Raw genomic sequence first — 56,359 nt, 5'->3', positions numbered from 1 at the left:
TCGCCCCGACCTTCGTCGCCTCGCTCATCCGGCCGAGAGTACGGGGTCCATCGTGGACTAAGGACAGCCTTGCGTAGCCTTGGCTAGCCTCAATTCCGGCGGCGCGGACCTCCGGCTCACCGATCGGTCGGCGGGGGTGTCCGACCCGAGGGCGCCGCGCCGGTCCAGCACCGTTTCCGCTGGTCGGAGCAGTCAGGACGGCTCATACGATCGGGTGTGCCGAGGCGGCCGGCGGTGCGTGGCGGGGGGTTCTCAGCATCGCCCGGTACCCTCGCCGCGTGGCTTCCGTCTCGCCGCGGCTCCTGGATGCCATCGGCACGCTGGTGCGGCTCGGTCTGGCCGCCGTCTGGCTGGTCGCCGGTGGCATCAAGGCAGCCGACCTGAACCAGAACTACCTGGCGGTCAAGGCATACCGGGTGCTGCCGGACGCCTGGGTGAGCCCGGTGTCCGCGGCGCAGCCGTTCGTCGAACTGGCGCTCGGCGTGCTGCTGCTGCTCGGCATCGGCGTCCGGGCGGTGTCCGTGCTGTCCGCGGTGCTGCTCCTGCTGTTCATCGCCGGGGTCGCCCAGTCCTGGGCGCGTGGCCTGACCATCGACTGCGGCTGCTTCGGCGGCGGCGGTCAGGTCTCCGCCAGCCAGACCCGGTACCCGCAGGAGATCGCCAGGGACGTCGGATTCCTCGCGCTCGCCGTGTGGCTGGCTGTGCGCCCGCGCACGTGGCTGTCGGTGGACGGTTGGCTACGCCGGGACCAGCACGCGCTGGTCGACGTGCCCGAGGACGCCGGGGACGCGGACGGCGGCACCGAAGAGGAGCCGGCCTCGCCGGCTCGCGCACAGGAAGGACGGTGACGTGGGCGGCGCGCAGCGCAATGCTCGCAAGCAGAAGCAGAAGCAGACCCAGGCGGCGAAGGCCGTCGCGGCGGCGCGCGGCACCAGCAACGACCGGGCGAAGGTCATCGTCGGGGTCATCGTCGTCGTGGTGCTCGCGGCCGCTGTGGTCGGTGGGGTGCTCTACCAGAAGAACAAGGCCAACCAGCGGGCCGAGGCCACGATCGCGCCGAAGCACGTGGCCGCCGCCAACTACCCGGTGCGGGTGGACAACGGCACGGTGCTGGCCGGCAAGGAGGACGCCAAGATCACGGTGGACCTCTACGAGGACTTCCTCTGCCCGGTCTGCGGCCAGTTCGAGAAGCGGGACGGCGACAAGATCCAGCAGCAGCTCAACGCCGGCACGGTCAAGTTCCGGTACCACATCATCGACCTGCTCAACGACCGGTCGAACCCGCCGGGCTACTCGCAGGCCGCCGGTAACGCGGCGCTGTGCGCGGCGGAGGGCGGGAAGTTCCCCGACTACCACCTGAGCCTGTACGACGCGCAACCGCAGGAGGGTGGCCGCGGCTACGACAACGTCCAGCTCGGTGGGCTGGGCAAGGCGCTCGGCATGGGCGACGCCTTCACCAACTGCGTGAACAGCGGGAAGTACAGCGGCCAGGTCCAGCAGCAGTACGACGCCGCGTCGAGCAACCCGGCGCTGCAGCAGGACACCGGCCAGGGCGGCAAGGCGTTCGGCACACCGACCGTCGCGGTGAACGGCAAGACGCTCAACTGGAGCGACCCGAACTGGCTGGACAACCTGGTCAAGACGGGCACGGCCGGCTGAGCCTCGGTGCCCGTTCGGATACTCGCCGTCGGCTCCGCGACGGCCCGTCAGAGCAGCCCGGGAAGCGGTGGCTCGCCCTCGGACCACCGGGCGAGCCGCCGCGCCTTTCCCGTCTCGGTGCGCGGCACGCTGCCCGGCGCCAGCACCCGCACCACGCAGCCGATGCCGAGCCGCTCGCGCAGGGCGTTCCCGAGGTCGGCCGCCAGCACCGCGGTGTCCACGGTGTCCTCGAACGGTTCCACCGCCACCCGCAGCTCCGGCCGCGCGGCGACCCGGCGGTCCTCCACGATCAGGTAGTGCGGGCTGACACGGTCATCGGCCAGCAGCACGGCCTCGATCTCGGTGGGAAACACGTTGACCCCGCGCACCACCAGCATGTCGTCCCGGCGGCCGAGCAGCTTGCTCATCCGGCGCAGCGTGCGCGGCGCCCCGGGCACCGGGCCGGCCAGCCGCGCCACGTCGCCGCTGTGGTAGCGCAGCAGCGGCATACCGGTCTTGGTGAGTGTGGTGAACACCAGCTCGCCCGGGGTCCCGTCCGGCACCGGGTTGCCCTCGGCGTCCACCGCCTCGACGAGGAAGTGGTCCTCGGCGACGTTGAGCATGCCGTCCGAGTCCAGCGACTCGCACGCCACGCCCGGCCCGATGATCTCGGACAGGCCATAGATGTCCAGCGCCCGCAGGCCGAGCAACTCCTCGATGGTGGACCGCATCGCCTCGGTCCACGGCTCGGCGCCGAACAGCCCGGCGCGCAGGGACAGGTCGACCGGGTCCACGCCCCTGGCGCGCAGCGCCTCGCCCAGGTGGATGGCGAACGACGGCGTGCAGCAGAGCAGGTCCGGCCGCAGGTCGAGGATCAGCCGGATCTGCCGGTCGGTCATCCCGCCGGACATCGGGACCACGGTGGCGCCGAGCCGCATCGCGCCGTGGTGGACGCCGATGCCTCCAGTGAACAGGCCGTAGCCGTAGGCACAGTGCACCGTGCTGCGCCTGCTCGCGCCGGCGCCACCCAGGGCGCGCGCCATGACCTGCGCCCACACGTCCACGTCGTGCGCGGTGTACGGGACCAGCGTCGGCCGGCCACCGGTGCCCGACGATCCGTGCACGCAGACGACATCCTCCTCGGGGACCGCGCGCATCCCGAACGGGTAGTGCTCCCAGAGGTCCTGCTTGCCGACGGTGGGCAGCTTCGGCAGGTCCTCCAGGGTGACGTCCGCGCCGGCCCGCACGCCGGCCTCGCGCAGCCGCCGCGCCTGCAGCCCGTCCGCGGCCAGTAGCCGGTCCACCAGCCCTCGCAGCCGCCGCGCCTGCAGCTCACGCCGCACCTGCGGGTCCGCACCCTCGGCGTCCGGGTGCACCAGCGGGACAACGCCGTCCTCGATGCTCACGGCAGAAGGTCCTACCAGGCCGAACGGGCCGCTGGAAGAGGCGTGCGCACCCCGGCTTCGTCCGTCCCAACCACGTCGTGTACTGTTTTCCCCAGCACCGGGTGGCAGTGCCCGGTGATCCTCAAGGGGCTGTAGCGCAGTTGGTAGCGCACCACACTGGCAGTGTGGGGGTCAGGGGTTCGAATCCCCTCAGCTCCACTCTTCTCCGGCATGGGCACGCCCTGGTCAGAGCTTCCGGCTCCAGCCAGGGCCGCAGCCATTTCTTGGCTGGCCGCCGGGTCGTGCCAGATCAGGCCGCGGCGTCCTGCTGCGCGGCCACGGTGACCGAGACCACACGACGGGTGGTTCTTCGCTTATTGGCCTTATGGGCGCAATTCCGGCGCGGGATGCCGCCCCGTGTGACGAAAGCGTGTGATGCTCGGCACAGGACACTGGTGCTCTCCGTGGGTCGGTGGATGTCTGAACGAAGAACCGATGTGAGACGAAATCGGTGCCGGATCTGGCGGGTTCCGGCAGGTCATCATGGCTTACCAGATGTGGCAACGATTTCGGCGGAACGATGTCCGCGTTGTTGCGTGAAGTTGTCCGGCTTGTTGCCGCATGCGCAGAGTGTATGATTACGCACCGCAAATTACACGAATGACGCAGTCGAATCACTGTCCGAGCGGTACCCTGTGACAACGCTGCGTAGTAAATTGCGTTCTGCAAGTTGTCAACGGTCGGTAGGCGGGGGCGCCAAGGGTGTGGGGCGGTCATGAAGTTCTCCAGCCAGCCAGTCCTGGAGATGCTGGTCTGTCAGTAGCCGTATCCATCTGTACCTGATCCAGCCCTCACGCATGGAGGAATCGATGGAGTCACCGGACGTGGAGTCCATGGCCGGAAACACTCTCACGATGACCTTGCCCGCGAATGATTCCGCGCTGGTGGAGGGCGCGGTGTCCGAGAAGGCGGCGCGAATGCTGAAGTTCCTTCGCTGGTACGCGCGAGAACGGATCAACTCACGGCTGATGGACGAGCGCCGGTCCCTGCCGCTGGCGCTCGTGTCGGACTTCGCGGCCGCCGGCTTACTCGGCCTTCAGGTCCCGGAGCGCTACCAGGGGCAGGAGTTGTCGCATGTGGACACCGTACGTGTCATCACGCAACTCGGCGCCATCGACGTCAACCCGTGCATTCTCACTGTCGTCCACAACACCCTGGGCATACCACCCGTTCGGCACTTCGCCTCGGAGAGCATCAAGGAAGAGGTGCTGCCGCTGCTGGCTCAGGGAAAGAGCCTGATCACCAGTGCGATCAGTGAACCAGGTATGGGATCGCATCTGCGCGCCCTCGCCACGCGGGCGACCAAGAACCCGGACGGCAGCTACTCGATCAACGGCACCAAGAAATGGATCAGTCTCGGCGCGGATGCTCGGTACGTCAACGTGTTCGCGCAACTGTACGACGGCAAGGGCCAGGCGTCAGGGATCACCGGGTTCCTGGTCGAAACCGACAGCCCGGGATTCGAAATCGGCCCCGAGATGCTCACTCTCGGCTTGAAGGCGATTCCTCAGAACGACCTGAGGTTCAACGACCTTCGGGTACCACCCTCGGCGTTGCTGGGCGCGGAGGGCGAAGGTCTTCGCGCGGCGAAGTCGGCGTTCATGGCCGGCCGGGTGATGCTCGCGGCGGCGGCCCGCGGCGCGGCAATGCGCTCGCTGGAAATCGCGTGCCGCTTCGCCATGGAGCGAAAGGTCGCCACCGGACGGCTGGCCGAGAACGGTCGTATTCGGCAGAAACTCGCGGACGGCGCCGCGGCGATCCAGGCGGTACAGACACTCGTCCGCAACATCGCGGAGCGGCTGGACGCCGGTGACGTGGTGCCCGACGCGCTGTACTTCTGCGCCAAGATCCTCGGCTGCGAACTGATGTGGCGGGTCATCGACACGTCGGTGCAGGTGCTGGCCGCGCGCGGGTACCTAGACACCAACGTCGTCGGCCAGCACTTTCGGGACTACCGGCTGTTCCGGATCTTCGAAGGCTCCACCGAGGCTGTCACCGTCTACCTCGGATCGACGATCCTCAGGGCACCCCACGAGTTCTTCGGGATGCTCGACGAGCAGTTGGACGCATCCCGCCACGTGCGGGAACTCGCCGCCGCGGTGGCGGAACTGGCCACGACCACCACCGACCGGGATGAGGCCAACCGGCACATCCTCGCCAACGTCGTCGGTGACCTCGCCTGCTGGACGATGATCGCGGCCACCACGAATGCGGTCGCGCATCGCAGCGCGATGCACGCCTACGCGGCGTCCTGGTGCGAGCAGAAGCTGCGCGACCGCCTCCACACCGCCCGGCACGACCTGCTGTGCGACCTCCCGAGTGTGGCAGAGATGACCGATCACATCGCGGGATACGCCGACGTGATCGGCGACATCGAGCAGCACCGGCCAAGTGAGGCGTACGGACTGGATCCGCTGCTCCGCCGGGGCTGACAACGGCCGCACCACGCTCCTCGCCGGCCCGGAAGGACCGGCGAGGAGTCACACCAACCGCAGGTCCCGCTCCCGCCGGTGGATCAGCTCCACCAGCTCGGCGGCCAGCTGCTTGATCATGTGCACACCCTGGTGGCCCCAGGCGCGCGGCTCGCTGTCCACGACACACACCGTGCCGAGCGCCGTACCCGTCCGGTCGATCACCGGAGCCCCGAGGTATGCGCGGACGCCCATCTTGTCGACCACGTCGTTCCCGGCGAACCGCGGGTAGGCGAAGACGTCGTCCAGCGGGAGCGCCTTGCGCCGGGCGATGACGTGGGGGCAGTACCCGGTACCCATCGGCACCGACCGGGAGAACGGCGCCACGCCGGCACCGTCGACTCCCGCGGACGCCATGAACAGGCCGGAGAGGTACTGCTGGGTGTCGCTGATGAAGTTGACCATGGCGTTGGGCGTGCCGGCGATCCGCGCGACGTGCTGGGCGAACTCGTCGAGTTCCGCATCCGGCCTGGTACCGAGGTCGAGCTGGCGCAGCCGGGCGGCACGCTCCACCACATGCTCGTCGATCGGCTCCAGGTGACGATGGCCGGCGGGGTCGAAGGTGGACATGGAGAACTCCGTATCTGCGGGTGGGCGGGTGGCTACATCGAGCGGGACATGGCGGCCGCGAGCACGTGCTCGACCAGCGCGATCAGCACGCCCTTCGCGGACTGGGTCTGCCGGGCGTCACACATCAGGATCGGTACCTGCGCGTCGATGTCGAGCGCCTGGCGGACCTCGTCGACCTCGTAGTGGTAGGCACCGTCGAACTGGTTGACCGCCACCAGGAAGTTGACCCGGCGGCGTTCGAAGAACTCGACCGCGGCGAAACAGTCCTGCAGGCGTCTGGTGTCGGCGAGCACCACCGCGCCGAGCGCGCCCCGGCACAGCTCGTCCCACATGAACCAGAAGCGTTCCTGGCCCGGCGTGCCGAACAGGTACAGCACGACGTTCTCCGGGACGAAGGTGATGCGGCCGAAATCCATCGCCACGGTGGTGGTGGCCTTGCTCTCCACCCCGTCCAGGCTGTCGGTGCCCACGCTGGCCGCGGTGAGGGTCTCCTCCGTGGTCAGCGGTTCGATCTCGCTGACCGCGCGCACGAAAGTGGTCTTGCCGACTCCGAAGCCGCCCGCGACGAGGATCTTGAACGGGGTCGGGAAGGCGTCAGAGTCGTTCACGGAGACCATGAAGCAGTGCCTCCAGTCTTTGTCTGTCGGTGGAGTCGGCGGTGGCGCCGGGAGCGCGGGTGGTGACCGCGTTCCATTCGATGAGATCGGAGAGCACGACCTTGGTGACCATCACCGGCTGCCGGAGGTGCGCCGCGATCTCGGCGACCGAGGTGGGCGTTCGGCAGAGTTCGAGGGCCAGCGCGTGTTCGGGATCCAGCCGCCGGTGGGGTGCCAGGCCGGTGGCCCGGACCAGGGACACCAGGTCGAGGGGCTTCGAGGGCTTGGTGCGCCCGTTGGTCACCGTGTACGGGCGTACCAACTGCCCGGCGTCGCCGTCGAGCCAGGGTGCGTCCTCCCGGGAACCGGCCATGATCATCGGATGGTGTGGCCGGGTGTGGCGACCGCGTGTCGGGTTGGGGTGGCCAGGTAGGACGGCACCCGCTTGACGAGTTGCGCCATCTCGTAACCGAGCACGCCCGCGTCGGCGTCCCGGCCGGCCAGCACGGCCAGCACCGCACCCGGTCCGGCCGCGGTCACGAACAGGACCACGTCGTCGAGTTCGGCCACGACCTGCCGGACGCCGTCACTGCCGCCGAAGCGCACTCCGGCGGTGCGCGCCAGGGAGCACAGTCCGGACGCGATCGCGGCCAGCTTGTCGGCGCCGTCCGCGTCCAGGCCGTGGAAGTGCTTCTTCAGCCCGTCCGAGGACAGCAGCAGGGCGCTGCGGGTGTGCGGAACCTTCTGCACCAGGCTGCTGAGCAGCCAGGTGAGATCGGACGTCGGGCTCACGGGCAAATCGCTCACCATGAATGAAATCTCTCCCCTGGGTGGTGCGTCGTCAGCTGGTGCGGTCGGCGGGCGGATCGTCGCCCTCTGCGCCGCTGCCGCGGTCGATGCCGCGCTGGAAGGCGGCCATCAGGCCGGGGTTGTGACCGGCGGCCGGCTCGCTGGCCGGGCGACTCTCGAGCAGTTCGGGTACCAGGTACGTGGTGCGTTCGCGGCGCTGCGGTAGCCGGGGACGCGCATCGTCGCCGCGGGCATGCGCGCCGTGCGAACCGCCGGCGGCGCCCGTGCCGCGGGCGGGGTGCGCGCCGGAGCCGTTCCCGGCGGCCCGGTCCGGCTGGGACGCCGGGGTCTCGGACTCGTGCCGGCGCTGCGCCGCCGAGGCCGCGGTGATGTTCGCCGCGCGGGCGTCCAGGGTGTCGGCAGCCGGCCACTTGCCGTGGGACTCCGCGGGGACGCGCCTCGGCAGTTCCGGAGCGGACGACGAGGCCGTGGCGGTGGCCGCCGGTGCCGGTGCCGAGGCCGTGGCGGTGGCCGACGTGGAGTGGACCGACGACCCGTTGCCCGGCGCGGCCGGCAGCGCCCCGGCGACGCGCCCGTTCCCCAGCGACGCGGGTTCGCGGGCGGGCTGCTCGCTGTCGGCGTCCGGGCTGGCGTCGCCGAGCAGCCGGTGCGGCAGCACGACGGTGGCCTGGATGCCGCCGTAGATGTTGTTCTGCAGGCGGACCGCGACGCCGTGCCGCCGGGCCAGCTCGGCCACCACGCACAGCCCGATGCGCCCGTCCTGGAGCAGCTCGCCGAGGTCGATGTGGCCGGGCGCGGCGAGCAGGTCGTTGATCCGCCGCTGGTCCTCGATGGGCATGCCGAGGCCGCGGTCGTCGATCTCGATGGCCAGGCCGGCCGCGACCATCTGGGCGCGCACCGTGACCTCGGTTTCCGGCGCGGAGAACATGGTGGCGTTCTCCACCAGTTCGGCGACCAGGTGGATGATGTCGGCGACAGCGTGCCCGCGCAGCGTGCCCTCCACCGGAGGGATCACCTTGACCCGCGCGTACTGCTCGACCTCGGCGACGGCGGAGCGCAGCACGGTGTACATGTTCACCGGGCTGCTCCACTGCCGGCGGGGTGCCACACCGCCCAGCACGGCAAGGCTCTCCGCCTGCCGACGCACCCCGGTGGCCAGGTGGTCGACGAAGAACAGGCCCTTGAGCAGGTCCGGGTCCTCGACCTGGTGCTCCAGCTCGTCCAGCTTCTGGATGGCCCGGTGGACCAGCGACTGCAGGCGGCGGGCCAGGTTGACGAACACGCCGACGCGCTGGTCGGGGTCGCCGGGCATCGGCGTGCCGGTCGCCTGGCTGATCACCACCTCGGCGGCGTGCTGCGCCTGCTGCAGCTCGTGGGCGAGGAACGCGAACGGGTGGCTGCCCTCCACCGGCGGGGGCTGCGGGCCGCGCGGTACCGGCCGCTCACCGTCCCGCGCCTGCCTGGCGAACCGCTGGATCTCCTCGGCGAACCGGGCCGTCCACATGCGCAGCGTGTCGACGTCCTGCTGGGCCTGGCGCGCCTCGTCGACGCGCGCACCCATCGCGCGGGCCGTGGCGTTGGCCCGGCTGGCCGCCATGACCACGACCAGGACGGCGGCGGCCACCGCCACGGCGATGACGAGCACACGCGTTTCCCCGGAGCGGTCGGCGAGAAGTAAGGCCACGGTAGCCGCACCGATGACTGCCAGGAGGGCCGCGGGCAGCACCGCCAGCCGCAGCAGGTGGGATCGCAGTTCGCCCGCAGCGTCGATGCCGCTGGACTGGCCCGGGCTGCCCTGGCCGTGCCAGTGATTGGCGCGCGTGTTGGGCGGGGGTAGTTCAGACATCAGCGTCCTCGGTGCGAGGTTACCGTTAGGTAAATTCATGTCAGGATGTGTAACGCAATTGTCGGCCCCGGTGACAACGCGCCACGTTTGCTCCACTGCCGCGGATATGATCCACACACCGTAGGGCGGAGGCAACGCTTCCGGGTGGATCACGCGACCATTAAGTGCTGCAACGACAGGTTGTGATGGCGAGTCGACCTCTGGTACCTGATCTCGCCTGTGTGGACGGAGCCGACACCAGACGAGCAGGCCGGGTTTGACACGTTCGTCGCCCGCTTCGCGAGCCGGTGTCCTCGTGTGGAATCTCGCCGGCGCATGGCCTCCTACCTGCGCGCACTACTCAGCGAGACGGAGCGGAAGAACGGCTGGACGCTGGCCGAGGTGGCCGGCGACGCCGGGCCGGAGGGTATGCAGCGGCTGCTCAACTTCTACTCCTGGGACACCGACGGAGTGCGCGACGACGTCCGGGATATGGTCGTCGAATCGCTGGGTGACGCGGACCACGGAGTGCTGGTCGTCGAGGAAACGGCCTTTCCCAAGAAGGGGCGGAAGTCGGCGGGGGTGGCGCGGCAGTACTCCAGCTCGGCCGGGCGCCTGGAAAACTGCCAGATCGGCGTGTTTCTGGCCTATTCCTCGCCGCGCGGTCAGGCATTGATAGATCGTGAACTGTACCTGCCGGTGGAATGGACGGCCGATCGTCGGCGGTGCCGGGAGGCCGGTATCGACGACGGGATCGGATTCGCCGGTAAACCCGTTCTCGCCCGCCGAATGATCGAGCGGGTGGTGAGCGCCGGAGTGCCGTTCGCCTGGGTTACCGGGGACCACGTCTACGGGCAGGACGGTGACCTGCGCGCGTGGCTGGAATCGCGGGACATCGCGCATGTGCTGGCGGTGCCGACGGCGGCGACCAACTTTCCCGTGGCCCGGATCGCCCGCATGGTGGCCGACCTCGGTGACGGCGCGTGGACGCGGATCGGCGGCGCCGGCGCGGCCGGCGCGACGCCCTACGACTGGGCGGTCACCGACATCCGCTCCCGCCGGAGACCGGACCGCAGGCACTGGCTGCTGGCCCGGCGCAGCGCGCGGGAACCCACCGAGTTGCGGTACTACGTGTGTTTCGGCCCCGCCGAAACCACGCTGCCCGATCTGGTCCGGGTCGCCGGAAACCAGGGGACCGTGGCGGAATGCTTAAGTATCGCGCGAAATCGAACCGGACTCGACCACTACCAGGTTCGCGGCTACCAACCCTGGTATCGGCACATCACGCTGTCCATGGCGGCCGCGGCCTTTCTCGCGCTCCGCCACGACACGGTCATCTGATAGCGGGCGGGGCGGGAAGAACGGGGTGCCGGCCCCTTTCGATCAGCGCCTCGCCGAGCGCGATCAGGCGCTCGCCCAGTTCCTGTTGCGCCTGCGCGCATGCCGGATGGTCGCCGGCCATCTCATCGATCATCTGGCAGGAGAGGCGAACCAGTTCTCTGTTCAGGTTGGCGATTTCGGCCAGCAGCACGCGATCGTCGTAACGCACTGGTCCTCCCTCCCGGTGACCCCTCAGCCGACCCCGCCCGCGGACCCTGCCGTGCTCCGACGGGTAGCGACGCGGCGGCCATGCTCGATCGGGCCCGCCCCGGCGGAGACACCGTGAGTGGCGCCGGCAGGCGGCTCCGTCCGCCGACTGGCCGGCCCGGTGCGGGGGCGAGACGTCACCCCTGTTACTGACCGCACGAAAATCACCCTATGGAGTGATGAAGGCCACGAGCCAGTGTTGCCGTGTTTCCTCTTCGGGGAAACACCGCGGCGTCGCCTCTTTGTTGCCCTTCAAGGAAACGGCTCGTCGGGGCTGTCCGTCCGGCCGGAGTTTCCGGTAAGGCTGTACCGTAACCGGACTTCGGGGCGGAGGAAACGAGCGGATGTCCGAAGCCAACGGCGTCGCGGCTGGTGGGCGCCGGCCGATCGTACTGGACACCGATCCCGGAATCGATGACGCGCTGGCCATCCTCTATCTCGCCGCGGCACCGGAGGTGGAGATCGTCGCGGTCGGTGCCGCGCCCGGCAACCTCCCCACCGCGATGGCGGCGGACAACGCGCTGCGGCTGCTCGACCTGGTCGGGCTCACCGACGTGCCGGTCGCCCTCGGCGCGCACACCCCGCTGAGCCAGCCGCCGGCGATATCCCGGGCGCACGGCGAGGACGGGCTGGGCGGTGCCGCCGGGCCGCCGTCCGCGCGCCGTCCGGTCGCCCATTCCGCCGCCGAGCAACTCGTCGGGCTGGCCCGCCGGCGGCCCGGCGAACTGACCGTGGTCGCGCTCGGCCCGCTGACGAACCTGGCGCTGGCCCTGCTGCTGGAGCGGGACCTGCCGAGGTTGCTGCGCGCCGTGGTGTGGATGGGCGGCGCCATCCACCGCGCGGGCAACCGGACCCCGCACGCGGAGTTCAACGCCTGGCAGGACCCGGAGGCCGCGGAACTGGTGCTGGCCGCCGGCTTCGACCTGACCATGGTGCCGCTGGACGTCACCGAGACCGCGCGGGCGGACCGGGCGTGGGTGGCCGCCGTCGCGGCGTCCGCGGACCCGCGCGCCCGCTTCGCCAGCCGGATGCTCGAGCACTTCGTGGACTTCTACGCCACCACCCTGGGCATCGAGGGCTGCCTGTTGCACGATCCGCTCGCCGCGGCCGTCGCGGCCACCCCCGCGCTCGCCACCACCTGCGAGGAACGCGAGGTCACGGTGGAACTCACCGGCACGCACACCCGCGGCATGCTGGTGACCGACCTGCGGCCGACCATCCACCCGTGCGGCTATGCCCGCCGGCCGGTGCGGGTCGTGGTCGAGGCGGACGTCTCCCGGCTGCTCGACCGCTTGCGGCACGCCCTGGTCGGCGCCGCGCTGCCGGCCTGATCAGCCCGGCTGATCAGGTTCGGGCACCGGGGCCAGCCGGCGCAGCCGCTCCCGCACCGCGCCCGCCCGGGGATCGTCGAGTTCCTCGAACAGCCGCGCGGCCTCGAGGAAAGACGCCCGAGCCTGGCCCACCCGGCCCAGTTCCGCCAGCACCCGGCCACGCCGGTCCAGCGTGTCCGCCTCGGCGCCGTGGTCCTCGGCGTCCCGGCACACCACCAGCGCCTGGTCCAGGAAGTCCAGCGCGCGCCGCGGGTCGCCGCGCAGCCGGTGCGCCTCCGCATAGCGGACCAGCGTGTAGCCCTGGATCCACGAGCCGTCCAGGTCACGTGCGGTCTCCACGGCCTGCTCCAGGTACGGCAGCGCGACGTCCAACCGGGACAGTCGCAGGTGCGCCTCGCCGAGGGCAGCGAGCATCTGCGCCTGGCCGTGCCGGTCGTCCAGCTCCAGGAACAGCGGCAGCGCGGCGGTGAAGTACTCGATCGCCCGCTCGAACTCCCCACGGTCCCTGGCCACGTAACCCAGCGCGGCCTGCGTCCAGCCCAGGCCGTGCCGGTCGTTGATCTCCCGGCGGATCGTCAGCGCCCGGGTGAGGTAGTGCAGTTCCTGGTCGGAGCGGCGGTACTCGGCCGGCCCGGCGTGCGCGAGGTTGTTCAGCGCCCACGCCTCGCCGTAGCGGTCGCCGGCCGCGACCGCGGCCCGCACGGCGAGCTGGTGGCTGGTGATCCACACGGTCCACGGCCGGCGGCGGGCGAAGAAGTTCCACAGCAGCACCGGCAGCTTCCACGCGGTGCCGTAGAGCCGGTGCTGCATGGCCAGCCGGGTGACCGGCACCACGTTGCCCAGCTCCGCCTCGCACCACTCCCGTGCCGCGCGTGCGTCGGCGAACCGCACCGGGGTGACGCCCTCGGCGGGCGGGTCGAGCGGCATGAAGATCGGATGGTGCGGCAGCAGCGCCCCGGGGACGGCGAACGCGGTATGCAGGTACCAGTCGGTCAGCCGGCGCACGGCCGCCTCGCGCTCCGCCGCACCGTCCTCCACCCGGGCGCGTTCCGCGGCGTACTCGCGTAACAGGTCGTGCAGCCGGTACCGGTCGCGGCCCACCTCGTCCAGCAGGTGCGCGCTGGTCAGGGCGTCCAGCCAGCGGCGGACCCGAGGCTCGGGGTGACCGGCGAGCGCGGCCGAGGCAGCAAGGCCGATCTCCGCGCCGGGATGCAGGCCCAGCAGCCGGAACATCGCCGCCACTTCGGGCGCCAGGCTGCGGTACGACCACGAGAACGCGGCGCGCACGGCCACGCTGGCGTCGTCGTCGGTGGCCAGCAGGTCCAGCCGCTCGCCCTCCGCGGCCAGTTCGGTGACCAGGTCGGCGACCGCGCGGTGCGGGCGGGCGGCGACCCGCTCGGCGGCGACGCGCAGCGCCAGCGGCAGGTGACCGCACTGGCCGGCCAGGGTTTCCACGGCGTCCGACTCGGCGTCCGCGCGCCGCGCGCCGATCACCCGGCGCAGCAGCGCGACCGACTCGTGCGGCTGCATCGCGCCCAGTGTCAGCCGGCGCGCCCCGGCCCGGACTACCAGCCCGGACAGCCGTTTCCGGCTGGTGACCACCACACCGCAGCCGGCGGTGCCGGGCAGCAGCGAGTCGACCTGCTCCGAGCCGGCCGCGTTGTCCAGCACCACCAGCACCCGCCGGTCGGCCAGCACGCTGCGGAACAGCGCCGCCCGCCGGGAGAGCCCCACCGGGATGCGTTCCGCCGGCACACCGAAGGCGACGAGGAACTCCTCGAGCACCTCCTCCGGCCGGGCCGGCACCCCTTCCGGCACGTAGCCGCGGAGGTCGGCATAGAGCTGGCCGTCGGGGAAGCGGCCGGCCGCGTGGTGTGCCCAGCGCAGCGCCAGCGCCGTCTTGCCGGCACCGGGTGGCCCGTCGATCGCGGCCAGCACCACCGCGTCCGGGTCGTCGGAGAGCATCTCGTCCAGGCGGCGCAGCGCATCGTCGCGGCCGACGAAACCGGCGGCCGCTCCGGCGGGGAGTTGGGCGGGCCGCAGCACGCGGGCGGACCACTCCGACCGTCTCGGCACCAGTTCCGTCAACTGGCCACCGGTGCCGAGCACCCGGTCGCAGGCCTTCGCCAGTTCCACCGTCGGCGGTTTGCTGCCGTGCTCCACCTTGCTCAGATGCCCAGGGCTGTAGCTCACCAGCCGCGCCAACCGGCGCAGCGACAGCCCGCGATGCTGGCGCCACCTGCGCAATTCCGCGCCAAAGGTGAGCAGGTTTTCCTTTCCTGCTCCCGAAGGCATGCCGGCAACACCCCTTTGCGCCCATGGCCGGCGTGATCCGGGCCGTATCGTACGGCGACCCGGATGCGGTTCGATCTCCGCGGGCTCGATTCGCCAATACCGCGCCGGCTCCGCCTGCCGCGACTCGGTGACCGCCACATGGATCAGCTGTCCACTTGGCGGGACGATCCTTGCGGACGCGATCATGGCACGGCCTACTACTACCGCACGAAGCACCCGGTGATCACGCGCCACCGGCGGGCCGGTGGCTCCGCCCTGGACAGGCCCGTGACCTGGGCGGAATCGCGGAAAGACGCAGGCCGAGGTCGCCCGCGACGGCTGCCCTGCCGACGGGATCGTGGGCGCGGACCCGCGGACGAGAAGGAGGACGGGATGACCGCGTCGAGCCGCGGCGGCCCGCGGCACCATGGCACGCGCTGGGCATACCTGGTTGCCGGCGCGTTGGTCGTCGTCGCAACTTATGCCTACCTGGTCATCGCGCGGCCGGCGTCGTTACATCACGGCGGCGCGGGTTCCGCGGCGCTTCTCGCTCTCGCCGGTTATCTGGTCGGTTCGGTTCTGATTATCGCCGGGGCGATGTCACGACTGCCCACCTCGACGGTGGCATTGCTGCCGGTGGCCATCGCGGTCAACCTGGTGGTCGGCCAGATCGTCAACGTCACCGGAATCCCGCTGTACCTGGACTCGATCGGCACCGTGCTGGTCGGGGTGCTGGCCGGGCCGGCGGCGGGTGCCGCCACCGGCGCTCTGGCCGACGTCATCTGGGGCATCACCGTCAACCCCTCCGCGATGCCGTTCGCGGTGACGGCGGCGGTGATCGGCCTGCTCGCCGGGGTGGCCGCCCGGTTCGGGGCGTTCCGCCGGCTGTGGACGGCGCTGCCCGCCGGACTCGTCACCGGGGTGGTCGCCGCGATCGTCTCCGCGCCGATCGGCGCCTTCGTCTACGGCAATGCGAACGCGTCCGCCGGGCGGTCCGGGCTGGCCGCCGCGTTCCAGGCGTACGGCAACGGGTTGCTCAAGTCGGCCACGCTGCAGGGGCTGGTCTCCGATCCGCTGGACAAGACGCTGTCCTTCCTGATCGTCTTCCTGCTGCTGGCCGCGCTGCCGCCGCGGTTCCGGCAGCGTTTCCCGTTCGCCCGCCGGTTCGCCGTGTTCGGTCACCGCACCGGCCTGGTCGACCGGGACGCCGAGGCGACAACCGGTGCGTGCGAACTCGCGGAGAAGGGCTGATCGCCCATGACCGTGGGCTTCTACCAGCATCGGGAATCCTCGGTTCACCGGCTGAACCCGTTGACCAAGCTGACGCTCGCCGTCGCGGTGGTGATCGCCGCGTTCGCGGTGCCACTCACCTGGTGGCCGGCCGCGCTGTTCCTGGTGGTCCTGGTGCCGGCCGTGCTCGCGGCCCGGGTGCCGGCCCGGTTCGCCGCCCTCACCGTCAAGTTCGTCGGGCCGCTGCTGGTGGCGGTGTTCCTCGTGCAGGGCCTGTTCTTCCCCGGCGAGGGCGCCGAACTGGCCCGGCTCGGGCCGATCAGCGTCAAGGCCGAGGGGCTGGCGTTCGCCGCGCAGACCGCGACCCGGCTGCTGGTGCTCATCGGCGCGTTCCTGTTCCTGCTGCTGACCACGCATCCCGGGGTGCTGATGAACGCGATGGTGCAGCGCGGCCTGCCGCCGAACATCAGCTACGTGGTGTCCGCGACGCTGCAGATCGTGCCGGCGTTCCGCGAGCGTGCGCAGCACATCCTGCGCGCGCAGCAGGCGCGGGGCATGGCCACCGGCGGCGGCCTGCGCCGCCGGATCGGGGTGCTGCTGCCGCTGATCGGCCCGCTGGCGCTCGGCGCGCTCACCGAGGTCGAGGAGCGCGCCGTGGCCATGGAAGCGCGTGCCTTCGGCGCGACCGGCCGGCGCACCAGCCTGATGCCGGTGCCGGACACCACCGCGCAGCGCCTCGCCCGGTGGGGGCTCGCCGCCTTCGCCGCCGCCACCATCGTCGCCAACGCCCTGGGGGTGTTCGCGTGATCGAACTGGACGACTTCAGCTACGCGTACCCGACCGGCAGCCGGCCGGCGCTGCGGTCGCTGCGGCTGGCCGTCCCCGCCGGCCAACTGTGCGGCGTGGTCGGCCCGAGCGGTGCCGGCAAGTCCACCTTCGCGCACGCGCTGGCCGGGTTCATCCCGCACGCGCTCGGTGGCGAGACCGCCGGCCGGGTCGTCGTCGGCGGCCGGACGGTGGCCGACACGCCGCTGCCCGACCTGGTCCGTGACGTCGGGCTGGTGCTGCAGAACCCGTTCAACCAGATCTCCGGGGTCAAGTTCACCGTCCGCGAGGAACTGGCGTTCGGGCTGGAGAACCTCGGTGTGCCCCAGGAGGAGATGGTCCGCAGGGTCGATGCGGTGCTGGCGGAGCTGCGCATCGAGGGCCTGGCGGACCGCTCGCCGTACCAGCTCTCCGGCGGCCAGCAGCAGCTGGTCGCGCTGGGCTCGGTGCTGGTCATGCGGCCGAGCGTGCTGGTGCTGGACGAGCCCACGTCCCAGCTCGACCCGGTCGGCAGCGGGCAGGTGTTCGACGCGGTGCGCGCGCTACACCGGGCCGGCGTGACCATCGTGCTGGTCGAGCACAAGTTGGAGCGGCTTGCCGAGATCGCCGACCGGGTGCTCGTGCTGCGCCACGGCGAGGTGGCGCTGGACGGCCCACCGGCCACCGTGCTGGCCGACCCTCGGCTCGCCGACTGGGGCGTGGCCGGCACCCGGTACACGGCGGCGGCCCGGCTGGCCCGCGAGCGCGGCCTGTGGCCCGAGGACCGGGACCTGCCGGTGACCCTGGACGCCGCCGTCGCCGGGTTCCGCGCGGTCACCGGGGGGGTGGAGTCCCGATGATCCGGATCGATTCGCTGGTCTACCGCTACCCGACCGGGGTGACCGCGCTGGACGGGGTGTCGCTGCGTGTCGAGCCGGGTGAGCGGGTCGCGCTGATCGGCCGGAACGGCGCCGGCAAGACCACCCTGGCCCGCCACCTCAACGGCATCCTCCGGCCCACCGCGGGCAGCGTGCACGTGGACGGCTGGGACACCGCCGAGCACACCGTCGCCGAACTGGCCGCCAAGGTGGGTTACCTGTTCCAGAACCCGGACGAGCAACTGTTCGCCCGCACCGTGGCCGAGGAGGTGGCCTTCGGCCCGCGCAACCTGGGCTACCCGGGCGACCGCCGGGCCCGGCTGGTGCGCCGGGCCCTGGAGGACACCCGGCTGACCGGGCTGGAGGAGGTGCACCCGTACCAGCTCTCCCTGGCCGAGCGGAAGCGCGTCGCGCTGGCCGCGGTGCTCGCCATGGACACCCCGATCCTGGTGCTCGACGAGCCGACCACCGGAGCGGACCACGCCGGCGTGCGCGACGTCGCCGCCGCGGTCAGCGAGTTGGCCGGTCGGGGCAGGACGGTCCTGGCGGTCACCCACGACATGGACTTCTGCGCGGAGAACTTCGACCGGATCGTGGTGCTCGCCGGCGGCCGGATCGTCCGGGACGGCAGCCCGGACGAGGTGTTCCGGGCCGGCGCGGACCTGGCGCAGGCCGGGGTGGAACCGCCGCAGCTCATGCGGCTGTCCGAGGCGCTCGGTTGGTCACGGCCGGCGACCACGGTGGATGCCTTCGTGGACCGGCTGGCGTCCCGCTGAGCGCGGTCTTTCCGCGCCGACACATTCGCCGCGTGCGGGCGGCGTTCAGTGCCGGGGCGGGGTACCTGCCGGGCCGGGCTGGTTACGCAGCAGGATCCGCCGGCCCAGGTGCGTTCCGGCGCGGCGGGCACGCCACGACCGGCGTTGCCGCCAGCGGTCGACGGCCTGCCGCAGGAGTGCCACGATGTCCGGCCCGCCGCGCCGGCTCGGGCGGGCCGGCGCGCGCCGGTTCAGGCTGTTGCGGCAAGCCACCGGGACCGCCCCGGTCGAACCGGAACCCAGCAGCCGGTGGCCGCGCCGACCTGATGGGCGGTGACCCCGGGGACGTGGTCGTCCAGCGACACCAGGTCGTCCAGCACGCCGTGGGCCGCGCCGCGGGTCCGCCACAGCACGGTGTGCGGGTCCAGCACGTTCGCCTCGTCGGCGGGCATCCGCACGGCATGGGCCGCGTCCTCGCCGTGCAGCCACACCACGTCCACCACGTTGTGGTGGGCCCGCACCCCGACGACCGCGAGCAACTCACCGCTGGCGTCGCGGGGATGCAGGAAGCGGAAGCCGCGGGCGATCAGCGTGCGGAGCAGTGCCTCGACGGCACCCGAGTCCTCAGACGAGGAAGTCATCGAACTCGCCCTCCTTCGCGCCGGCGATGAACGCGGCCATCTCGGCGCGGGTGTAGACCAGCGCCGGGCCGTCGGGATGCCGGGAGTGGCGCACCGCGATCTGGTCGCCGTGCAGCCGGGCGAGTTCAACGCAGTTGCCGACCGCGCCGCTATGCCGGCTCCTGCGCCAGGAGACATCGGGCAGCAGCGCCGCCGACACTCCGCTCCGCACGTCAGTCACGATGACCCCCCACCTCCCCGACGGTCAGGTTCCGTGCAGATGCACGTGCATCTGCACGCGAACGCGAACATACCACGCGGTCGGGTGAACATGCAGATGCACGTGCAGATGCACAGCCGGCCTGTGCGCACCGACAGTGGGTGCGGTCTACAGCTCGGCGCGGAGCTTGCTCAGCCGCTGCCGGGTCTGTGCCGGCGTCAGGGCATCGACCGCCAGCCGGTCCACGACCGCGCTGTACAGCTCGATCTCCTCCGGCTTGTCCAGGTACAGCGCGCCGCCGAGGTGCTCGATGTACACCAGGTCGGGGAGTTCCGGTTCGGCGAAGCGGAGCACGCTGAACGCACCCTCCGCGGCGTAGCCGCTCAGCTCGTACGGCAGTACCTGGAGCGTCACGTTGGGCTGCCCGGTGATCTCCAGCAGATGCTCGATCTGCTTCCGCAGCACCGGGCGCCCGCCGATCGGCCGGTGCACCACAGACTCGTCGATCACTGCCCACAGCCGCAACGGGTTGGGCCGGGAGATCACCCCTTGCCGCCGCATCCGCAGTGCCACCCGGCGGTCCACCTCATCGCTCTCCGACTCGGGACGGCCGTGGCTGGCGATGGCGCGCGCGTACTCCTCGATCTGCAGCAGGCCCGGGACGAACTGCACCTCGTAGGTCTGGATCAGGCTGGCGGACTCCTCCAAGCCCACGTAGTCCTGAAACCAGGACGGCATGAGGTCGCCGTACCGGTACCACCAACCGTGCTCGTTGGACAGCCTGGCCATCCGCAGCAGGCTCTGCCGCTCGGTCTCGTCGGTGACGCCGTAGAGGCTGAGCAGGTCGGCGACGTCGCGTTCCTTCAGCCGGACCCGGCCGAGTTCCATCCGGCTGATCTTCGATTCGGAACCGCGGATCGCGTACCCGGCGTCCGCCCGGGAGATATGCGCCGCCTCGCGCAGCCGCCGCAACTGCGCGCCCAGCACGATGCGGCGCGCGGTGGGGCCGGCGACCGGTGCCTCGCCGGCCGGCGCGGATGGATCGACTGTGGACATACCCCGATCCCTCCCGTGCCTCCTCGCCGTGCGGAGCGACCCGCGTCCGTCCACACCGGACATACGCACCGTGGATCCCGGTACGCGGTCCGGGCACTGACCGTACACCGGGATGCCCCCTGGTCAACCGAGGATCACCGGTCCGGCGGCCGACATGGTTTCCGGGTGCGGCTTTCCGGCACTGCCGGGCCGAAGAGAATTCGGGTTTTTTCTCGCCAACGCCAACGCCAACGATAAGGCGTCCACGCTGAGTAGAGCGGCCGCCCACCGCTTCCGGCGCCCGACGCGGTCGCGCACACTGCCCCGGCATGAGCGGTTACACCTTCACCCCAACCGGTTGGTACGCCACCTTCGACCAGAGCCGGTCCTCCGGCCGCATCTTCCAGGCGCGCGTCGAGGCGTGGTCGCGGGACGGCGTCGCGCTCGTGGTGGATCCGGCGGCGGGTCGGCTGGTGCCGGTCTCGTCCATGCCCGGTTTCGTGGAACTGCGCCCGTGCCATCGGATCGCCGGCGTGATCGAGGCGCCGAAGGGCTGGCGCATGCACCGCGTCGACTCGGCCGGCGCGTTCACCGCGCCGGTGGTGGGTTTCGCGGTGGACGACGAGGGCGCCGCGCTGCCGGTGGTGGCCGGTGCGCTGCAGGCCGACGCCAGCCAGCTCAGCCACCCCAACGACACCCTGCTCGGGCCGGACGACCCCGACCCCGAGGAGGCCGTGGCCCCCGCGACGTCCGCCTGAACGGCCGCGCCGGGTTTCCCGAGCGGGCCTCGGGAAACCCGGCGCTTGATCGCGAAGCTGGTGTCCGCGGTTCTCCGCGGCGTTCAGGCGGAGGCGCGCTCGCCGATGCGGCGGGCCATGTCCTGACCGTGCTCGGCCGCGGCCGCGTGCGCGTGGCGCAGCGACTCCGCGGCCAGGCCGCGCAGTTCCGCCATGGCCGGGTTGACGTCGGCCAGGGTCAGCTCGGCGGCGACCACCCGGGTGTCCATCCCGAAGACGTCCGCGAAGATGCGGTGCAACCAGGGCGTGGCATGGTCCCAGCCCTCGCGCGGCGTACCCGGGCCGTAGCCGCCGCCGCGGGCGATCACCAGTGTCAGTGGCCGGCCGGCGAGCGGCCGGTCGCTGCCGGGGCCGAGCCTCGGGTCGGCGATGAGCAGGTCGATCCAGGTCTTCAGGTGCTGCGAGACACCGAAGTTGTACAGCGACGTGGCGACCACGTACGCGTCCGCGTCCAGCGCCTCGTCCGCGAGCCGGGCGGCCAGCGCGGCGGCGTCCGCATGCGCCGACGTGCGCTGATACTCCGGTGTCATCCCGGCCAGGGCGGCGGCGGTCCACGCATCCGCCGGTAGCGGATGGGCGCCCAGGTCCCGCCGGACCACGGTGCCTGCCGGGTGCTCGTCCTGCCACGCCCGCTGCAGGGAGTCGGCGACCGAGCGGCTGACCGAGCCCGCCACCCGGATGCTCGTGTCCACGCGCAACAGCTTCATTCGAGGGCATCCCTTCCGTCGAATACGACTGCCTGGCAGATAGTATGCCAGACAGAACATCTATTCAACAGAAGCTATTCCCTCCCACACGCTGGTGGGTACGATGTGTGACATGCGCGTCAGGTCCGGCCCAGCCGCCACGGAGGCGGCGTCATGCGCCGCCGTGCAGGCCGACCTGGGCTGGGCGCTGGGTGTGGTGTTCCGCGGCTACCTGAAGGCGGCCAACGCCGCCGTGGCCGACCTGCCCGGCGGCCCGCGCGGCTACCAGGTGCTCGCCGCCGCCGCGCACGACCAGCCGCGCAGCCAGCTCAAGCTGGCCCAGCAACTCGGCGTGGACCGCACCGTGATGACCTACCTGGTGGACGACCTGGAGAAGGCCGGGTTGGTGGAGCGGCACCCGGACCCGGCCGACCGGCGCGCCCGCCGGCTGTCCGCCACCGATGCCGGCAAGGATCTGCTCTGCCGGCTGGACGAGCGGCTGCGCCGCGCCGAGGACCACCTGCTCAGCGCGCTCGACTCGGCCGATCGGGACATGCTGCGCACGCTGCTGCAGCGGGTCGCGCTCCGGCTGGACGCGGCCGACCCGGTGGGCGCGTGCACGGCGGTGGCGGAGATCAGGCAGGCCACCGGCGAGCCGAACGCCGCCGGCTGACCCTCGGCGACCTCAGCCGAGCGCGGCGATCACGCCGTCCGCCAGGCCGGTGTGCTGGCGCATGTACTCCCGCCGGGCCTCCTTGAGCGCCGCCACCGCGTCGCGGTACTCGTCCTCGCGGCCCTGCCGCTGGTACAGCAGCCGAGGCCGGAGCAGTTCCTCGTCGTCGAAGTCGGGCACCGAGGTGGCCACCAGGTAGCCGAAGTCCGGATCCTGCTCCCACTCGATCGCGTTCTCCGCGATGGCGCGCACGATCGCCGAGGTGTGCGGGATCGTCACGTCCTTGGAGCCGGCCACGTCGGCGCTGCCGCCCACCCGGCCGGTGTTGAGCACGTAGACCTGGAAGTCGTAGTTCATCGACTCGACGATCTCGCCGAGCCGGTTGCCCTGCTGGTACTCGCGGCCCATGAAGAACGGGTTGGTGCCGGGCACGCGCAGGAACTTGCCCGCCTCGGCCTTGCCGCCGGCCGAGGTGCCCTTGGTCTCGCCGAGCATGTAGTAGGCCACCGCCTGGTCGACGCTGGCCATCTTGGCCACTGCCGGAACGATCGACTCGTTGCGGTTGAGGATCAGCAGGACGTCGGCCTTGCCGAGCTTGCGCGGGTCGAAGTGGGGGATCTCGGCGAGGGAGAAGGTGCCGCGACCGTTGGCGGTGTAGGAGTCGTCGAAGTAGTCCACCCGACCGTCCGGGCCCACCGCCACGTTCTCCAGCCAAGCCGACGGTTTGGCCAGTGCCCCGTGGATGGTGGGCTCGTGCTTCGGGTCCAGGCCGTAGGTCTTGGCGAAGCAGCCGTTCTCGGTGGCGTAGGTGTCGCCGCCGGAGACCAGCGCGACGATGTCGTCCTGCACCGGGAGCGAGTTGTTCTGCCGGGTGAAGGTGGTGGTCGTCTTGCCGGTGCCGGACAGCCCGACGATCAGCGCCGTCTTGTCGCCGTGCTCGGTCGGGATCACCTTGGCACCGGCGTGCATGGCCAGGGCGCCCTGCTGGTAGGCCCACTCCATCCACATCCGCAGGCCGCCCATCTTGGACTCGCCGAAGTAGTCGATGTTGAACACCCGGGTGACCCAGTTGTCCAGGTCGATGGTGACCAGCCGGTCGTCCGGGAAGTCGCCGGGCGCCGGGCAGTTCGGCGTGTAGACGACGGTCAGCGCGTCCTCCTCGCGCCATTCGGCGTCCTTGGGGTAGTAGAGCTGGGCCTGCATGCCGGGGATGTTGGCGTTGCTGCGCTCGATGTAGACCCGCGCCGGCCGGCGCAGCGGCGAGTTCTCCGGGCCGATGTAGCCCTCCAGCAGGATCATGTCCGCGCCGGCGACGTACTCGGCCTGCGCCTGGGCGATCTCCTCGTACCGCGCACGCGGCATGGTCTGCTTCTCCGTCCAGCTCGGGTCGTCGGTGACGATGAACGTCGATCCGGCCGAGCGGGCGGTGACCCGCGTGGTGACGTTGTAGTTGCCGAACTCGGTGAGCCGGGCGTTCGGCATCTCCGCGACGTACCGCTTCAGTTCCTCTTGGTCGGGGTTGGCGGTGATCGACCTGGCTGGGGGAAGCTCGATCGCCATCCGGCAGCTCCTTTCCTGGTGACCGGGACGCTGCTGCGTCACCGGCGCGGTGCTGTCGGCGACGACGTGTGCCGTGCGTGGCGTCGCCCCACGGCTGGACACCGGGCGCCGCGCGGGCACGCCGGTGGGCCCGCGGACGGGCCTGGGCGTTCGCGTCACGGCGTGGTTGTCCGGACATCGTGCCGCTGTGGGTGGGATGGACGGCTTGCTAGCGGTCTAAACCCGCAGGTCGTCACCGAGCAGATGCACAGGTATGTCCTTGACTACAAGAACGCGTCAGACGAGAGGCCCGAACCATGACTGACAACGCTACGGTAGTAGCCGCAACTCGATCTGGTCACAAACCGGACACGGACCCTCGCGTCTCGTAACAGAACCTTCCGTCTTGGCGGCCTTCGCCGCGAGACATGGCGAAGGAGAAAGCGCCCGTGACGGTCCCACCTCCCTACCCTCCGCCCTACCCGGCGATGCCAACACACGCTCAGCCCTCCATCAGCCCTCCAACGGTGTCGCCATCGGCGGCATGGTAGAGCGTGACGATCTTCTTGTTGCGGGCCAACAGCTTCCACCACAGCGACGTGCCGGCCCGCTACGCGCGGCTCAGGCGGCGCGCCGGGTGACCCCGCTGGTCGAGCAGGTCGCCGAGTTCGCGGTCGGGGTGCGGGCGGCCGGACTGCCCGAGGCGGACACCTCGCCCTGGGAGAACCGGCGCTGGCCGTGCACGTCCTCGGCGAGCGCGGCCGTCCTGGCCGCGTGCTCCGCCGCCTCCTGCTCCGCCCTGGTCAGCCGGGCCAGCAACTCCGCGACCTCGATGGTGTCCCGCTGCTCCATCGCCGGTGCCCTCCCGGACTCGCTGTCGATGTGCCGCGATCACCTGGTTACCCGGGACGAAACTTCGTCAAGCTGATCATCTTATTCTTCCGGCCACCCGGGACGACGTTCAAAGGAGAACCCATGACCGGAAACTGGCGACGTGTGTCGGTACTGGCCGCCACGACGGTGGCAACGATGGCGGCCATGGCGCCGACCGCGCAGGCGGCGGACAGTCCGACCCCGCAGGAACTGCTCGACCGCTGCGGTAGCGCGGACCTCTGCGTGTTCCACCCGGAAAGCCGAGACGCGTTTCCCGGCGAGCGGCGCCAGGTCGGCAACCAGGTGCTGAACTGCTCGAACGTCAACCAGAACGAGATGGTGGCCTGGTCCGACGAGACCGGAGGGTCCAACAGCCTGGGCATCACGATCAGCGCGGAAATGAAGTTCGCCGAGGTGTACTCGGTCTCGGTGAGCACCACCTACCAGCACACCTGGAACTGGTCGCACACCGAGACCAGGACGGACAACATGACGGTCCAGCCGTGGCACATCGGCGAGGTGTTCCACACCCCGCAGATGCAGCGGGTGCGCGGCACCTACGAGTTGCATTTCGGCAAGCGTTTCTACGGCCACTACTTCTGGTACGTCCCGTTCGAGGCGGTCGGCCCGATCGAGGACAGCAGCCAGTCGGTCACGTTCTTCACCCGGCCCATGACTCCGGAGGAACGGGCGCAGTGCCCGACGGGCCTCGCCGCCAGCCACCCCCACCGTTTCGGCCCCGAGTGACCTCCGCACGAGGCACGCGGCCACCGCACTCCCTACCCTTTGCTCGGCGAACGAAACGTACGAGGGGGACGGGGTGCACGGCGCGACGGAGATCGGGGAGGCGGGGAGCCGGGCGGCCGCCGGCGGGCGGCTGCCCGGCGAGGTGTGGGTGCTGGTCGCCACCGCTTTCGTGGTCGCCGTGGGTTTCGGCGTGGTCGCGCCCGCGCTGCCGGTGTTCGCGGCCAGCTTCAACGTGGGTGTCACCGCGGCGTCCATGGTGGTCAGCGCGTTCGCGTTCGTCCGACTCGCGTTCGCGCCGGTCAGTGGGCGGCTGGTGTCGTTAGTCGGGGAACGCCCGATCCTGGTGGCCGGCATCCTGATCGTCGCGCTGGGCACCGGAAGCTGTGCCTTCGCCGGCGCGTACTGGCAGTTGCTGGTGCTGCGGTCGCTGGCCGGCACCGGGTCCACCATGTTCACCGTGTCCGCGCTGGGTCTGCTGGTCCGGCTGTCTCCGCCGCACCAGCGGGGCCGCGCCAACGGGCTCTGGGCCACCGGGTTCCTGGTCGGCAACGTCGCGGGACCCATCCTCGGCGGCGGGCTGGTGCACGTCTCGCTGCGGCTGCCGTTCCTCGCCTACGCCGCCTCGCTGATCGTCGCGGCGCTGGTCGCCTGGGTGTTCCTGCGGAACTCCACGCCGGCCGCCCGGGAGAGCGGCGAGCAGCGAACCACGCTCGGCGTGCGGCAGGCACTCCGCCACCCCGCCTACCGCGCCGCGCTGGCGTCCAACTTCGCCAACGGCTGGGCGGTGTTCGGCGTGCGGATCTCGCTCGTCCCGCTGTTCGTCGCCGAGTCGCTGCACCGCGACCAGGGGCTCGCCGGGGTGGCCATGTCGGTGTTCGCCGGCGGCAACGTGCTCGCCCTGCTGGTCGCCGGCCGGCTGGCCGACGGCCTCGGCCGCAAGCCGATGGCCTGCACCGGCCTCGCCGTCGCCGCGGCCGGCACCATCTGGCTGGGCTTCACCCACGGCGTGCCGGCCTTCCTGGCCGCCTCCGCGGTGGCCGGCGTCGGCGCCGGCCTGCTCAACCCCGCGCAGAGCGCGGCGGTCGCCGACGTGCTCGGCACCCGGGCCCGTGGTGGCGGGGTGCTCGCCTGCTTCCAGATGCTCGCCGACGTCGGCTCGATCGTCGGCCCCCTGGTCGCCGGCCTCGCCGTGGACACCCTCTCCTACCCGGCCGCCTTCGCCGTCACCGGCGCCATGGCCGTCCTCGCCCTGCTCACCTGGCTCGCCGCGCCGGAGACCCTACCGGCTCCATCGCGGTCCGGCCGGCGGCGCGAGTACCGGTCGCCTACCGGCGGCTGACCACAGGCACATCTGGCGGCCGGCACTCCTTTGATGAGTGCTACTCTCGTTTGAGAGTCTCTGTCAAAAAGGCGGAGATCGACGGCGAGCGGCTGGACGACCAGCAGATCGTCGGGTTCGCCGCCGTCCTGCTGCTGGCCGGCCACATCACCACCATGGTGCTGCTCGGCAACGCCGTCGAACCGGCGCGGAGTTGACCGTCCGGTCAGCCGAACGGTTAGGCCAACAGCCGCGCCGGGTATTACACGCGGTATCGGAGAACGGCGTGAACGGTAGCGCGGAAGGTGGTGTGTTCCCGGATGCCGCGGCAGTGGAGCAGCAAGCGAGAGCGCCAGTACGAGCACATCAAGCGGTCCACAAAGGAACGCGGGTCGAGCGAGGGCCGCGCCAAGCAGATCGCGGCCCGCACGGTGAACAAGAACCGGGCACAGTCGGGCGAGTCGCGCCGCGCCAGCAAGACGTCCACGAAGGACGTCTCGCCGCAGTACCGCGGCGGTAAGCGCTCCGGCACCCGCGCCGGCCCGGGCGGGCAGACCAAGCAGCAGCTCATGGAGGACGCCCGGCGGCGCGGCATCCGCGGCCGGTCCCGGATGACCAAGGGCGAGCTGAAGGACGCCCTCGGCTACCGCTGACCGGGGCGGGCAGCCGCGCGACGGTGCGGTCAGCGGTTGGCGTCGCGCTGGCCGATGATCGCGCCGTAGGCGAGGTGATCGGCCAGCAGCACGATGAGCTCGGCGCGCCTGGTGTGCCGCATGCGGGGCAGGCCGAGCAGGGGAGTGATGCCACCCTCGAAGGCCGTCCACGCCACGGCACCGAACACCGCTGCCTGCGGGCGGCCCGGCAGCAGACGGGGCCCGGGTCCGGCCGACGGCGCGGCACGCCCGGCCGAGGGTGCTCGGTACCCAGGCCGCACCGGCCGGCGCCCCCCGCGGGGCACGACACCGTGATCAAGCGGCGGTGGGCGCTGACCCTGCTGCTGCTCACCGTGGGCGGCGGCGCCGTGGCCCGCGTGGTCAGCCACCGCCGGCGGTGACGGCCGCGTTCACGGCCGGTGCCGCGGGAACTCCACCACCTGCTGGAACGTCGGCCGGTTCTGCCAGTCGATCGGGTCCTGGCCGACGATCCCGATGGACCGGAACTGGATCGCGTCGTACTGCGGCATGGTCTGCTTCGCCGCCACGGTGTCCGGAGTGGACGTCCACGACGCGACGTCGGTCGCCCCGCCGTTGGCGTCGACCAGGCTGTGGTATGCGCTGGCCAGCGCCGCGTCGAACGCCGAGGGGCAGCTCGCCGGGCCGGCGCCGCACAGCCTGCCGGTGATGCCCGGTCCGAACGGCTGCGCCACCGGTTCGCCGCGAAGCTGGCGGAGCACCTTCCGCACGTAACCCTCGTAGCCGGCGTCGTAGGCGCTGCCGAGGTGGGCGCCGCCGCTGTTCGGCGTGTTCACCCACTGCATCGGCAACACGGTGTAGCTCGGGGTGACCGCGCCCCCGGTCGAGCCCTCCCCGCCGAGCCCGCCGGCCGCGAGCAGCGGGTCGAAGATCGCCCGGATCAGCGCCGGCTGCACCACGTCCATGATCGCCACCGCGGCATGGTCGGCGTACTGCGCGTCGCCCGGCGCGGCCTTGCGCCGGTGCGCGCCCGACGCGGACCAGGACCGCAACTGGTTCAGCATGGCCGCGACACCCGGCGGCTCCGGCCGGTTGCCCAGGTAACCGAGCAGCTCCTGGATCTCGGCCACCCCGTCCAGGTCCTGGGTGGCCGCGGTCTCCATGGCCTGCACCAGGTTTGCCCGGCCGATCCGGCCGCCGTGCGCGGCGAGCTGGTCGCGCACCGCCGCGTCGAGCAACTGGCTGCGGTACACCGGGCCGTAGCCGTACTGGTTGTCCGCGGCGGAGAACCGCGGCGCGGGCTTGTTGTTCCAGTTCACGAAGTAGCCGGACGGCGGGTCGACCTCGTGCGGGTGCGCGTCGGCGGCGAGGAATCCCTGCCATTCGGCCGACCCGGTACCCCAGGTCGGCAGGTTCGGGTCCACATCGGACCGGATCGGCAGCATGCCCGAGCTGTAGTAGGCGATGTCGTGCGCGTCCACGTAGAACCAGTTGAACGTATAGTTGATCTGCGCGGCACCGGCCATCCAGGACGCGGCATCGTGCGTCTGCGCGGGCTGCGCCCAGCGCAGGAACCCGATCACCGAGTCGACCTCGTGCTGGTATGTGGTGCGCTGGTTGACCACGGCGGTCGGCTTGCCGTCCTCGGCGGTGGTCCAACCCTGCACGACGCCGTGCCGGGTGAGGTAGATGTCGTGGTCGATGACGGCGGGCGCGCCGGCCCCACCCGGCTTGGGCACCGCCGTCTCGTGGAACGTCTCATGGGTCATCGGCAGGCACTGGCCGTCGAACTCGTAGTACGTGCCGCGCGCCGGGGGCGTGCCGCCGGCCGGGTCGCAGATGCGTTCCAGCCGCTGATCGGTGAGGTCGGAGCCGGCCGAGGTGGCCGACCACGCGTAGTCCTCGCCGCGGCCCAGCTCGACCAGGCCGGTGCCGGGGAAGGACGCGCCCTCCGCGGCGTAGTCGGGGGAGTGCAGGTCTTCCTGGACGAGGATGCCCGGGGCGAAGTACGACACCTGCGGGCCGAACACGGCGATCGGGTGACCGTCCGCCGAGTGTGCGGCGTCCACCAGCAGGGCGTTGCTCATGTGCGCCGGCATGGCCAGCAGCGAGGCGACGATGCCGTTCGCCGTGGCGTTGCTGGGCACCAGGTCGCAGCCCGGGGTGGTCGCCGCCGGTCCGCCGGCCAGTGGCTGCGCGGCGTCGTCCGGCATCGCGGTCTTCGCCGGGTCGATCCTGCCGGGAATCTCGTACGGGAACGCGGTGCCGGTGATGGTGGTGGGCGCGTCGCCGTCGTTCTGCTCGCGGAAGTCGGTGAACGCCCTGCCGGCTGACGCCCGGCCGAGTTGGCGTTGCAGGTACTGCAGCAGCGCGGCGTTGCGTACCTCGCCGCCGCCGCCGTTGCCGAAGATGCCACCGATCAGCGCCGCCACGTACACCACGTCCGAGGCCTTCCACGGTTGCGGCGGCGCCAGCGCCGCGGCGTAGTCCGCGGGCAGCTTGCTCGGGTCGGTCGCCGTCGCGGCGATGTAGGCGTTGACCCCGGCCACGTAGTTGTCGATCATCTGCTTGGCCAGCGCGCCCTGCGCGCCGTACCGCGTCGGCAGCGCGTCGATCTGCGTCTGTGCCTGCTGCTCCGTGTACGGAGCGAGAAGCAGCTCGTCGTGGTCCATCTGCTCGTTCGCGCACGACGGGCCCAGGAATGCCGACAGCGTGCCCTGCCCGTAGTGCCGCAGCACGTCCATCTCGAACAGCCGGTCCTCGGCCTGCGCGTAGCCGGCGCCGAAGGACATCGCCGCGTCGGTGGACCCGTAGACGTGCGGGATGTCGTGCCGGTCCCGGTAGATGGTCACCGGCACGGACGGTGCCGGCTGCTCGGTGCGGGTGACGTCCGCCGCGCGCACGCCGAACGACTCGTCGTTGTAGTACTGCGGCAACGCCGCGTCGGTGAGTGACGGGTAGCCGTGGAGCAGGTTCGCGTACTGGGTGCGCTGCTCGGTGCTGTTCGCCGGGCGCTGGCCGGTCGCCTCGAACTGGGCCAACTGCGCCGCGTTGACCAGACCGTTCTCCCCGGGCGGGTTGACCGAGAGCACGTTGCCGTCGGCGTAGTCGTCGGCCCGGTAGGTGGGCGCGGGCGCGGCGCCTGCGGTGTTCGCGGACGCGGTGGCCAGCGCCAGCAGCGCGGCGGCCAGGGCACCGGTCGCGCGTCGGAGGGGGAAGCGGACCTCGCTCATCGACCGGACCTCCCGCGTGAGCCGGGCGCCGTTGCCCGTAGGAACGCGTTCTCGTCGTAGACATGAACGTGCGCCGGGCGAGACGGTTACGCGGCGAGGTGGCGGTCGGGCCGTGACGGCGGCGAGGTTACCGTCGCGCGGTGACCCTCGAGACGACGAACACGCAGAGCACTCCGCAGACCTCCGCGAGTTACCGGGTCTTCATCTCCGCCGCGCTGCGCCAGCCGGTGGTGGTCGGTGCCATGGCGCCGAGTTCCGCCGCGCTGGCCGAGCGGATGACCTCGGTGGTGGCCAGCAGCGGCGAGCCGGTGGTGGTCGAGTTGGGACCCGGCACCGGTTCGGTCAGCGCGGTCATCCAGCGTCGCCTCCCGGCCGGCGCCCGACATATCGCGATCGAGGTGGACGAAGAGATGGCCGAGCACCTGCGCCGGGTGCAGCCCGGTGTGGAGGTGCTGCACGGCGACGCCGAGCACCTCGACCGGTTGCTCGCCGGCTGCGGGGTGGACGCCGCGGACGCCGTGGTGAGCGCGCTGCCCTGGTCGCTTTTCCGGCCGGAGACCCAGGCCCGGATCGTCGGCCAGATCGGCGGGGTGCTCGCGCCGGGCGGAGCGTTCACCACCATCGCCTACCTGCATGCCAGGGCGCTCGCCGGCGGGCGGCGGTTCCACCGGCTGCTCCGCGACCGGTTCGACGAGGTGATCGTCAGCGAGGTGGTGTGGCGGAACCTGCCGCCGGCCCGGGTGTACGCCTGCCGCCGACCGGTCGCCCGGGACTGACGCCGACCGGCCGAGCGAATCCGCCGGAACGCACCCCATGTCCGTTCCATCCCCAATATCCTGCTGCCCGACCGTGGCCGTCGTGATCAGTGAGGCGGAGGGAATGGAGCCAACAGGTTCGCGCCCGAGCATTGACCGGAACCGGGCCGGCGTGCTCACCGACCTGAGGCTGTCGTCCCGCGCGGAGGGCATGCGGGCCCCGCAGCTCGCCAACTCCATCATGGAGACCTACCGCCGGGCGATGGCGCGGGGCGCCAGCCGGACCGTGGAGATCATGTCGCCGCTGATCGGGGAGAACTCCGCGTCGATGGACTTCCTGCGCAGCGCGATGCCGCAGCTCGACGAGCCGGGCGAGGAACGGCGGAGCCGGCCGGCGCGGCCCGGGGGCGGCGACGATGAGTCCCCCGGCTTCCGCTGGGACCGGTAGCGGAGGGCAGCGAGGATGACGAACGGTTACGACGTGAGCGCCGCCGAGCTGGCCAGCCATGCCCGGCAGGCTGGTGACGTGGCGGAACGGGTGGGCCGGGCGAACGGCGCGGCGCAGCAGGTCGGCCTGGGCGGGGTGGGCATGTACGGGCTGCTGTGCTCGCCGGTGCTGATCCCCGCGCTGCACGCTTTCTTCGGTGACTGCGACGACCTGCTGAAGAACGCCGCGGACCTCGGTCACGCCTGCGCCGAGGGGATCCAGCACACCCAACGGAACTACGAGCAGGTGGAACGGGACGTGGCCGAGATGCTGGGGAAGATCAAGTGAGCAACGACCTGATCGCACAGCCGGAGCCGGTCAGCCCGACCGCCGGTGCCGGCATCGTGGACAGCGGCAAGTCGCTGTACGACGACATCGCCGGCGGAATCGACAAGGGCGAGTGGGACGCGCTGGCCCTGGGCGTGGACGGCGCCGCGGTCGGGCTGGACATGCTCGGCATGGTGCTCGACCCGCTCGGTGAGCTGGTCAAGGCCGGCGTCGGCTGGCTGATGGAGCACGTCGAGTTCATCCGAGAACCGCTCGAGGTGCTCACCGGCGACCCGGCGCAGATCGAGGCGCTGTCGAAGACCTGGACCAACATCGGCAACGAGCTGAACCAGGCCGGAGCGCAGTACACCGAGGCGCTGCGCACGGTGTCGGGCTGGAAGGGCGACGCCGCCGTCGCGTACCGGGGCGTGGCGAACGACTACGCGGGCGGGCTGCACGGTGTGGCGGAGCACGTGGACCACGCCGCGCAGGGCATCGCCGTCGCCGGCATGGTGGTGGCCACCGAGCGGGCCATCGTGTTCGACATGATCGCCTCCTTCATCAGCCGGGTGATCACCGAGGCACTGATCGCCGCGGCGTCCTCGGTGGTCACCCTGGGCGGCTCGGTGGCGACGTTCATCGCCAGCGTCACCGCGGACGCCGCGATCCTCGCCGGCCGGCTGGGCCAGCGCCTGGCCAAGCTGCTCAAACTGATCGAGCAGTTCGTCCGCCGGTTCCGCTCGCTGGGCACGAAGTCCCGCGAGGTGGCGAACGCGATCCAGCACCGGGCCAACAAGATCCGCCGGCAGAGCCGGAAGCTGGTGCACGACGGCACCCGGGACAAGGAGGCCCTGCAACCCGACTCCGGGTGGGGCAAGCGGTACCACGACTACACCGGGCGGATGGGCGAGTCCGCCGCCGCGAAGTTCAACGAGAACTGGGGCACCAAGATCGTCAAGGAGGGCGCGAAGTCGGTCAACCAGTACGACGAGGAAGCGACCAACCAGCAACAGCGACAGCCGTGACCGAGCGGTCGACCCGGGAGAGCCGGCTCTGGCCGGTTCCGGTGTTCACGCTGCTGTTCCTCGTGGTCGCCGGCATCGTCGCGTTCGGATCGAGTTTCCGGCTCGGCCTCAGCCCGTCCGGCCCGGTACTCGACCGGGGCGTGGCCGAGGTGCGGAGCTGCCGCACGTCCGTGCCGGACCTGGGCCTGGCCTCTGTCTGCCAGGCCCAGGTCCGGTGGCAGTCCGGCAGGTCCGGGCACGCGGTGGTGCGCTCCGTCCGGCCGCTGACCGGGACCGTGGACGTGGTGGAGCGCGGCCGGCGCGGCGGTCGCAACCCGGACGCGGCCGTGGTGCCGGCCGACCATCCGGACCACGCCGCGTCCTGGGCGTGGGGCCTGCTCGTGCTCGGCGTGCTGGCCTGCGGCGCCGGCGGCATGGTGCTCGGGTTCCGGGTGTCCCGGTGGCTGCCGCCGCGCCGGCGGTCGCCGCTCGGTCAGTAGCAGACCGCGCCCTCGGCGGCGGAGCGGACCAGGCGGGCGTACTTGCCGAGCACCCCCTTGCCGATCTTCGGTTCGCGGGGCTGCCACTCCTCGCGGCGGCGGGCCAGCTCGTCGTCGGGCACGCCGAGGTCGAGGGTGCGGCTGGCCATATCCAGGGTGATCGGGTCGCCGTCGCGGACGAGCGCGATCGGCCCGCCGTGCGCCGCCTCCGGGGCGACGTGGCCGATGCACAGCCCGGTGGTGCCGCCGGAGAACCGCCCGTCGGTGACCAGCAGCACGTCCTTGCCGAGCCCGGCGCCCTTGATCGCGCCGGTGACGGCCAGCATCTCCCGCATCCCCGGCCCGCCGCGCGGACCCTCGTAGCGGATCACCACCACGTCGCCGGGCGCCAGTTCGTCGTTGGACACGGCGTCCATGGCGGCCTGCTCGCCGTCGAACACCCGCGCGGTGCCCTCGAACCGGGCCGAGTCGAACCCGGCGCTCTTCACCACGGCGCCCTCCGGCGCCAGCGACCCGCGCAGGATGGTCAGCCCGCCGGTGGGGTGGAGCGGGTCGGAAAGCCGGTGCAGGATCTTGCCGTCCAGGTCCGGCGGGTCCAGTTCGGCCAGGTTCTCCGCGACGGTGCGGCCGGTGACGGTGAGGCAGTCGCCGTGCAGCAGGCCGGCGTCCAGCAGCGCGCGCATCACCACGGGGACGCCGCCGACCCGGTCGACGGCGGTCATCACGTGCGCGCCGAACGGCTTGACGTCGGCCAGGTGCGGCACGCGGTCGCCGACCCGGTTGAAGTCGTCCAGGTTCAGGTCGACGTCGGCCTCCCGGGCGATGGCCAGCAGGTGCAGCACGGCGTTGGTGGACCCGCCGAACGCCATCACCACGGCGATGGCGTTCTCGAACGCCTCCCGGGTGAGGATCCGGCGCGCGGTGATCCCGTTCGCGATCATGTTGACCACGGCCTCGCCGCTGGCCCTGGCGAACCCGTCCCGCCGCCGGTCCACCGAGGGCGGGCTCGCCGAGCCGGGCAGCGACATGCCCAGCGCCTCGGCCGCGCACGCCATGGTGTTCGCGGTGTACATCCCGCCGCAGGCGCCCTCACCGGGGCAGATGGCGCGCTCCACCCGGTCGACCTCGTCGCGGGTGATCAGACCGCGGGCGCAGGCGCCGACCGCCTCGAACGCATCGATGATGGTCACCTCGCGGCCGTCCACCGTGCCGGGCAGGATCGTGCCGGCGTAGAGGAAGACGGCGGCGACGTCCAGCCGGGCGGCGGCCATCAGCATGCCCGGCAGGCTTTTGTCGCAGCCGGCCAGGAGCACGGCGCCGTCCAGCCGCTCGGCCTCCATCACCGTCTCCACCGAGTCGGCGATGATCTCCCGGGACACCAGCGAGTAGTGCATGCCGATGTGCCCCATGGAGATGCCGTCGGACACCGAGATCGTGCCGAACTCCATCGGGAAGCCACCCGCGTGGTGCACGCCCTCCTTGCTCGCCGTGGCCAGCCGGTCCAGCGAGAGGTTGCACGGGGTGATCTCGTTCCAGGACGAGGCGATGCCGATCTGCGGCTTGGCGAAGTCCTCGTCCCGCATGCCGATCGCGCGCAGCATGCCGCGTGCCGCGGCCCGCTCCAGGCCCTCGGTGACGTCGCGGCTGCGCGGTTTCAGGTCTGGCTGTTGCATGGTGCGGCCTTCCTGCGTACCCGGGAATTCCCAGTGTGCAGGAAGGCCGCCGCCACGCCAGCCGGACCCGCCGGGTCAGCCGCGCAGGAACGCGGCGCCCCTGGTCACCGCGCCATAGGCGTCCACGATGCCGTGCCCGTAGAAACCGTTGAACGCCTCGGTGCCCTCACAGGTCGCGGTGAACTCCGCGGACCGGCCCACGTTCTCGTAGGACACCGTCGCCGGCACCGGGCACGGCCGCCGGGTCGCGGTGCCCTCCAGAACCCGTTCCACGGCGTCCGGGGACATGGTGAGTGTGCCGCGGTGCCGGGGGTCGGGCCGGCCGTACTGGCTGACGATCAGCGCGGCGACCCCGACGACATGCGGCGTGGCCATCGAGGTGCCCTGCAGGTACTGGTAGTAGCCGCAGGTGGCGCCGGAGCAGAACTTCTGCACGCCGACCGCCTGGCCGGCCGCGGTGACGTTGCCTTCGGCGTCGATCGCGCCGGCGGCCAGCGCGACGTTGCGCGGGTAGGCGGACAGGATCAGGTTCTCGTTGGTGCGGTACCAGTCGGTGCCGAAGCCGTCCCGGAAGTAGCCGCCGGGCGCCGACACGGAGATCTGCTCGACGCCGTAGTTGGAGTAGTCGGCCTTGCCGCCGGACGGGCCGAGCGCGGAAACCCCGATCACGTGCGGGCCCTCGACCGGCAGGTCCAGGCAGGTCGCGTTGTCGATCGGCCGGGGGTAGGCGGCGTTAGCCGGGTAGTCCGGGCTGGACGTGTCGGTGCGCGGGTGGCCCAGATCCTCGTGGTTGTTGCCGAGCGCCGCCACCAACGTGACGCCCCGGTCGTGCGCGTAGTCGAGGGCGCGCCGCATCGCCGCGATGGTGGTCCGCTGCTCGATCCGCGCCTCCGGGCTGTCCGCCGGGTTGGCGGTGCAGTTGTACAGCCAGGGATCGAGGTAGAAGGACATGTTGACGACGTCCAGCCCGGCGTCGCCGGCGTAGGTGAGCGCGTCCACCACCGGCTGGAGGAAGAAGAAGCCGCTGTCCTGGGCGCCGCGGATGTTGACCAGGGTGACGTTCGGGGCGACGCCGGAGACGCCGAACCCGTTGGCCGCGGCGGCGATCGTGGCGGCCACGTGCGTGCCGTGGCCGTTGTCGTCGTGGTCCACCGGGTCGACGCAGCCACGGAATTCGCACGGCCCGTCGACGGTCGCCCCGGTGGAGTCGGTGGGAATGTCCACGGTGAAGTTGCGGGACAGCCCGTAGTCGAAGTTCGGCGCGATGTCCGGGTGGGTGCCGTCGATGCCGGTGTCCAGCACGCCGACGTAGACCCGCCGGTCGCCGGCCTGCCGGGTGCGGGCCAGGTCGGAGCGGACCATTTTCAGGCCCCACAGCTTGTCGTCCAGCGGATCCATGCCGGCCGTGGCGGGGCCACGCTGGACGCGCGGCCCGATGGCGGCGCCGTCGTGGTTCTCCTTCTCCACCGCGTCGCGTTGCTGCGGGGTGTTGCCGCCGTGCGGAAGGTGCCCGATGGGTCGGGCGTGGGTCGCGCCGAGTAAGGCGTGGGATGACGCCACCCGCTGCACGAATCCGGCGGCCGGGGCGCGGACGGTCAGCGCGCCGATGGCGGTGTTCTCCCTGACCACGGTGCCGCCCGCGGCGCGAACGGCGGCCACGGCGGCATCCCGGCTGGCGCCGTCGGCAACCAGCACCGTGTAGTCGTCCTGTTGCTGCTGCGCCGCGGCGGTGCCGCCGGCGCCGAAGGCGAGCACTAATACCGACGCCGACACGAACAACCCGTTGACCAGACCTCTCCGAATTTTCACCCGTCCTCCTCCACCAAACCGGCCCACCGTCCCGGCCAGAACCCCGCACATCGGGGGCCACTCCGGACGGAATACTCTGCCCGCTGGTCCGCGCTTTCGTGACAACCGTTCGTCGGATTCCCGCTACTCCGTACGTGTGTTGGCCGGTCATCGCGAGAGTAGTTTTGTGATGCCGATAGCGCCGGTGCCGTGAACAGGGCCGGAACCGCGCCGATTTGTGTGAAGGAAAACCTCAACATTGTGAACGTCGTTCAGAACCGGCCCAGCGGCCACGGGCCGCCAGGCCCGGGCGAGCGGCCGGTGTGGTGAGGGCCGTGTAGACCGCACGGTGTCGCTGAATGACGAGAACTTCTGAATAAAGGCACCGTGATGAACGCCGCGCATTTTCCGGATGCCGCGGAGGTTGGTGGCGCGGTGGGGGCGGCCGGTCGCGGCGGCTGGGGGTGTGGTGGTCGCCACGGTCAGCGTGTTAACAGGGGCTTACCCGACGTACCGTCGGGAGGTTGCTGTTCTCAACGAAGTAGGCGACGGGAGAAGGCGCATGTCCACCGTGCCGCAGTCCTGGACCGAGCCGGGCAGCTACGAGGTCGCACCCGGCGTGCACCGCATCCCGCTGCCACTGCCGAACGACGGCCTGCGCGCGGTGAACGTCTATGCGATCGAGGACGGCGACGGGCTCGTCATGATCGACTCCGGGTGGGCCCTGGAGGAGGCCCGCACCCAGCTCGAGTCGGCGCTCGGCTCGCTCGGCTATGGTTTCGAGGACATCCGCCGCTTCCTGGTCACCCACGTGCACCGGGACCACTACACGATGGCGCTGACGCTGCGCCGGATGTACGGCGCCAAGGTGGCGCTGGGCATCGGGGAGCAACCCTCGCTGAACCGGATCATCGCCGGCCAGGAGAGCGACCAGCTCGCCGACCTCATCTCCTGGGGCGCCGAACCCATGCTGGAGCGGCTGGCCGCGATGTACGCCGGCATCGACCGGAGCAAGGCCCAGCAGGCCTACGACCAGCCCGACGAGTGGCTGACCGGGCCCGCCGACGTCGACCTGGACAAGCGGACGCTGCGCGCGATCCCCACCCCCGGCCACACCCAGGGGCACGTGGTGTTCCTCGACCCGGAGTCGTCCTTGCTGTTCGCCGGGGACCACGTGTTGCCGCACATCACACCGTCGATCGGGTTCGAGCCGGCCAGGGCGAAGCAGCCGCTCGGTGACTACCTCGACTCGCTGCGGCTGCTGCGCGACTACCCGGACATGCGGCTGCTGCCCGCGCACGGCCCGGTGGCGCCCAGCGTGCACGGCCGCGTGACGGAGCTGCTGCGCCACCACGACGAGCGGCTGGCCGCCACCCTGGAGACCGTCCGCGACGGCGCGGCCACCGCGTACGAGTCGGCCCGGCGGCTCGGCTGGACCCGCCGGCACCGGCACTTCGACGACCTGGACGTGTTCAACCAGCTGCTCGCGGTCGGCGAAACCTCGGCGCACCTGGCCCTGCTGGTGCGCCGGGGCGAGCTGGAGTCGTCCACCGTGGACGGCGTCACCGAGTACCGCCTGCCCCCGTTCACACCGGAAGGCGCGGCGGAAAGCGCCTGAGCCGACCGCCCCGCCGCGTCCGGGCCTTTCGTCCATCCGAAGACGGCCGCTGGCCATCTGCCCCGCCGGGTGGCCAGGCATGAGCCTGGGTGCGTCAGCCGGGTACGCAGGACGTTCCCGGGCGAGCATCGGGAACGGGGGACCGGCCCATCAGTACCAGGCGTGCCACCTCGGGCAGGGTCGTCGGCATCGACGTCGGTGGCTCCGGGATCAAAGGCGCGCCCGTTGACCTCTCCGTCGGCCGGTTCGCCACCGACCGGGTGCGACTGCCCACCCCGCGGCCGGCGACCCCGGACCGGGTGGCCGACGTGGTCGCCGAGGTGCTGGACCACTTGGACGTGGCCGGCCCGGTGGGGGTCACGCTGCCCGCGGTCGTCGCCGACGGGGTGGTGGAGACGGCGGCCAACATCGACCCGTCGTGGCTGGGGGTGCACGCCGTCGAGCTGTTCGGGCGGGCCACCGGCCGGCCGGTCGGGGTGCTCAACGACGCGGACGCCGCCGGGATCGCCGAGATGCGCTACGGCGCCGGCAAGGGCCGCGGCGGCGTGGTCGTGGTGGTCACCCTCGGCACCGGGATCGGCACCGCGGTGTTCAGCGACGGGGTGCTGGTGCCCAACACCGAACTGGGCCACCTGCCGCTGCACCACGGGGACGCCGAGGACTGGGTGGCCGAGTCGGTGCGGGAACGCGAGGACCTGTCCTGGAAGCACTACGCGCACCGGCTGCAGCACTACCTCGAACTGGTGCAGCGGCTGCTGTGGCCGCGGCTGATCGTCATCGGCGGCGGGGTGAGCAGGAAGGCGGAGAAGTTCCTGCCGCACATCGAGTTGCGCACCGAGGTCGTCCCGGCCCGGCTGCACAACGACGCCGGAATCGTCGGCGCGGCACTGTTCGCACCGCTGTCGCTGGGCCGGCCCGCCGCCGTCCCGGCACCGTAGAACCATTCGGGGGGAGCGACCGTGACCATCACCGTCGACGCGGACACGCTGGCCGTCAACACCGTCCGCGGCCTGTGCATGGATGCTGTGCAGCGGGCCGAGTCCGGCCACCCCGGCACGCCGATGGGTATCGCGCCGGTCGCGTACACGCTGTGGCAGCGGTTCCTCCGGTTCGACCCGGCCAACCCGATCTGGCCGAACCGGGACCGGTTCGTGCTGTCCGAGGGCCACGCCTCGGCGCTGCTGTGGTCGCTGCTGCACCTCGCCGGGGTGCGCGCCGTCGACCCCGACTACGAGGTGCTCGGCCGGCCCGCGGTGACCATGGACGACCTCAGGACGTTCCGGCAGCTCGACTCGCACTGCCCCGGCCACCCCGAGTACCGCTGGACCAGCGGGGTGGAAGCGACCACCGGGCCGCTCGGCCAGGGCGTGGCCACCTCGGTGGGCATGGCGATCGCCGGTCAGTGGCTGGCCGCCCGGTACAACCGGGAAGGCTTCCCGCTGTTCGACTTCGACGTGTACGCGCTGGCCGGCGACGGCTGCATGATGGAGGGCATCTCCGGTGAGGCGGCCTCGCTGGCCGGCCACCTGCGGCTCGCCAACCTGTGCTGGATCTACGACTCCAACCGGGTCACCATCGAGGGCCACACCGACCTCGCGTTCACCGAGGACGTCGCCGCCCGGTTCGTCGCCTACGGCTGGAACGTGACCACCGTGGCGGACGCCAACGACGTCGACCAGGTCGCCAGGGCGCTGCACACGTTCCGCGCCGAGCAGCAGCGGCCCACGCTGATCCTCGTGCACAGCCACATCGGCTACGGCTCGCCGGTGGAGGACTCGCCGAAGGCGCACGGTGCGCCGTTCGGCCCGGACGGGGTGCGGGCCACCAAGCGCGCGCTGGGCATCCCGGAGGACGCGGACTTCTTCGTCCCACCCGGCGTGTACGAGCACTTCGCCGCTGGCGTCGGCGCGCGCGGCGGCGAGGCCCGGCAGGCGTGGGAGGGCATGTTCGCCGAGTACCGGCTCGCCTACCCGGAACTCGCCGACGAGGTCGACCACATGCAGCGCCGCGAACTGCCGGAGGGCTGGCAGGACGCGCTGCCGTCGTTCCCCGCCGACCCGGCGGGCATCGCCACCCGGGACTCCTCGGGTCGGGTGCTCAACGCCCTGGCCCAGCGGATTCCATGGCTGCTCGGCGGCTCCGCCGACCTGGCACCGTCCACCAAGACCACGCTGACCTCGGCGGAGGATTTCGAGGCCGACGACCGGATCGGCCGCAACTTCCACCTCGGCATCCGGGAGCACGCCGCCGCGGCGGTCGCCAACGGGCTGTCGCTGACCAAGCTGCGCCCCTACTGGTCGACGTTCCTGACCTTCTCCGACTACGCCCGCGGCGCGATCCGGCTGTCCGCGCTGATGGAACTGCCGGTGATCCATATCTTCACGCACGACTCGATCGGCGTTGGCGAGGACGGCCCCACCCACCAGCCGGTCGAGCAGTTGGCCTCGCTGCGCGCCATCCCCGGCCTGCTGGTGTTCCGCCCGTGCGACGCGAACGAGGTGGTGGAGACCTGGCGGGTGGTGGCGGCGCTGCGCCACGAACCGGCCGCGCTGGTGCTGTCCCGCCAGAAGCTGCCCACCCTGGACCGCGCCGGCCTGGGCGCGGCGGAAGGGGTGGCGCGCGGGGCGTACGTGCTGGCCGACGCTCCCACCGGCCGGCCAGACGTGCTGCTGCTGGCCACCGGGTCCGAGGTGGCCATCGCGCTGGCCGCCAGGGAGGAGCTGAACGCCGAGGGTATCGCCGCGCGTGTGGTGAGCATGCCCTGCTGGGAGTTGTTCGACCGGCAACCCCGCGCGTACCGGGACGAGGTGCTGCCGCCGGAGGTACGCGCCCGGGTCGGCGTCGAACAGGCCGCCACGCTCGGCTGGGACCGCTACGTGGGCGACGCCGGCGCGGTGGTCGGCATGCACACCTTCGGCGCGTCCGCGCCGCTCAAGCAGTTGCTGTCCAAGTTCGGGTTCACCCCGGAACGGGTGGCCCAGATCGCCAGCGAGTTGGTGGCGGAGGGGACGGGTAACCGATGAGAGCGACCGAGATCCTGCGCGAGCACGGGCAAAGTCTGTGGCTGGACAACATCACCCGGCAGATGCTCGACAGCGGCCAGATCCAGCGCTATATCGACGAGTACTCGGTGACCGGGCTGACCTCCAACCCGTCGATCTTCGACAAGGCGATCGAGTCCGGCTACTACGACGACGCCATCCGGGAGAAGTCGGCCCGCGGCCTGGCCGGCGAGGAACTGTTCTTCGACCTGGCCATCGAGGACCTCCGCCGCGCCGCCGACCTGTTCCTGCCGGTTCACGAGCGCACCGACGGCGTGGACGGGTGGGTGTCGCTGGAGGTCTCCCCGCTGCTGGCCTACGAGACCACCCGCACCATCGAGGCGGCGAAGGCGCTCTACACCCGGGCCGCCCGGAAGAACCTGCTGGTCAAGATCCCGGGCACGCCCGAGGGGCTGCCGGCGATCACCGAGTGCGTCGCCTCCGGGGTGCCGATCAACGTCACCCTGCTGTTCTCCGCCGACCACTACCGGGCCGCCGCCGACGCCTACCTGACCGGCGTCCAGCGGCGGATCGAGCGCGGCCTCGACCCGGCGGTGGGGTCGGTGGCCTCGGTGTTCATGTCCCGCTGGGACGCGGCCGTCGCCGACCACGTGCCGGAGCGGCTGCGTGACCGGCTCGGCCTGGCCGTCGGCCTTGCCACCTACCGGGCGTACCGGGAACTGGCCGACTCCGACCGGGTGCAGCGGGTCGAGAACGCCGGTGGCCGTATGCAGCGGCTGCTGTGGGCGTCCACCAAGACCAAGGACCCGGAGGCGTCGGACACGCTGTATGTGCGCGGTTTGGCGGCACCCTTCACCATCAACACCATGCCGGACGTGACGCTGGAGGCGTTCTACGACCACGGCGAGGTCGGCGAGCCGATGCCGGCCGACGGCGACGGCGCCGACGCGCTGCTCGCCGCGTTCACCGAGGCGGGCGTCGACCTGCCCGCACTGGCCGCGAAACTGCAACGGGACGGCGCCGCCGCGTTCGTGCGTTCCTGGAACGACCTGATGACACGGATCTCCGCGCAGCGCATGTCGCTGGTCTGACCCTGATAATCGGATCTTGTTCACCCACCGACCCGGAGGAAGCACCGATGCCGACCACCCCGCTCCGCGAGCATCCCGCCTGGCAGGCGCTCGAACGCCACCACGCCGAGATCGGCGGCGTGCACCTGCGGCGGCTGTTCGCGGAGGACCCGGAACGCGGCAAGCGCCTGTGCGCCGAGGCGGCCGGCCTGTACCTGGACTACTCGAAGAACCGGATCACCGACGAGACGCTGCGGCTGCTGGTCCAGCTCGCCCGCGAGTGCGGGGTCGAGGAACGCCGGGACGCGATGTTCCGCGGCGAGCGGATCAACACCACGGAGAACCGCTCCGTGCTGCACGTCGCGCTGCGCATGCCGAAGGGCAGCTCGCTCGTCGTGGACGGCGTCGACGTGGTCGCGCAGGTGCACGAGGTACTGGACCGGATGGCCGACTTCGCCGGCCGTATCCGCTCCGGTGAGTGGCGGGGGCATACCGGCAGGTCGATCCGCAACATCGTCAACATCGGCATCGGCGGCTCCGACCTCGGCCCGGTGATGGCCTACGAGGCGCTGCGCCACTACACCCGGCGCGACCTCACCTTCCGGTTTGTGTCCAACGTGGACGCCACCGACTTCGTGGAGGCCACCCGCGACCTGTCCCCGGAGGAGACGCTGTTCATCGTGTCCTCCAAGACCTTTGGCACGCTGGAAACCCTGACCAACGCGCACTCCGCGCGGCGGTGGATCGTCGACGCGCTGGGCGGTGAGGACGCGGTGGCCCGGCACTTCGTCGCGGTGTCCACCAATGCCGAGCGGGTCGCCGAGTTCGGCATCGACACCACCAACATGTTCGGGTTCTGGGACTGGGTCGGCGGCCGGTACTCGATGGACTCGGCCATCGGGCTGTCCACCATGGTCGCCATCGGCCCGGAGAACTTCGCCGAGCTGCTGGCCGGGTTCCACGAGATGGACGAGCACTTCCGCACTGCGCCGCTGGCGGAGAACCTGCCCGTGCTGATGGGTCTGCTCGCCGTCTGGTACGTGGACTTCTTCGGCGCGCAGAGCATCGCCGTGCTGCCCTACGACCAGTACCTCAAGCGGTTCCCGGCGTACCTGCAGCAGCTCACCATGGAGTCCAACGGTAAGCACGTCACCCTGGACGGCCGGGCGGTGGACTACCCCACCGGCCCGGTGTACTGGGGCGAGCCGGGCACCAACGGCCAGCACAGCTTCTACCAGCTCATCCACCAGGGCACCCCGCTGATTCCCGCCGACCTGATCGGCTTCGCGAACAGCCTCAACCCGCTCGGCGACCACCACGACAAGCTGAACGCCAACGTGTTCGCCCAGGCGCAGGCGCTGGCATTCGGCCGCACCGAGCAGGAGGTGGTGGCCGAGGGCACGTCTCCGGAACTCGCCGCGCACCGGGTGATGCCGGGCAACCGGCCCAGCAACGTGCTGCTCGCCGAGAAGCTCACCCCCCGGCTGCTCGGCGCCCTGGTCGCGCTGTACGAGCACAGCGTGTTCACCCAGGGCACGATCTGGGGCATCAACTCCTTCGACCAGTGGGGCGTCGAGCTGGGCAAGGTGCTCGCCGCGAACATCACGCCCGAGCTGACCGCCACCGGCGAACCCGAGCTGAACCACGACTCGTCCACCAACGCGCTGATCCGGAGGTACCGGGCGCTCAGGCACTAGGGGGAGGTCACCATGGCTACCGACAGACCCATGCAGCTCGGCATGATCGGGCTCGGCCGGATGGGCGCCAACCTGGTGCGCCGGTTGATGCGGGACGGGCACCGCTGCGTCGTCTACGACGTCAACGCGGGCCCGGTCCATGAGCTCGCCGCGGAGGGTGCCGGCGGGGCCACCTCACTGCGCGACCTGGTGGCGAAGCTGGCCCCGCCCAGGGCGGTGTGGCTGATGCTGCCGGCCGGGGTGGTGCAGTCCACGCTGGACAACCTGGTCGACGAGCTGGACCGGGACGACGTGGTGATCGACGGCGGCAACTCGTTCTACCGGGACGACATCACCCGCGCCCGGCAACTCGGCCAGCGCGGCCTGCACTACGTGGACTGCGGCACCTCCGGCGGGGTGTGGGGGCTGGAACGCGGCTACTGCCTGATGATCGGCGGGGAGGACGAGCCGGTCCGCCGGCTGGACCCGATCTTCGCCAGCATCGCCCCCGGCGCGGGCAGCGCGCCGCCCACGCCCGGCCGGACCCGGGACGGCACCGCACCGCACGGCTACCTCCACTGTGGCCCCAGCGGCGCCGGCCACTTCGTCAAGATGGTCCACAACGGCGTGGAGTACGGGATGATGGGCGCCATCGCGGAGGGTCTGAGCATCATCAAGAACGCCAACGCCGGCGAGAAGGAGCACACCGTCGACGCGGAGACCGCGCCGTTGCGCGACCCGGAGGCGTACCGGTACGACATCGACGTCGCCGAGGTCGCGGAGGTGTGGCGGCGCGGTTCGGTGGTCGGCTCCTGGCTGGTCGACCTGTGCGCGGACGCGCTGGCCCGCTCGCCGGAACTGAGCGGTTTCGCCGGTCGCGTCTCCGACTCCGGCGAGGGCCGGTGGACGGTACACGCGGCGATCGACGAGAGCGTGCCCGCCCCCGTGATCACCGCCGCGCTGAACGAACGTTTCGAGTCCCGCGGCCTCGGCAACTTCAGCGATGAACTGCTCTCCGCGATGCGGAGCGAGTTCGGCGGCCACGCGGAGAAGAAGGGCTAGGGCAGACATGGGGCAACGGGTGGCGCCCGAAGGGATCACGGCCTGCCTCTTCGACCTCGACGGCGTGCTGACCAGCACCGCCGCCCAGCACATGGCGGCGTGGAAGCAGACCTTCGACGCGTTCCTGCGGGAGCACGAGCGCGAGAGGTTCCGGCCGTTCACCGAGACCGACTACGTCGAGTACGTGGACGGCCGGCCGAGGGCGGACGGGGTGCGCCAGTTCCTCGCCTCCCGCGGGATCACCCTGCCGGAGGGCGGCCACGACGACCCGCCCACCGCGGACACCGTGTACGGGGTGGGCAACCGGAAGAACGACGCGCTGCTGAAGATCATCCAGGAGCACGGGGTCACGCCCTATCCCGGCTCGGTGCGCTACCTGGAGGCGGTGCGGGACGCCGGCCTCGCCGTCGCCGTCGTCACCTCCTCGGAGAACGGCGCATCCGTGCTTGACGCGGCCGGCCTCAGCCGGTTTGTCCAGGCCCGCATCGACGGCCTGGTGATCAACCGCCAGAAGCTGCGCGGCAAGCCGGAACCGGACTCGTTCCTGGCCGGCGCGAAGGCGCTCGGCGCCAACCCGGCACAGGCGGCGGTGTTCGAGGACGCGCTGGCCGGCGTGCAGGCCGGCCGCGCCGGCGGCTTCGGCTGGGTGGTCGGCGTGGACCGCACCCACCACGCCGACGAGCTCCGCGCGCACGGTGCGGACATCGTGGTGTCTGATCTCGCCGAGATCCTCGAGGGGGTAACGCCGTGACGGCTGCTCGCCAGCTACCGGGCTACGAGGTCGCCCCGTGGGAGCTGCGGTGGCGCTGGCTGGACCTGGACGCGCTGCGCAAGACGGAGTCCACGTTCGCGCTGTCCAACGGCCACATCGGCTTCCGGGGCTCGTTCGAGGAGGGCGAACCGCGCGGCCTGCCCGGCACCTACCTCAACGGCTTCTACGAGCGGCGGCCGCTGCCGTACGCCGAGGCCGGGTATGGCTACCCGGAGGACGGGCAGACCGTGGTCAACGTGACCGACGGCAAGATCATCCGGTTGCTGGTCGAGGACGAGCCGGTGGACATGCGCTACGGCTCGGCTCCGAACCACGAGCGGGTGCTGGACTTCCGTTCCGGCACACTGCGCCGCCACACCGAGTGGATCTCGCCGACCGGCCGGCAGGTGCGGATCACCTCGGAGCGGCTGGTGTCGTTCACCCAGCGCGCCATCGGCGCCATTCACTACGAGGTCGAGCCCCTGGACGGGCCCGCGCAGCTCGTGGTCCAGTCCGAGCTGCTCGCCAACGAGCCGATCGAGCGGGAGACCGACGACCCTCGGGTCGCCGCCGTGCTGGAGAACGCGCTGGTCTCCGATTTCCACACGGGGGCGGAATACCACGCGGCTCTGGCACACCACACGCGCCGCTCCGGGCTGCGGATGGCGGCGGCGATGGACCACGAGATCGACGCGCCCGGCGACGTGTGGACGGAGAACCACACGTCGGATGACCTCGGCCGGCTCACCGTGGCCGCCGAGGTGCCGCGGGGGCAGAAGCTGCGGCTGACCAAGTACGTCGCCTACGGCTGGTCCAGCCAGCGGTCCACCCAGGCGCTGCTCTCGCAGGTCAACGCCGCGCTGGCCGGCGCACGGCTGAGCGGCTGGCAGGGCCTGCTCGACGAGCAGCGCGCGTTCCTGGACGACTTCTGGGACTCCGCGGACGTGGAGATCGACGGCGACGCCGAGCTGCAGCAGGCGGTCCGGTTCGCGTTGTTCCACGTGCTGCAGGCCGGGGCCCGCGGGGAGACCAGGGCGATCCCGGCGAAGGGGTTGACCGGGCCGGGCTACGACGGGCACGCCTTCTGGGACACCGAGACGTTCGTACTTCCGCTGCTCACTTACACCGTGCCCGACGCGGCCCGCAACGCGCTGCAGTGGCGACATTCCACCCTGGACAAGGCGAGGAAGCGCGCCGTGCAGCTCGGCCAGGCCGGTGCGGCGTTTCCCTGGCGGTCCATCAACGGCGAGGAGTGCTCCGGGTACTGGCCGGCCGGCACGGCCGCGTTCCACGTCAACGCGGACGTCGCCGACGCCACCGCCCGGTACCTGGCGGCCACCGGGGACAAGGAGTTCGAGGCGCAGTACGGGTTGGAGCTGCTGGTGGAGACCGCCCGGCTGTGGTCGTCGCTGGGTCACCACGACGCGCACGGCCGGTTCCGCATCGACGGCGTCACCGGCCCGGACGAGTACACCGCGATCGTCGACAACAACACCTACACCAACCTGATGGCGCAGCGGAACCTGCGTGAGGCGGCCACCCGCTGCGAGATGCGTCCGGAACTGGCCCGCGAGCTGGGCGTGGACGAGGAGGAGACGGCCCGCTGGCGGGACGCGGCCGACCGGATGGTGGTGCCCTGGGACGACATGCTGCAGGTGCACCCGCAGTCCGAGGGGTTCACCCGGCACGCCTACTGGGACTTCGCGGGCACCCCGCCGGAGAACTACCCCCTGCTGCTGCACTACCCGTACTTCGACCTGTACCGCAAGCAGGTGATCAAGCAGGCCGACCTGGTGCTGGCCATGTGGCTGCGCGGGGATGCCTTCACCCCGGAGCAGAAGGCCCGCAACGTCGCCTACTACGAGCCGCTGACCGTGCGGGACTCGTCGCTGTCGTCCTGCATCCAGGCGGTGCTCAACGCCGAGGTCGGGCACCTGGAACTGGCCTACGACTACTTCGCCGAGGCGGCCCTGGCCGACCTGCACGACCTGTACCACAACGTGCACCAGGGACTGCACATCGCCTCGCTGGCCGGCTCGTGGATCGTGGCGGTCGCCGGGTTCGGCGGCATGCGCGACCACGGCGGCAAGCTGACCTTCGCGCCCCGGCTGCCGCCCGAACTGGGCCGGATCGCCTTCCGGATGTGCTTCGCCGGGAGCCGGATCTGCGTGACCATCCGCCGTGACGAGGTCACCTACCAGCTCGTGCGCGGCGAGCCGGTGCACACCTCGCACCACGGCGAGGCGATCGCGCTGAAGGAGGGCGAGCCGGTCACCCTGCCGATCCCGCCGGCGCCGCAGCATGTCCCACCCCGCCAGCCGGCCGGCCGCGCCCCCGCCCGGCGCCGCCCCTACCCGGTGCCCAGCTGATCACTGGGTGGTGAAGAACACCGAGTGCCAGCCGGTGGCGCCGTCCGGTTCGGGCGGGGTGCGCTGCCCGGTCTGGGTGTAGCCGGAGCGGTCGGTGGCGCGGCACTCCAGCGTGTGCCCGCCGGGCGGAGCGTCCAACTCGATCCGCCACATCCGCCAGGTGTCCGTGCTGACCTCGGTGGACAGTTGCGCGACCTGCCACGGGCCGCCGTCCATGCGCACCTCGACCCGGTCGACGCCGGTGTGCTGGGCCCAGGCGATGCCGGCCGCGACCACCCGGCCGGCCGGCACCTTGCCGAACGCCGCGGGCCGGTCGATCCGGGACTGTGTCTTCACCGGCGCCCGCTGCGCCCAACCGCGCTGCACCCAGTACGCCTGCCGGTCGAACGTGGTCACCTCCAGGTCGGTCAGCCACTTGGTCGCCGACACGTACCCGTACAGGCCGGGGGTGACCATGCGCACCGGGAAGCCGTGCTCCACCGGCAGCGGCTCGCCGTTCATCGCCACCGCCAGCAGCGCGTCTCGCTTCGGGTCGGTGAGCACATCGATCGGGGTGCCCGCGGTGAACCCGTCCACGCTGGTGCTGAGTACCTGCTGGGCGCCGGGCCGCACGCCGGCCTCGGCCAGCACCTCGCGGATCGGCACCCCGACGAAGTCGGCGGTGGAGATGTACGGCCCGCCGACGTCGTTGGACACGCAGCACAGCGTGATGGTCCGCTCCACCAGGCGGCGGCCGGTCAGGTCGGCGAAGCTCAGCTCCAGTTCGCGGTCCACCATGCCGTGCACCCGCAGCCGCCAGTCGCCGGCCTCGATCTGCGGCACCATCAGCGCGGTGTCCACCCGGTAGAAGTCCCGATTCGGCGTGATGAACGTCGGCGTGCCGGAGGCGGCGAAGTCCGCGCCGGCCGGCACCGGGGGAGCGGGTTCGGCCGGCGCGATGCGGCCGAGCGCGGCGCGGGACCGCTCGGCGCCGCGCGTCGCGGACAGCCGCTGCCCGATCGCCGCGGCGGCGCCGGCCACCACGGCCACCGAGCCGGCGGTGACCAGGAACCGCCGCCGGCCGGGTGCCGGGGGCGTCGCCTCCGTCGGGGGCGCGGCTTCCGCCGGGGGTGCGGTGGCCAGCCGGTGCAGCCAGGCGAACACGCCGAGCCCGACCGCGGCGGCGGCCACCGCCGGCAGCACACCGAGCGCGCCGAGGTCCGGGCGGGCCGCGGCGGCGGCGATGCCGACCACCCCGAGCCCGCCGACCAGCAGCAGGCCGGGCAACGCGCGGCGCCGGGAGACCAGGCCGGCGAGCACACCCAGCGCGAGCAGCACCACGGCCATGCCGGCGAGGAGCACCGTCTTGTCGGCGGCGCCGAACTCGCGGATGGCGAACGCCTTCACCGGTTCGGGGGTGAGGTCGACCGCGGTGTTGCCGACGGCGAGATAGGGGGAGGAGTTCGGCCCGGTCGCGGCCGCCACCAGATGTCCGACCGCGAGCGCCGAGCCGATCGACAGCACCCCGATCCACACGCCAGCACCACGCATACGTCGAGCGTAGGCAGGGTTCGCGGGATCGACCGCCGGCCGAGCCGATCCGTCATCGGACCGTCAGTGTTTGTTCCTGGACGCGCGCCGCGATCGCGTCGCCGGGGCGCGATCGGGACCCGGCGCTCCGGTCGTGCCTGATGAGGCGCGCCGCGATCGCGGGGCTTCGCCCCGGCGCGTTCCCATACTCGTCATCGCAGGTCAGGCCAGTTCCGGAACAGGCTGTCCGACTCTGTCCCCGACGGCCAGGAGCCGGCCCGCCCGCGATTACCGGCAGGCGGCGGATCGGCGCCGATGTCCGAAATTGCGGACATCGCGGCACCGGCGCCGGCCGGTATCGACTGTGTGCCTTCCGTGTTGGAAGCGTGACGTATCGCACCCTAATTCGGGGCATTGTGGCCGCCCCGGATGCCTTCTCATCACGACGCGGTTCCCTCGTTCGAAGCCGGTTCGCGGAAACACTCGTTGTTTCGTGCTACGGTGGTGATCGACCGTGAAGGCATCCGGTGTTTTGGACGCCGTCCCGCCGGATGCCGGAAGGTATTGGACCGTTGCATCCTAAGGAGTCCCCCCGTGGCCCAGAAGGTTCTTGTCCAGCTCGTCGATGACCTGGACGGCACCACGAGCGACGACATCTCCACCGTTCAGTTCGGTTTGGATGGCGTGAGCTACGAGATCGACCTCACTCCGGCCAACGCGGCGAAGCTGCGCGACGAGTTGGCGGACTTCATTGGCGCCGCCCGCCGTATCGGTGGCCGGGCCAAGCGCGGCACAGCCGGGAGCACGCCCAAGGCGAAGTCCGAATCCGGCGGCTACACCCGGGAGCAGAACAAGGCCATCCGCGAGTGGGCGAAGAAGCACGGCCACGACGTGTCGGAGCGGGGCCGCATCCCCAGCCACGTCATCGAGGCCTTCGAAAAGGCCCACGGCGGCAAGGCGAACGCCGCCTAAAGAGGTGGCGGTGACAGCCCGCCGCACATCGGTACCCGGCGACAGGGCCTCGCGCGCCGACAGGGCGCCGAGGCCTTGTTTTGTCGTGCCCCTTTGTTCAGCTCGGCAGGTCGGCGGTGATCGCCGCGGCGGTACGGCGCAGCAGCGGCGCCAGTTCCCGTGCGCGTCCCCGGGGCAGCCGGCTGGCCGGTGCGGAAATGGTGAGCCCGGCCAGCGGGCCGCCGTGTCCGTCGCGGACCAGCACGCCGACCGCGTGCACGTCCACCACGCTCTCGCCGAGGTTGACCGCGTAGCCCCGGGCGCGCACGCACCGCAATTCGGCGAGCAGCGCGTCGAAGTCGGTGATGGTCGCCGGCGTGACGCTGGGCAGCCCGTGCGGGTAGTGGCCGCGCAGCCGCCCCTCGGGTAGCTCCGCCAGCAGCACCTTGCCCCCGGCAGCGGTGAAGGCCGGGATCCGGTCGCCGGTGCGGGGCGCCACGCGCAGCGGGTGGCGACCCTCCACGCCGTCCACGAACAGCGCCTCGGCCCCGTCCAGCACCAGCAGGTTGACCGTCTCGTTCACCTCGGTGCACAGCCGCTCCAGGTGCGGCCGGGCCGCCCGGGGCAGGGTGCGGTCGGTGAGCGCCTCGCGCGCCATGCTCAGCAGGGTCAGGCCGAGGCGGTAGCGGCGGCTGCCGGCCTCCTGGTCCACGAAACCCTCGGTGCGCAGCGTGGACAGCAGCCGGTGCGCGGTGGACGGCGCCACGCCGAGGTGCGCGCTCACGTCGGTCACCCGCGCCGACTCCCGCTCGCGGAGCAGCAGCAGGATCCGCAGCGCGTTGCGCACCGAGTCGGAGCCGGACGCGCCGTGGTCTTTCGGCATGGCGGAATTATATGCCCGAATGGTTCCCCGATACTGCTGTCCTGGGCTAGTTTGTGCCGCGCATCCTCGGCCAGCCGCGTTCGAGGGAGCGGAAAGTGGCCGCTGCCGGCGGTCCGAGGACATGTGCGTCTGGAGTCGACGATGACCTCAGCGAGCCCCGACCCCGTCCCGCACCGGACCGTCCAGTCCTGGCACGTGCTGTGCGGCTGGCTGCTGCTCGGCTGGACGGTGAGCGCCGCCGACCGCACCATCACCGGCCCGGTGGTCACCTGGATGATCGGCCACCACGTGTCCTTCCTGCGTGACGCGCCGATGCCGTACGCGCTCGGGGGGTTGATCGGTGGCCTGTTCTTCGCCGGCTACATGCTCACCCAGTTCCCCGGCGGCTACCTCGGTGACCGCTTCGGGCACCGCACGATCATCGGCGTCAGCCTGCTGTGGGCCGGGATCGCCACCCTGCTCAACGGCGTGATCAGCGGGCTGGCCGTGTTCATCGTGCTGCGCGTGCTCACCGGACTCGGCGAGGGCGCGTTCTACTCCAACGACCGCACGCTGATCACCGCGCGGGTGCCGGTGCACCGGCGCAGCTTCGCCATGGGTCTGGTGATCACCGGCCTGGCCATCGGCATCACCCTGGCCACGCTGCTCGCCCCATGGATGATCAACCTCGGCTCGGTGCTGGGCACCGAGCACGCGTGGCGGATGCCGTTCCTGCTGCAGGGCGCGGTGACGCTGGTGGTTGCCGGCGGCGCGGTGTGGTACTTCCGCCGCGACCAGCGCGGCCTGCCCTACGGCCGGGCCACCCTGGCGCTGCTCCGCTACGCGGCGGTCTGCCTGGCCGCCGTGATGGCCGTCTACTACCTCGGGGTCTGGCTCGGCGCGTCGCAGCTGGGGATCGCCGGCATGGAGATCCTGCTCGCGCTCGGCCTGGTGCTGTTCGTGTTCCGCAGCAAGCGCGGCGAGATCGGACCCGTGCTGCGCAACCGCAGCCTGGTGATGATCAATATCTCGTACATCGCGGTGCTGTGGAACCTGTGGTTCTTCAGCTTCTGGTCGGTGGCCATCGTCGCCGGGGCCGCGCACTCGTCGTTCCTGCAGGCCGCGCTGATCGCCGCGTTCAACGCCGGCGCGGGCATCCTCGGCTTCCCGGTCGGCGGGTGGCTGTCCGACCTGGGCGTGCGGCGCGGCTGGGGGCGCAAGGGCATGCTGGTCAGCTTCACCTTCGCGCAGGGCGTGCTGACCGTCGTGTTCGGCCTGTACCTGCTGCTCACCGGCAAGCCGTCGGTGGTGGTGATGGGGTTGCTGCTGTTCGCGGCCAGCCTGTTCTTCAACGCGCTGCAGCCCATCGGGCACGCCCTGATCGCCGAGTTGGCCACCGAACCGATGCGCGGTTCGGCGTTCGGGATGAACAATCTGATCGGCGAGATGGGTGCGGTGCTCGCGCCCGCGGTCGGCGGCTACCTCCGGGACGTCACCGGAAGCTGGACCCAGGCGGTGCTGCTGGACGCGGCGCTGATCTTCGTCGGCTTCGCGGTGCTGTGTTTCGTGCGGGAACGGCGGGACGCGGCGAGCCCGGTGGGTACCCCGGAGGCGTCCGGCTCCGCGGTGACTCCGGCATCCTGAGGACCGATGCGCACGGTACGGGACGAAGCTTTCGAGGTGGTCTCCCGCCTCGACATGGGCACGATCTTCGCCAACCCGGGGTCCACCGAGGTCCCCATGCTCACCGACCTGCCCGACGACCTGGAGTTCGTGCTCGCGCTGCACGAGGCGTCGGTGGTCGGCATGGCCACCGGATGGGCGCTGGGCCGGCGGTCCCCGGCGTTCGTGGTGCTGCACACCACCGCCGGGCTGGGCAACGCGGTCGGCGCGCTGGCCACCGCGCGGGTCAACCGGGCGCCGCTGGTGGTGCTGGTCGGCCAGCAGGACCGCAGGCACCTGGCGCTGGAGCCGTTCCTCACCGGCCGGCTCACCGGGCTGGCCGGCGACTACCCGGTGTCCGTGGAGCAGCCGCTCCGGGCGCAGGACGTGCCGGGGGCGCTGGCCCGCGCCTGGCACACCGCCCGGGAGCGGCGCGGACCCGCACTGGTGATCGTGCCGATGGACGACTGGTCCGCACCCGCCGAGGACTCCGGCGTGCTGCCCGCCGCCACCGAGGTGCACCGTGCCACCGGGGTGGACGAGGCCGTGGTCGGCCGGCTGGTCGAGGTGCTCGCCGAGGCCACCTCGCCGGCGCTGGTCGTCGGCGCGGGAGCGGACGACCGGGCGACGTGGCGGGCCCTGGTCGCGCTGGCCGAGCGGCTGCGCTGCCCGGTGCGGCAGGAGTCGTTCGGCGCCCGCGCCGGCTTCCCGCAGGACCACCCGCTGTTCGCCGGCCACCTACCCGCCGCGCGCTCCCGGCTGCGCCAGGTCCTGGCCGGGCACGACGTGGTGCTCTGCGTGGGCGCTCCGGTGTTCCGGCAGTACCCGTACGAGCCGGGTCCGCTGGCCGAACCGGGTACCCGGGTGCTGCTGGTGACCGACGACCCGGAGGAGGCGCACCGCTCACCGGTCGAGCTGGCCGTGCTGGGCGGCCCGGGTGAGGTGTGCGCCCGGCTGGCCGAACGGGTACCGGCCCGCGACGTGCCGATGCCGGCCACCCACCGGGCCGCCCCGCCGCCCCCGCCCGGGCCGAGCGAGCCGCTGCGTGCCGCGCACGTGCTGGCCGCGCTGGCCGAGCGGCTGCCGGCGGACGCCGTGGTCGTGGAGGAGACCCCGTCCACCCGGCCGGACCTGCATGCGCTGCTGCCGGCCAGGGCGCCGATGGGCTTCCTGTCCGCGGCGATGGGTGGGCTCGGCTTCGCCCTGCCCGCGGCGACCGGCCTGCGGATGGCCCGCCCGGACCGGCCGGTGGTGGCCGTGGTCGGCGACGGGGCCTCGCTGTATGCCATCCAGTCGCTGTGGACCGCCGCGCACTACGGGGTGGGCGCGCTGTTCGTGGTGCTGTCCAACGGCCGGTACGCGGTGCTGGACCACCTGGCCCGCGGACACGGCGGCGGCAAGCCGCCCTGGCCGGGGTTCGCCGAGATCAGCGTGCGGGACCTGGCGCTTGCCCTGGGTTGCCCCGCGTCGCGGCCGACCGGCCACGCGGAACTGCTCGGCATCCTGGACGACGTCGTCCCGGGGCTGGCCGATCGCGGCGAGCCGCTGCTGCTCGACGTTCCGGTCACCGTGGACCCGACATTCGACCCCTGACGGTCGGGGCGCTTTTCGGTCGCCGGGGCCGCTCACTCGACTGGCGGCTTTCCGCTGACACCCGTTTCCTGCCAGCCTGAAATCACGGGGAACAGGGGGTATGTCGATTCTGGTTCGGTGCGCCGACGGGCGTGTACGGCCAACCGAGTGGTGACGAATCGTCGGCCGCGAGGAAGCGACCGGTAGGGTGACAAAGGTTCGCTGTCGCCGAACATGTGAATTCACATCATCCTTTGTGCCCTCCACATCACCTTAACGGGAGGACACCACGAAATGAGAGAGTTATCCGCGCGTGGCCGGCTGGCCGGCCTGACGGGTGCCCTGCTGCTTGCCGCGGGCATCGTGCTGGCGGTGTTGCCCGGTGCCGCCGCGGCGGCACCCGCGAACGGCATCAGCCTCACCGAGGCCATGAGCCGCCTGACCGCTTCGCACAACACCGCGCAGCAGGTCGTCTGCTCGAACAACGTCTACATCACGTCCCGGGCGAATGGCCGGATCGTCTCCGCCGAACTGGGTTATTCGGGGAACAACTACGCGATGCTCCGCGCTCGGGCCACCGCCGTCGGACCGTGGGAGCGCTACACCATCTGCACCGACACCCGCAGTGGACTCAGTTCCATCGCCTCCCAGGCGAACCGCAGGATCGTCTCCGCCGAACTCGGTTACTCCGGCGGCGACTACGCGATGCTCCGGGCCCGGGCCACCGCCGTCGGTCCCTGGGAGCTGTACCGCATCGTGTCCGCGGGCAGCGGCCTGGCCATCATCTCCGCGGCGAACGGCAGGTACGTCTCGGCCGAACTGGGTTACTCGGGGAGCCGCTACGCGATGCTGCGCGCCCGGGCCACCGCCGCCGGTCCCTGGGAGCAATTCCAGTAGCCGGCGGCCCGCGGCGCCCCGAGCCAACCGGGAAGGTTCCGCCCGCCACGACCGGCGGAACCTTCCCCGGTGGCCGCCGGCCCTGCCGCGCCGCAACGACCAGGCGCGGCGCGTGCGTCTCGCGCTGTGACACCGTGCGGGTCTCGCCGCGCCCGCATCTCGTTTCACCACTGAGAGCGTTATTCAGGCCGGCTTGATCACCTCAAAGTAGGGCAACGACCCCGATCAGGTAAGATCGTTTTCCTACCACAGAACACGACTTACAGGCGGGGCCGTTGCGTTACCAGTCTACTACAG

At 71.5% G+C, this 56,359-nt stretch carries 53 protein-coding genes and 1 tRNA gene (1 of these 54 cut by a window edge); 33 read left to right on the top strand and 21 right to left on the bottom strand.

Going from position 1 to position 56,359, the window contains the following annotated elements; translation table 11 throughout:
- On the bottom strand, positions 1-28 hold the beginning of the coding sequence (locus tag FFT21_RS22360; RefSeq protein WP_137815889.1) for a VIT1/CCC1 transporter family protein. The gene continues 695 nt to the left of window position 1, outside the view; the window shows 28 of its 723 coding nt (coding positions 1-28); the start codon lies at positions 26-28; its stop codon lies beyond the left edge, outside the window.
- Positions 29-278: 250 nt separating this feature from the next.
- On the opposite strand from FFT21_RS22360, the gene FFT21_RS22355 reads away from it, so the two are divergent.
- Positions 279-848: a MauE/DoxX family redox-associated membrane protein gene (locus FFT21_RS22355; protein ID WP_137815888.1), complete on the top strand. Its 570-nt coding sequence runs from the start codon at positions 279-281 to the stop codon at positions 846-848.
- Between the two features lies 1 nt (position 849).
- Positions 850-1,659: a DsbA family protein gene (locus tag FFT21_RS22350; RefSeq protein ID WP_137815887.1), complete on the top strand. Its 810-nt coding sequence runs from the start codon at positions 850-852 to the stop codon at positions 1,657-1,659.
- Positions 1,660-1,706: 47 nt separating this feature from the next.
- Here FFT21_RS22350 and FFT21_RS22345 read toward each other — a convergent pair whose 3' ends face one another.
- Positions 1,707-3,044 (bottom strand): phenylacetate--CoA ligase family protein, encoded by a 1,338-nt coding sequence (locus FFT21_RS22345; protein ID WP_225978641.1) that lies wholly within the window; start codon positions 3,042-3,044, stop codon positions 1,707-1,709.
- A gap of 125 nt (positions 3,045-3,169) precedes the next feature.
- On the opposite strand from FFT21_RS22345, the gene FFT21_RS22340 reads away from it, so the two are divergent.
- Positions 3,170-3,242 (top strand) — tRNA-Ala (locus tag FFT21_RS22340).
- A 695-nt stretch (positions 3,243-3,937) separates the two neighbouring features.
- Positions 3,938-5,515 (top strand): acyl-CoA dehydrogenase family protein, encoded by a 1,578-nt coding sequence (locus tag FFT21_RS22335; RefSeq protein WP_137815886.1) that lies wholly within the window; start codon positions 3,938-3,940, stop codon positions 5,513-5,515.
- A 48-nt stretch (positions 5,516-5,563) separates the two neighbouring features.
- On the opposite strand, the gene FFT21_RS22330 is transcribed toward FFT21_RS22335, so the two are convergent.
- From FFT21_RS22330 to FFT21_RS28915, 5 genes are read right to left on the bottom strand one after another with little or no spacing between them, the layout of a single operon-like run.
- Entirely contained in the window at positions 5,564-6,124 is a 561-nt protein-coding gene (locus FFT21_RS22330; RefSeq protein WP_137815885.1) for a GAF domain-containing protein, read from the bottom strand.
- 32 nt (positions 6,125-6,156) lie between these two features.
- Positions 6,157-6,741 carry a GTP-binding protein gene (locus FFT21_RS22325; protein ID WP_137815884.1) on the bottom strand — a complete coding sequence of 195 codons (585 nt, stop codon included), beginning with the start codon at positions 6,739-6,741 and terminating at the stop codon, positions 6,157-6,159.
- Positions 6,719-7,093: a DUF742 domain-containing protein gene (locus FFT21_RS22320; protein ID WP_225978640.1), complete on the bottom strand. Its 375-nt coding sequence runs from the start codon at positions 7,091-7,093 to the stop codon at positions 6,719-6,721. Before FFT21_RS22320 ends, FFT21_RS22325 begins: the two co-directional genes overlap by 23 nt.
- 2 nt (positions 7,094-7,095) lie before the next feature.
- Positions 7,096-7,512, bottom strand: coding sequence for a roadblock/LC7 domain-containing protein (locus FFT21_RS22315; RefSeq protein WP_264081666.1), 417 nt, complete (start codon positions 7,510-7,512; stop codon positions 7,096-7,098).
- A gap of 49 nt (positions 7,513-7,561) precedes the next feature.
- On the bottom strand, positions 7,562-9,376 hold the full coding sequence (locus tag FFT21_RS28915; RefSeq protein WP_153816570.1) for a sensor histidine kinase: 1,815 nt from the start codon (positions 9,374-9,376) through the stop codon (positions 7,562-7,564).
- Between the two features lie 219 nt (positions 9,377-9,595).
- Here FFT21_RS28915 and FFT21_RS22305 point away from each other — a divergent pair, with 219 nt between their 5' ends.
- Complete coding sequence (locus FFT21_RS22305) at positions 9,596-10,696, top strand: IS701 family transposase (protein WP_137815881.1); 1,101 nt, start codon at positions 9,596-9,598, stop codon at positions 10,694-10,696.
- Here the strand turns inward: FFT21_RS22305 and FFT21_RS22300 are convergent.
- Positions 10,689-10,904, bottom strand: coding sequence for a hypothetical protein (locus FFT21_RS22300; RefSeq protein WP_137815880.1), 216 nt, complete (start codon positions 10,902-10,904; stop codon positions 10,689-10,691). The genes FFT21_RS22305 and FFT21_RS22300 overlap by 8 nt on opposite strands.
- Before the next feature lie 382 nt (positions 10,905-11,286).
- Here FFT21_RS22300 and FFT21_RS22295 point away from each other — a divergent pair, with 382 nt between their 5' ends.
- Positions 11,287-12,273: a nucleoside hydrolase gene (locus FFT21_RS22295; RefSeq protein ID WP_137815879.1), complete on the top strand. Its 987-nt coding sequence runs from the start codon at positions 11,287-11,289 to the stop codon at positions 12,271-12,273.
- Here the strand turns inward: FFT21_RS22295 and FFT21_RS22290 are convergent, their stop codons facing one another.
- A complete protein-coding gene (locus tag FFT21_RS22290) occupies positions 12,274-14,568 on the bottom strand; it encodes an ATP-binding protein (protein WP_192909689.1) in 2,295 nt (764 codons plus the stop codon).
- 372 nt (positions 14,569-14,940) lie between these two features.
- Here FFT21_RS22290 and FFT21_RS22285 point away from each other — a divergent pair, with 372 nt between their 5' ends.
- The 4 genes from FFT21_RS22285 to FFT21_RS22270 are packed head-to-tail and all read left to right on the top strand — an operon-like array spanning position 14,941 to position 18,235.
- Entirely contained in the window at positions 14,941-15,798 is an 858-nt protein-coding gene (locus FFT21_RS22285) for a histidine kinase (protein WP_137815877.1), read from the top strand.
- A gap of 6 nt (positions 15,799-15,804) precedes the next feature.
- A complete protein-coding gene (locus tag FFT21_RS22280; protein ID WP_137815876.1) occupies positions 15,805-16,584 on the top strand; it encodes an energy-coupling factor transporter transmembrane component T family protein in 780 nt (259 codons plus the stop codon).
- On the top strand, positions 16,581-17,441 hold the full coding sequence (locus FFT21_RS22275; protein ID WP_137815875.1) for an energy-coupling factor ABC transporter ATP-binding protein: 861 nt from the start codon (positions 16,581-16,583) through the stop codon (positions 17,439-17,441). The genes FFT21_RS22280 and FFT21_RS22275 overlap by 4 nt, the downstream gene beginning before the upstream one ends.
- Positions 17,438-18,235: an energy-coupling factor ABC transporter ATP-binding protein gene (locus FFT21_RS22270; protein ID WP_137815874.1), complete on the top strand. Its 798-nt coding sequence runs from the start codon at positions 17,438-17,440 to the stop codon at positions 18,233-18,235. Before FFT21_RS22275 ends, FFT21_RS22270 begins: the two co-directional genes overlap by 4 nt.
- A gap of 230 nt (positions 18,236-18,465) precedes the next feature.
- Here FFT21_RS22270 and FFT21_RS22265 read toward each other — a convergent pair whose 3' ends face one another.
- From FFT21_RS22265 to FFT21_RS22255, 3 genes are all read right to left on the bottom strand, one after another.
- Complete coding sequence (locus FFT21_RS22265; protein WP_137815873.1) at positions 18,466-18,855, bottom strand: hypothetical protein; 390 nt, start codon at positions 18,853-18,855, stop codon at positions 18,466-18,468.
- Positions 18,839-19,075, bottom strand: coding sequence for a DUF397 domain-containing protein (locus FFT21_RS22260; protein ID WP_137815872.1), 237 nt, complete (start codon positions 19,073-19,075; stop codon positions 18,839-18,841). The genes FFT21_RS22265 and FFT21_RS22260 overlap by 17 nt, the downstream gene beginning before the upstream one ends.
- Positions 19,076-19,222: 147 nt before the next feature.
- A complete protein-coding gene (locus tag FFT21_RS22255; RefSeq protein WP_137815871.1) occupies positions 19,223-20,110 on the bottom strand; it encodes a Sco1979 family transcriptional regulator in 888 nt (295 codons plus the stop codon).
- Between the two features lie 308 nt (positions 20,111-20,418).
- On the opposite strand from FFT21_RS22255, the gene FFT21_RS22250 reads away from it, so the two are divergent.
- Complete coding sequence (locus FFT21_RS22250) at positions 20,419-20,847, top strand: hypothetical protein (RefSeq protein ID WP_137815870.1); 429 nt, start codon at positions 20,419-20,421, stop codon at positions 20,845-20,847.
- 83 nt (positions 20,848-20,930) lie between these two features.
- Here FFT21_RS22250 and FFT21_RS22245 read toward each other — a convergent pair whose 3' ends face one another.
- Positions 20,931-21,593, bottom strand: coding sequence for an FMN-dependent NADH-azoreductase (locus tag FFT21_RS22245; protein ID WP_137815869.1), 663 nt, complete (start codon positions 21,591-21,593; stop codon positions 20,931-20,933).
- Positions 21,594-21,705: 112 nt separating this feature from the next.
- Here FFT21_RS22245 and FFT21_RS22240 point away from each other — a divergent pair, with 112 nt between their 5' ends.
- A complete protein-coding gene (locus FFT21_RS22240) occupies positions 21,706-22,245 on the top strand; it encodes a MarR family winged helix-turn-helix transcriptional regulator (RefSeq protein WP_137815868.1) in 540 nt (179 codons plus the stop codon).
- Positions 22,246-22,257: 12 nt separating this feature from the next.
- Here FFT21_RS22240 and FFT21_RS22235 read toward each other — a convergent pair whose 3' ends face one another.
- On the bottom strand, positions 22,258-23,805 hold the full coding sequence (locus FFT21_RS22235) for a phosphoenolpyruvate carboxykinase (ATP) (RefSeq protein WP_137815867.1): 1,548 nt from the start codon (positions 23,803-23,805) through the stop codon (positions 22,258-22,260).
- Positions 23,806-24,405: 600 nt separating this feature from the next.
- On the bottom strand, positions 24,406-24,636 hold the full coding sequence (locus FFT21_RS22230; RefSeq protein WP_137815866.1) for a hypothetical protein: 231 nt from the start codon (positions 24,634-24,636) through the stop codon (positions 24,406-24,408).
- 123 nt (positions 24,637-24,759) lie between these two features.
- Between FFT21_RS22230 and FFT21_RS22225 the strand changes: the two genes are divergently transcribed.
- The 4 genes from FFT21_RS22225 to FFT21_RS22215 all read left to right on the top strand — a co-directional run bounded on the left by FFT21_RS22225 (position 24,760) and on the right by FFT21_RS22215 (position 27,375).
- Positions 24,760-25,404 carry a hypothetical protein gene (locus tag FFT21_RS22225; RefSeq protein WP_137815865.1) on the top strand — a complete coding sequence of 215 codons (645 nt, stop codon included), beginning with the start codon at positions 24,760-24,762 and terminating at the stop codon, positions 25,402-25,404.
- A gap of 73 nt (positions 25,405-25,477) precedes the next feature.
- The gene (locus tag FFT21_RS22220; RefSeq protein ID WP_225978639.1) at positions 25,478-26,743 is read left to right on the top strand and encodes an MFS transporter; all 1,266 of its coding nucleotides are present in this window, start codon (positions 25,478-25,480) and stop codon (positions 26,741-26,743) included.
- 50 nt (positions 26,744-26,793) lie between these two features.
- Positions 26,794-26,940 (top strand): hypothetical protein, encoded by a 147-nt coding sequence (locus FFT21_RS28910; protein ID WP_153816569.1) that lies wholly within the window; start codon positions 26,794-26,796, stop codon positions 26,938-26,940.
- Positions 26,941-27,042: 102 nt separating this feature from the next.
- Positions 27,043-27,375: a plasmid stabilization protein gene (locus FFT21_RS22215; protein WP_137815864.1), complete on the top strand. Its 333-nt coding sequence runs from the start codon at positions 27,043-27,045 to the stop codon at positions 27,373-27,375.
- A 29-nt stretch (positions 27,376-27,404) separates the two neighbouring features.
- Here FFT21_RS22215 and FFT21_RS28905 read toward each other — a convergent pair whose 3' ends face one another.
- Complete coding sequence (locus FFT21_RS28905; protein WP_225978638.1) at positions 27,405-27,551, bottom strand: hypothetical protein; 147 nt, start codon at positions 27,549-27,551, stop codon at positions 27,405-27,407.
- A 234-nt stretch (positions 27,552-27,785) separates the two neighbouring features.
- The gene (locus FFT21_RS22210; RefSeq protein ID WP_137815863.1) at positions 27,786-30,587 is read right to left on the bottom strand and encodes a penicillin acylase family protein; all 2,802 of its coding nucleotides are present in this window, start codon (positions 30,585-30,587) and stop codon (positions 27,786-27,788) included.
- 140 nt (positions 30,588-30,727) lie between these two features.
- Here FFT21_RS22210 and FFT21_RS22205 point away from each other — a divergent pair, with 140 nt between their 5' ends.
- From FFT21_RS22205 to FFT21_RS22185, 5 genes are all read left to right on the top strand, one after another.
- Positions 30,728-31,363: a class I SAM-dependent methyltransferase gene (locus FFT21_RS22205; RefSeq protein WP_225978637.1), complete on the top strand. Its 636-nt coding sequence runs from the start codon at positions 30,728-30,730 to the stop codon at positions 31,361-31,363.
- A gap of 82 nt (positions 31,364-31,445) precedes the next feature.
- Positions 31,446-31,790, top strand: coding sequence for a hypothetical protein (locus FFT21_RS22200; RefSeq protein WP_137815862.1), 345 nt, complete (start codon positions 31,446-31,448; stop codon positions 31,788-31,790).
- 15 nt (positions 31,791-31,805) lie between these two features.
- A complete protein-coding gene (locus tag FFT21_RS22195) occupies positions 31,806-32,117 on the top strand; it encodes an ESX-1 secretion-associated protein (RefSeq protein WP_137815861.1) in 312 nt (103 codons plus the stop codon).
- Positions 32,114-33,121 carry a WXG100 family type VII secretion target gene (locus FFT21_RS22190; protein ID WP_137815860.1) on the top strand — a complete coding sequence of 336 codons (1,008 nt, stop codon included), beginning with the start codon at positions 32,114-32,116 and terminating at the stop codon, positions 33,119-33,121. Before FFT21_RS22195 ends, FFT21_RS22190 begins: the two co-directional genes overlap by 4 nt.
- Entirely contained in the window at positions 33,118-33,600 is a 483-nt protein-coding gene (locus FFT21_RS22185; protein ID WP_137815859.1) for a DUF6346 domain-containing protein, read from the top strand. The genes FFT21_RS22190 and FFT21_RS22185 overlap by 4 nt, the downstream gene beginning before the upstream one ends.
- On the opposite strand, the gene ilvD is transcribed toward FFT21_RS22185, so the two are convergent.
- Both ilvD and FFT21_RS22175 read right to left on the bottom strand, forming a co-directional pair.
- Positions 33,594-35,273, bottom strand: coding sequence for a dihydroxy-acid dehydratase (gene ilvD, locus FFT21_RS22180; RefSeq protein ID WP_137815858.1), 1,680 nt, complete (start codon positions 35,271-35,273; stop codon positions 33,594-33,596). The genes FFT21_RS22185 and ilvD overlap by 7 nt on opposite strands.
- A gap of 75 nt (positions 35,274-35,348) precedes the next feature.
- Positions 35,349-37,133, bottom strand: coding sequence for a S8 family serine peptidase (locus FFT21_RS22175; RefSeq protein WP_137815857.1), 1,785 nt, complete (start codon positions 37,131-37,133; stop codon positions 35,349-35,351).
- Between the two features lie 490 nt (positions 37,134-37,623).
- Here FFT21_RS22175 and FFT21_RS22170 point away from each other — a divergent pair, with 490 nt between their 5' ends.
- The 8 genes from FFT21_RS22170 (at position 37,624) to FFT21_RS22135 (ending at position 48,609) form a co-directional block, all read left to right on the top strand.
- Complete coding sequence (locus FFT21_RS22170) at positions 37,624-38,679, top strand: MBL fold metallo-hydrolase (protein ID WP_137815856.1); 1,056 nt, start codon at positions 37,624-37,626, stop codon at positions 38,677-38,679.
- 89 nt (positions 38,680-38,768) lie between these two features.
- Entirely contained in the window at positions 38,769-39,617 is an 849-nt protein-coding gene (ppgK, locus tag FFT21_RS22165) for a polyphosphate--glucose phosphotransferase (RefSeq protein ID WP_307722954.1), read from the top strand.
- 21 nt (positions 39,618-39,638) lie between these two features.
- Complete coding sequence (gene tkt, locus FFT21_RS22160) at positions 39,639-41,702, top strand: transketolase (RefSeq protein ID WP_225978636.1); 2,064 nt, start codon at positions 39,639-39,641, stop codon at positions 41,700-41,702.
- Positions 41,699-42,772, top strand: a complete 1,074-nt coding sequence (gene tal / locus FFT21_RS22155; RefSeq protein ID WP_137815855.1) for a transaldolase — start codon at positions 41,699-41,701, stop codon at positions 42,770-42,772. The genes tkt and tal overlap by 4 nt, the downstream gene beginning before the upstream one ends.
- Positions 42,773-42,819: 47 nt before the next feature.
- Positions 42,820-44,448 (top strand): glucose-6-phosphate isomerase, encoded by a 1,629-nt coding sequence (pgi, locus tag FFT21_RS22150; protein WP_137815854.1) that lies wholly within the window; start codon positions 42,820-42,822, stop codon positions 44,446-44,448.
- Positions 44,449-44,460: 12 nt separating this feature from the next.
- A complete protein-coding gene (gnd, locus tag FFT21_RS22145) occupies positions 44,461-45,489 on the top strand; it encodes a phosphogluconate dehydrogenase (NAD(+)-dependent, decarboxylating) (RefSeq protein WP_137815853.1) in 1,029 nt (342 codons plus the stop codon).
- Positions 45,490-45,496: 7 nt separating this feature from the next.
- Positions 45,497-46,240, top strand: coding sequence for an HAD family hydrolase (locus FFT21_RS22140; RefSeq protein ID WP_137815852.1), 744 nt, complete (start codon positions 45,497-45,499; stop codon positions 46,238-46,240).
- Positions 46,237-48,609, top strand: a complete 2,373-nt coding sequence (locus tag FFT21_RS22135) for a glycoside hydrolase family 65 protein (protein WP_137815851.1) — start codon at positions 46,237-46,239, stop codon at positions 48,607-48,609. The genes FFT21_RS22140 and FFT21_RS22135 overlap by 4 nt, the downstream gene beginning before the upstream one ends.
- Here FFT21_RS22135 and FFT21_RS22130 read toward each other — a convergent pair whose 3' ends face one another.
- Complete coding sequence (locus FFT21_RS22130) at positions 48,610-50,139, bottom strand: molybdopterin-dependent oxidoreductase (protein WP_137815850.1); 1,530 nt, start codon at positions 50,137-50,139, stop codon at positions 48,610-48,612.
- A 573-nt stretch (positions 50,140-50,712) separates the two neighbouring features.
- On the opposite strand from FFT21_RS22130, the gene FFT21_RS22125 reads away from it, so the two are divergent.
- Positions 50,713-51,090, top strand: coding sequence for a histone-like nucleoid-structuring protein Lsr2 (locus FFT21_RS22125; RefSeq protein WP_137815849.1), 378 nt, complete (start codon positions 50,713-50,715; stop codon positions 51,088-51,090).
- Between the two features lie 97 nt (positions 51,091-51,187).
- Here FFT21_RS22125 and FFT21_RS22120 read toward each other — a convergent pair whose 3' ends face one another.
- Complete coding sequence (locus FFT21_RS22120) at positions 51,188-51,952, bottom strand: IclR family transcriptional regulator (RefSeq protein ID WP_137815848.1); 765 nt, start codon at positions 51,950-51,952, stop codon at positions 51,188-51,190.
- A 141-nt stretch (positions 51,953-52,093) separates the two neighbouring features.
- Here FFT21_RS22120 and FFT21_RS22115 point away from each other — a divergent pair, with 141 nt between their 5' ends.
- The 3 genes from FFT21_RS22115 to FFT21_RS22105 all read left to right on the top strand — a co-directional run bounded on the left by FFT21_RS22115 (position 52,094) and on the right by FFT21_RS22105 (position 56,062).
- Positions 52,094-53,575 carry an MFS transporter gene (locus FFT21_RS22115; RefSeq protein WP_137815847.1) on the top strand — a complete coding sequence of 494 codons (1,482 nt, stop codon included), beginning with the start codon at positions 52,094-52,096 and terminating at the stop codon, positions 53,573-53,575.
- A 6-nt stretch (positions 53,576-53,581) separates the two neighbouring features.
- Positions 53,582-55,186, top strand: coding sequence for a thiamine pyrophosphate-dependent enzyme (locus FFT21_RS22110; protein WP_137815846.1), 1,605 nt, complete (start codon positions 53,582-53,584; stop codon positions 55,184-55,186).
- Positions 55,187-55,459: 273 nt separating this feature from the next.
- On the top strand, positions 55,460-56,062 hold the full coding sequence (locus FFT21_RS22105; RefSeq protein WP_137815845.1) for a fascin domain-containing protein: 603 nt from the start codon (positions 55,460-55,462) through the stop codon (positions 56,060-56,062).
- The last annotated feature ends 297 nt before the right edge of the window (positions 56,063-56,359 follow it).

Source organism: Gandjariella thermophila (genome assembly GCF_005405885.1).
Classification (GTDB): Bacteria; Actinomycetota; Actinomycetes; order Mycobacteriales; family Pseudonocardiaceae; genus Gandjariella; species Gandjariella thermophila.
The sequence above is the reverse complement of the archived record's forward strand: the minus strand, read 5'-3'. Positions and strand labels throughout refer to the sequence as shown.

Bases quoted from the DNA above. Each gene is read 5' to 3' on its own strand.
- FFT21_RS22335 (WP_137815886.1), top strand. From the start codon at position 3,938: ATGACCTTGCCCGCGAATGATTCCGCGCTGGTGGAGGGCGCGGTGTCC.
- FFT21_RS22330 (WP_137815885.1), bottom strand. From the start codon at position 6,124: ATGTCCACCTTCGACCCCGCCGGCCATCGTCACCTGGAGCCGATCGAC.
- FFT21_RS22325 (WP_137815884.1), bottom strand. From the start codon at position 6,741: ATGGTCTCCGTGAACGACTCTGACGCCTTCCCGACCCCGTTCAAGATC.
- FFT21_RS22320 (WP_225978640.1), bottom strand. From the start codon at position 7,093: ATGGCCGGTTCCCGGGAGGACGCACCCTGGCTCGACGGCGACGCCGGG.
- FFT21_RS28915 (WP_153816570.1), bottom strand. From the start codon at position 9,376: ATGTCTGAACTACCCCCGCCCAACACGCGCGCCAATCACTGGCACGGC.
- FFT21_RS22295 (WP_137815879.1), top strand. From the start codon at position 11,287: ATGTCCGAAGCCAACGGCGTCGCGGCTGGTGGGCGCCGGCCGATCGTA.
- FFT21_RS22290 (WP_192909689.1), bottom strand. From the start codon at position 14,568: ATGCCTTCGGGAGCAGGAAAGGAAAACCTGCTCACCTTTGGCGCGGAA.
- FFT21_RS22285 (WP_137815877.1), top strand. From the start codon at position 14,941: ATGACCGCGTCGAGCCGCGGCGGCCCGCGGCACCATGGCACGCGCTGG.
- FFT21_RS22280 (WP_137815876.1), top strand. From the start codon at position 15,805: ATGACCGTGGGCTTCTACCAGCATCGGGAATCCTCGGTTCACCGGCTG.
- FFT21_RS22270 (WP_137815874.1), top strand. From the start codon at position 17,438: ATGATCCGGATCGATTCGCTGGTCTACCGCTACCCGACCGGGGTGACC.
- FFT21_RS22265 (WP_137815873.1), bottom strand. From the start codon at position 18,855: ATGACTTCCTCGTCTGAGGACTCGGGTGCCGTCGAGGCACTGCTCCGC.
- FFT21_RS22255 (WP_137815871.1), bottom strand. From the start codon at position 20,110: ATGTCCACAGTCGATCCATCCGCGCCGGCCGGCGAGGCACCGGTCGCC.
- FFT21_RS22250 (WP_137815870.1), top strand. From the start codon at position 20,419: ATGAGCGGTTACACCTTCACCCCAACCGGTTGGTACGCCACCTTCGAC.
- FFT21_RS22245 (WP_137815869.1), bottom strand. From the start codon at position 21,593: ATGAAGCTGTTGCGCGTGGACACGAGCATCCGGGTGGCGGGCTCGGTC.
- FFT21_RS22240 (WP_137815868.1), top strand. From the start codon at position 21,706: ATGCGCGTCAGGTCCGGCCCAGCCGCCACGGAGGCGGCGTCATGCGCC.
- FFT21_RS22235 (WP_137815867.1), bottom strand. From the start codon at position 23,805: ATGGCGATCGAGCTTCCCCCAGCCAGGTCGATCACCGCCAACCCCGAC.
- FFT21_RS22230 (WP_137815866.1), bottom strand. From the start codon at position 24,636: ATGGAGCAGCGGGACACCATCGAGGTCGCGGAGTTGCTGGCCCGGCTG.
- FFT21_RS22225 (WP_137815865.1), top strand. From the start codon at position 24,760: ATGACCGGAAACTGGCGACGTGTGTCGGTACTGGCCGCCACGACGGTG.
- FFT21_RS22215 (WP_137815864.1), top strand. From the start codon at position 27,043: ATGCCGCGGCAGTGGAGCAGCAAGCGAGAGCGCCAGTACGAGCACATC.
- FFT21_RS22210 (WP_137815863.1), bottom strand. From the start codon at position 30,587: ATGAGCGAGGTCCGCTTCCCCCTCCGACGCGCGACCGGTGCCCTGGCC.
- FFT21_RS22195 (WP_137815861.1), top strand. From the start codon at position 31,806: ATGACGAACGGTTACGACGTGAGCGCCGCCGAGCTGGCCAGCCATGCC.
- ilvD (WP_137815858.1), bottom strand. From the start codon at position 35,273: ATGCAACAGCCAGACCTGAAACCGCGCAGCCGCGACGTCACCGAGGGC.
- FFT21_RS22175 (WP_137815857.1), bottom strand. From the start codon at position 37,133: ATGTGCGGGGTTCTGGCCGGGACGGTGGGCCGGTTTGGTGGAGGAGGA.
- FFT21_RS22170 (WP_137815856.1), top strand. From the start codon at position 37,624: ATGTCCACCGTGCCGCAGTCCTGGACCGAGCCGGGCAGCTACGAGGTC.
- tal (WP_137815855.1), top strand. From the start codon at position 41,699: ATGAGAGCGACCGAGATCCTGCGCGAGCACGGGCAAAGTCTGTGGCTG.
- pgi (WP_137815854.1), top strand. From the start codon at position 42,820: ATGCCGACCACCCCGCTCCGCGAGCATCCCGCCTGGCAGGCGCTCGAA.
- gnd (WP_137815853.1), top strand. From the start codon at position 44,461: ATGGCTACCGACAGACCCATGCAGCTCGGCATGATCGGGCTCGGCCGG.
- FFT21_RS22140 (WP_137815852.1), top strand. From the start codon at position 45,497: ATGGGGCAACGGGTGGCGCCCGAAGGGATCACGGCCTGCCTCTTCGAC.
- FFT21_RS22130 (WP_137815850.1), bottom strand. From the start codon at position 50,139: ATGCGTGGTGCTGGCGTGTGGATCGGGGTGCTGTCGATCGGCTCGGCG.
- FFT21_RS22120 (WP_137815848.1), bottom strand. From the start codon at position 51,952: ATGCCGAAAGACCACGGCGCGTCCGGCTCCGACTCGGTGCGCAACGCG.
- FFT21_RS22115 (WP_137815847.1), top strand. From the start codon at position 52,094: ATGACCTCAGCGAGCCCCGACCCCGTCCCGCACCGGACCGTCCAGTCC.
- FFT21_RS22110 (WP_137815846.1), top strand. From the start codon at position 53,582: ATGCGCACGGTACGGGACGAAGCTTTCGAGGTGGTCTCCCGCCTCGAC.
- FFT21_RS22105 (WP_137815845.1), top strand. From the start codon at position 55,460: ATGAGAGAGTTATCCGCGCGTGGCCGGCTGGCCGGCCTGACGGGTGCC.